52 protein-coding genes and 1 pseudogene (1 of these 53 only partly in view) are annotated in these 57,671 nt (G+C 63.1%); 35 read left to right on the top strand and 18 right to left on the bottom strand.

Annotation, left to right across the window (positions count from 1 at the left end; genetic code table 11):
* The 3 genes from O9Z70_RS03530 to O9Z70_RS03520 form a co-directional block, all read right to left on the bottom strand.
* Positions 1–731 carry the start of a sugar ABC transporter ATP-binding protein gene (locus tag O9Z70_RS03530; RefSeq protein WP_286021116.1) on the bottom strand. It extends 775 nt beyond the left edge of the window, so only the first 731 of its 1,506 coding nucleotides appear in the window; its start codon is at positions 729–731; the stop codon falls past the left edge of the window.
* 178 nt (positions 732–909) lie between these two features.
* Positions 910–1,896 (bottom strand): rhamnose ABC transporter substrate-binding protein, encoded by a 987-nt coding sequence (rhaS, locus tag O9Z70_RS03525; RefSeq protein WP_286021115.1) that lies wholly within the window; start codon positions 1,894–1,896, stop codon positions 910–912.
* A gap of 43 nt (positions 1,897–1,939) precedes the next feature.
* A complete protein-coding gene (locus O9Z70_RS03520; protein ID WP_286021114.1) occupies positions 1,940–2,746 on the bottom strand; it encodes a DeoR/GlpR family DNA-binding transcription regulator in 807 nt (268 codons plus the stop codon).
* Positions 2,747–3,004: 258 nt separating this feature from the next.
* On the opposite strand from O9Z70_RS03520, the gene O9Z70_RS03515 reads away from it, so the two are divergent.
* From O9Z70_RS03515 to ybaK, 3 genes are all read left to right on the top strand, one after another.
* Positions 3,005–5,101 carry a bifunctional rhamnulose-1-phosphate aldolase/short-chain dehydrogenase gene (locus O9Z70_RS03515; RefSeq protein WP_286021113.1) on the top strand — a complete coding sequence of 699 codons (2,097 nt, stop codon included), beginning with the start codon at positions 3,005–3,007 and terminating at the stop codon, positions 5,099–5,101.
* Between the two features lie 105 nt (positions 5,102–5,206).
* Positions 5,207–6,496 (top strand): L-rhamnose catabolism isomerase, encoded by a 1,290-nt coding sequence (gene rhaI, locus O9Z70_RS03510; protein ID WP_286021112.1) that lies wholly within the window; start codon positions 5,207–5,209, stop codon positions 6,494–6,496.
* Between the two features lie 91 nt (positions 6,497–6,587).
* Positions 6,588–7,061, top strand: a complete 474-nt coding sequence (gene ybaK, locus O9Z70_RS03505; RefSeq protein WP_286021111.1) for a Cys-tRNA(Pro) deacylase — start codon at positions 6,588–6,590, stop codon at positions 7,059–7,061.
* Positions 7,062–7,420: 359 nt separating this feature from the next.
* Here ybaK and O9Z70_RS03500 read toward each other — a convergent pair whose 3' ends face one another.
* The 3 genes from O9Z70_RS03500 to cydD form a co-directional block, all read right to left on the bottom strand.
* On the bottom strand, positions 7,421–7,567 hold the full coding sequence (locus tag O9Z70_RS03500) for a DUF1127 domain-containing protein (RefSeq protein ID WP_286021110.1): 147 nt from the start codon (positions 7,565–7,567) through the stop codon (positions 7,421–7,423).
* 205 nt (positions 7,568–7,772) lie between these two features.
* Complete coding sequence (gene cydC, locus O9Z70_RS03495; RefSeq protein ID WP_286021109.1) at positions 7,773–9,425, bottom strand: thiol reductant ABC exporter subunit CydC; 1,653 nt, start codon at positions 9,423–9,425, stop codon at positions 7,773–7,775.
* On the bottom strand, positions 9,422–11,143 hold the full coding sequence (gene cydD, locus O9Z70_RS03490) for a thiol reductant ABC exporter subunit CydD (RefSeq protein ID WP_286021108.1): 1,722 nt from the start codon (positions 11,141–11,143) through the stop codon (positions 9,422–9,424). The genes cydC and cydD overlap by 4 nt, the downstream gene beginning before the upstream one ends.
* A 147-nt stretch (positions 11,144–11,290) precedes the next feature.
* Between cydD and O9Z70_RS03485 the strand changes: the two genes are divergently transcribed.
* From O9Z70_RS03485 to cydX, 3 genes are read left to right on the top strand one after another with little or no spacing between them, the layout of a single operon-like run.
* The gene (locus O9Z70_RS03485) at positions 11,291–12,889 is read left to right on the top strand and encodes a cytochrome ubiquinol oxidase subunit I (RefSeq protein WP_286021107.1); all 1,599 of its coding nucleotides are present in this window, start codon (positions 11,291–11,293) and stop codon (positions 12,887–12,889) included.
* Positions 12,886–14,031, top strand: coding sequence for a cytochrome d ubiquinol oxidase subunit II (cydB, locus tag O9Z70_RS03480; protein WP_286021106.1), 1,146 nt, complete (start codon positions 12,886–12,888; stop codon positions 14,029–14,031). The genes O9Z70_RS03485 and cydB overlap by 4 nt, the downstream gene beginning before the upstream one ends.
* Before the next feature lie 10 nt (positions 14,032–14,041).
* On the top strand, positions 14,042–14,179 hold the full coding sequence (cydX, locus tag O9Z70_RS03475) for a cytochrome bd-I oxidase subunit CydX (RefSeq protein ID WP_286021105.1): 138 nt from the start codon (positions 14,042–14,044) through the stop codon (positions 14,177–14,179).
* A 977-nt stretch (positions 14,180–15,156) separates the two neighbouring features.
* Here the strand turns inward: cydX and O9Z70_RS03470 are convergent.
* Positions 15,157–15,879: a Crp/Fnr family transcriptional regulator gene (locus O9Z70_RS03470; RefSeq protein WP_286021104.1), complete on the bottom strand. Its 723-nt coding sequence runs from the start codon at positions 15,877–15,879 to the stop codon at positions 15,157–15,159.
* A gap of 203 nt (positions 15,880–16,082) precedes the next feature.
* Here O9Z70_RS03470 and O9Z70_RS03465 point away from each other — a divergent pair, with 203 nt between their 5' ends.
* The 3 genes from O9Z70_RS03465 to O9Z70_RS03455 are packed head-to-tail and all read left to right on the top strand — an operon-like array spanning position 16,083 to position 18,933.
* Complete coding sequence (locus O9Z70_RS03465; protein WP_286021103.1) at positions 16,083–18,338, top strand: heavy metal translocating P-type ATPase; 2,256 nt, start codon at positions 16,083–16,085, stop codon at positions 18,336–18,338.
* Positions 18,335–18,730, top strand: a complete 396-nt coding sequence (gene cueR / locus O9Z70_RS03460; RefSeq protein ID WP_286021102.1) for a Cu(I)-responsive transcriptional regulator — start codon at positions 18,335–18,337, stop codon at positions 18,728–18,730. Before O9Z70_RS03465 ends, cueR begins: the two co-directional genes overlap by 4 nt.
* 2 nt (positions 18,731–18,732) lie before the next feature.
* The gene (locus tag O9Z70_RS03455) at positions 18,733–18,933 is read left to right on the top strand and encodes a heavy-metal-associated domain-containing protein (RefSeq protein ID WP_286021101.1); all 201 of its coding nucleotides are present in this window, start codon (positions 18,733–18,735) and stop codon (positions 18,931–18,933) included.
* 69 nt (positions 18,934–19,002) lie between these two features.
* Here the strand turns inward: O9Z70_RS03455 and O9Z70_RS03450 are convergent, their stop codons facing one another.
* The 3 genes from O9Z70_RS03450 to O9Z70_RS03440 form a co-directional block, all read right to left on the bottom strand.
* Complete coding sequence (locus tag O9Z70_RS03450) at positions 19,003–19,950, bottom strand: substrate-binding domain-containing protein (protein WP_286021100.1); 948 nt, start codon at positions 19,948–19,950, stop codon at positions 19,003–19,005.
* Between the two features lie 72 nt (positions 19,951–20,022).
* Positions 20,023–21,051, bottom strand: a complete 1,029-nt coding sequence (locus O9Z70_RS03445; RefSeq protein WP_286021099.1) for an ABC transporter permease — start codon at positions 21,049–21,051, stop codon at positions 20,023–20,025.
* Entirely contained in the window at positions 21,032–22,573 is a 1,542-nt protein-coding gene (locus O9Z70_RS03440; protein ID WP_286021098.1) for a sugar ABC transporter ATP-binding protein, read from the bottom strand. The genes O9Z70_RS03445 and O9Z70_RS03440 overlap by 20 nt, the downstream gene beginning before the upstream one ends.
* 250 nt (positions 22,574–22,823) lie before the next feature.
* On the opposite strand from O9Z70_RS03440, the gene O9Z70_RS03435 reads away from it, so the two are divergent.
* The 22 genes from O9Z70_RS03435 (at position 22,824) to O9Z70_RS03330 (ending at position 44,079) form a co-directional block, all read left to right on the top strand.
* Positions 22,824–23,804, top strand: a complete 981-nt coding sequence (locus O9Z70_RS03435) for a LacI family DNA-binding transcriptional regulator (RefSeq protein WP_502870179.1) — start codon at positions 22,824–22,826, stop codon at positions 23,802–23,804.
* 87 nt (positions 23,805–23,891) lie between these two features.
* Positions 23,892–24,617, top strand: a complete 726-nt coding sequence (cobF, locus tag O9Z70_RS03430) for a precorrin-6A synthase (deacetylating) (RefSeq protein WP_286021096.1) — start codon at positions 23,892–23,894, stop codon at positions 24,615–24,617.
* A gap of 59 nt (positions 24,618–24,676) precedes the next feature.
* Positions 24,677–25,852, top strand: coding sequence for a precorrin-3B synthase (gene cobG / locus O9Z70_RS03425; RefSeq protein WP_286021945.1), 1,176 nt, complete (start codon positions 24,677–24,679; stop codon positions 25,850–25,852).
* On the top strand, positions 25,849–26,481 hold the full coding sequence (locus O9Z70_RS03420) for a precorrin-8X methylmutase (protein ID WP_286021095.1): 633 nt from the start codon (positions 25,849–25,851) through the stop codon (positions 26,479–26,481). Before cobG ends, O9Z70_RS03420 begins: the two co-directional genes overlap by 4 nt.
* Entirely contained in the window at positions 26,478–27,203 is a 726-nt protein-coding gene (locus tag O9Z70_RS03415; RefSeq protein WP_286021094.1) for a precorrin-2 C(20)-methyltransferase, read from the top strand. The genes O9Z70_RS03420 and O9Z70_RS03415 overlap by 4 nt, the downstream gene beginning before the upstream one ends.
* Positions 27,200–27,955 carry a precorrin-3B C(17)-methyltransferase gene (locus tag O9Z70_RS03410; protein ID WP_286021093.1) on the top strand — a complete coding sequence of 252 codons (756 nt, stop codon included), beginning with the start codon at positions 27,200–27,202 and terminating at the stop codon, positions 27,953–27,955. Before O9Z70_RS03415 ends, O9Z70_RS03410 begins: the two co-directional genes overlap by 4 nt.
* 3 nt (positions 27,956–27,958) lie before the next feature.
* Positions 27,959–29,170: a precorrin-6y C5,15-methyltransferase (decarboxylating) subunit CbiE gene (gene cbiE, locus O9Z70_RS03405; protein WP_286021092.1), complete on the top strand. Its 1,212-nt coding sequence runs from the start codon at positions 27,959–27,961 to the stop codon at positions 29,168–29,170.
* Entirely contained in the window at positions 29,167–29,925 is a 759-nt protein-coding gene (gene cobM, locus O9Z70_RS03400; protein ID WP_286021091.1) for a precorrin-4 C(11)-methyltransferase, read from the top strand. Before cbiE ends, cobM begins: the two co-directional genes overlap by 4 nt.
* Before the next feature lie 266 nt (positions 29,926–30,191).
* On the top strand, positions 30,192–31,517 hold the full coding sequence (gene ugpB / locus O9Z70_RS03395; RefSeq protein ID WP_286021090.1) for a sn-glycerol-3-phosphate ABC transporter substrate-binding protein UgpB: 1,326 nt from the start codon (positions 30,192–30,194) through the stop codon (positions 31,515–31,517).
* A 101-nt stretch (positions 31,518–31,618) separates the two neighbouring features.
* The gene (ugpA, locus tag O9Z70_RS03390; RefSeq protein ID WP_286021089.1) at positions 31,619–32,503 is read left to right on the top strand and encodes a sn-glycerol-3-phosphate ABC transporter permease UgpA; all 885 of its coding nucleotides are present in this window, start codon (positions 31,619–31,621) and stop codon (positions 32,501–32,503) included.
* A 13-nt stretch (positions 32,504–32,516) separates the two neighbouring features.
* A complete protein-coding gene (ugpE, locus tag O9Z70_RS03385) occupies positions 32,517–33,365 on the top strand; it encodes a sn-glycerol-3-phosphate ABC transporter permease UgpE (RefSeq protein WP_286021088.1) in 849 nt (282 codons plus the stop codon).
* Between the two features lie 3 nt (positions 33,366–33,368).
* Positions 33,369–34,415 (top strand): sn-glycerol-3-phosphate import ATP-binding protein UgpC, encoded by a 1,047-nt coding sequence (locus tag O9Z70_RS03380; protein ID WP_286021087.1) that lies wholly within the window; start codon positions 33,369–33,371, stop codon positions 34,413–34,415.
* Positions 34,416–34,429: 14 nt separating this feature from the next.
* The gene (locus tag O9Z70_RS03375) at positions 34,430–35,179 is read left to right on the top strand and encodes a glycerophosphodiester phosphodiesterase family protein (protein WP_502870178.1); all 750 of its coding nucleotides are present in this window, start codon (positions 34,430–34,432) and stop codon (positions 35,177–35,179) included.
* 18 nt (positions 35,180–35,197) lie between these two features.
* Positions 35,198–35,968: a DeoR/GlpR family DNA-binding transcription regulator gene (locus O9Z70_RS03370; RefSeq protein WP_286021085.1), complete on the top strand. Its 771-nt coding sequence runs from the start codon at positions 35,198–35,200 to the stop codon at positions 35,966–35,968.
* A complete protein-coding gene (locus O9Z70_RS03365; protein ID WP_286021084.1) occupies positions 35,965–36,741 on the top strand; it encodes an HAD family hydrolase in 777 nt (258 codons plus the stop codon). Before O9Z70_RS03370 ends, O9Z70_RS03365 begins: the two co-directional genes overlap by 4 nt.
* A gap of 86 nt (positions 36,742–36,827) precedes the next feature.
* Entirely contained in the window at positions 36,828–37,880 is a 1,053-nt protein-coding gene (locus O9Z70_RS03360) for a LacI family DNA-binding transcriptional regulator (RefSeq protein WP_286021083.1), read from the top strand.
* Positions 37,881–38,000: 120 nt separating this feature from the next.
* Positions 38,001–39,275, top strand: a complete 1,275-nt coding sequence (locus O9Z70_RS03355; protein WP_286021082.1) for an ABC transporter substrate-binding protein — start codon at positions 38,001–38,003, stop codon at positions 39,273–39,275.
* A gap of 221 nt (positions 39,276–39,496) precedes the next feature.
* On the top strand, positions 39,497–40,393 hold the full coding sequence (locus tag O9Z70_RS03350) for a carbohydrate ABC transporter permease (RefSeq protein WP_286021081.1): 897 nt from the start codon (positions 39,497–39,499) through the stop codon (positions 40,391–40,393).
* Positions 40,390–41,223, top strand: a complete 834-nt coding sequence (locus O9Z70_RS03345; protein WP_286021080.1) for a carbohydrate ABC transporter permease — start codon at positions 40,390–40,392, stop codon at positions 41,221–41,223. Before O9Z70_RS03350 ends, O9Z70_RS03345 begins: the two co-directional genes overlap by 4 nt.
* A gap of 5 nt (positions 41,224–41,228) precedes the next feature.
* Complete coding sequence (locus O9Z70_RS03340) at positions 41,229–42,272, top strand: zinc-binding dehydrogenase (RefSeq protein WP_286021079.1); 1,044 nt, start codon at positions 41,229–41,231, stop codon at positions 42,270–42,272.
* A 20-nt stretch (positions 42,273–42,292) separates the two neighbouring features.
* Positions 42,293–43,066, top strand: a complete 774-nt coding sequence (locus O9Z70_RS03335; protein ID WP_286021078.1) for a TIM barrel protein — start codon at positions 42,293–42,295, stop codon at positions 43,064–43,066.
* A 14-nt stretch (positions 43,067–43,080) separates the two neighbouring features.
* Positions 43,081–44,079, top strand: coding sequence for an ABC transporter ATP-binding protein (locus O9Z70_RS03330; protein ID WP_286021077.1), 999 nt, complete (start codon positions 43,081–43,083; stop codon positions 44,077–44,079).
* Positions 44,080–44,131: 52 nt separating this feature from the next.
* Here O9Z70_RS03330 and O9Z70_RS03325 read toward each other — a convergent pair whose 3' ends face one another.
* From O9Z70_RS03325 to O9Z70_RS03300, 6 genes are all read right to left on the bottom strand, one after another.
* Positions 44,132–45,142, bottom strand: a complete 1,011-nt coding sequence (locus O9Z70_RS03325) for an ABC transporter ATP-binding protein (RefSeq protein WP_286021076.1) — start codon at positions 45,140–45,142, stop codon at positions 44,132–44,134.
* Complete coding sequence (locus O9Z70_RS03320) at positions 45,124–46,095, bottom strand: ABC transporter ATP-binding protein (RefSeq protein WP_286021075.1); 972 nt, start codon at positions 46,093–46,095, stop codon at positions 45,124–45,126. The genes O9Z70_RS03325 and O9Z70_RS03320 overlap by 19 nt, the downstream gene beginning before the upstream one ends.
* Positions 46,085–46,942 carry an ABC transporter permease gene (locus O9Z70_RS03315; RefSeq protein ID WP_502870177.1) on the bottom strand — a complete coding sequence of 286 codons (858 nt, stop codon included), beginning with the start codon at positions 46,940–46,942 and terminating at the stop codon, positions 46,085–46,087. Before O9Z70_RS03315 ends, O9Z70_RS03320 begins: the two co-directional genes overlap by 11 nt.
* A gap of 183 nt (positions 46,943–47,125) precedes the next feature.
* Complete coding sequence (locus tag O9Z70_RS03310; RefSeq protein ID WP_286021074.1) at positions 47,126–48,100, bottom strand: ABC transporter permease; 975 nt, start codon at positions 48,098–48,100, stop codon at positions 47,126–47,128.
* 130 nt (positions 48,101–48,230) lie between these two features.
* Positions 48,231–49,910 carry an ABC transporter substrate-binding protein gene (locus O9Z70_RS03305; protein ID WP_286021073.1) on the bottom strand — a complete coding sequence of 560 codons (1,680 nt, stop codon included), beginning with the start codon at positions 49,908–49,910 and terminating at the stop codon, positions 48,231–48,233.
* A gap of 130 nt (positions 49,911–50,040) precedes the next feature.
* Positions 50,041–51,063: a LacI family DNA-binding transcriptional regulator gene (locus O9Z70_RS03300; protein WP_286021072.1), complete on the bottom strand. Its 1,023-nt coding sequence runs from the start codon at positions 51,061–51,063 to the stop codon at positions 50,041–50,043.
* Positions 51,064–51,407: 344 nt separating this feature from the next.
* Between O9Z70_RS03300 and O9Z70_RS03295 the strand changes: the two genes are divergently transcribed.
* Positions 51,408–51,584: a hypothetical protein gene (locus O9Z70_RS03295; protein ID WP_286021071.1), complete on the top strand. Its 177-nt coding sequence runs from the start codon at positions 51,408–51,410 to the stop codon at positions 51,582–51,584.
* Between the two features lie 30 nt (positions 51,585–51,614).
* On the opposite strand, the gene O9Z70_RS03290 is transcribed toward O9Z70_RS03295, so the two are convergent.
* Positions 51,615–52,514, bottom strand: a complete 900-nt coding sequence (locus O9Z70_RS03290; RefSeq protein WP_286021070.1) for an NAD(P)/FAD-dependent oxidoreductase — start codon at positions 52,512–52,514, stop codon at positions 51,615–51,617.
* A 50-nt stretch (positions 52,515–52,564) separates the two neighbouring features.
* Positions 52,565–53,025 (bottom strand): annotated as a pseudogene (locus O9Z70_RS03285) (YbhB/YbcL family Raf kinase inhibitor-like protein).
* 149 nt (positions 53,026–53,174) lie between these two features.
* Between O9Z70_RS03285 and O9Z70_RS03280 the strand changes: the two are divergent.
* From O9Z70_RS03280 to treY, 3 genes are read left to right on the top strand one after another with little or no spacing between them, the layout of a single operon-like run.
* A complete protein-coding gene (locus O9Z70_RS03280; RefSeq protein WP_286021068.1) occupies positions 53,175–53,360 on the top strand; it encodes a DUF3008 family protein in 186 nt (61 codons plus the stop codon).
* A gap of 27 nt (positions 53,361–53,387) precedes the next feature.
* Positions 53,388–55,238 (top strand): alpha-amylase family glycosyl hydrolase, encoded by a 1,851-nt coding sequence (locus tag O9Z70_RS03275; protein WP_286021067.1) that lies wholly within the window; start codon positions 53,388–53,390, stop codon positions 55,236–55,238.
* On the top strand, positions 55,235–57,655 hold the full coding sequence (gene treY, locus O9Z70_RS03270; RefSeq protein WP_286021066.1) for a malto-oligosyltrehalose synthase: 2,421 nt from the start codon (positions 55,235–55,237) through the stop codon (positions 57,653–57,655). Before O9Z70_RS03275 ends, treY begins: the two co-directional genes overlap by 4 nt.
* The last annotated feature ends 16 nt before the right edge of the window (positions 57,656–57,671 follow it).

Below are 57,671 nucleotides of genomic sequence, written 5' to 3'. Positions count from 1 at the left end.
TCGACCGCCCGGCCGACCATCAGTTTGACGATCTCGTTCTGCGGCGTGTCCCTGATGAAGCCCTGGCCCACCATTTCGCCATCGCGGAACACCGAATAGCGGTCGGCGATGCGGTAGATTTCGTCGAATTTGTGCGAGATGAAGAGGATGGCCTTGCCGTCCTGCTTGAGCAGGTCGACCAGCACATAGAGTTCCTCGATCTCCTTCTGGGAGAGAGCGGCGGTCGGCTCGTCCATGATCACCACCGAGGCGTCAACCGACAGCGCCCGCGCCACCGCGACCAGATGCTTCTTGGCGATGCCCAATTCCTTGAGCTGCGCCGAGGCATCGATCCCCGCCCCCATGGAATCCAGCGTCTCCTGCGCCTCGCGGCGCATCTTCGTCCAGTCGATCAGCCGGAAACGGTTCTTTGGCGCATGCCCGAGATAGATGTTCTCGGCGACGCTCAATTCGTCGAACAGCACGGTTTCCTGATGGATGGCGGTAATGCCGGCATCGGAGGCCGAAATCGCCGTCGGCAGGCTCACTGGCTGGCCCTTGACGCGGATTTCGCCCGCATCCGGCTGGTAGATGCCGGTCATAACCTTCACCAGCGTCGATTTGCCCGCGCCATTCTCACCGATCAGCGCCGTCACCTGGCCCGGATAAAGCTCCAGCGACACATCGTTGAGCGCCCGCACGCCGGGAAAGCTCTTGGATATGCCCGATAGGGTGAGGATGGGTTCGGTCATGGTCTTTGCTCTACGGGACGGCGTCCCTTGTTCCTCTCCCCCTCGGGGAGAGGGTGGATCGGCCGAAGGCCGAGACGGGTGAGGGGGAATCCATCCGCTGGTTCAGGCGGAGAGACCCCCCTCATCCGGCGCTTCGCGCCACCTTCTCCCCGAGGGGGAGAAGAATGAAGGCGCTCGCTTAGTAAATCTGCGAGAACTCTTCGATATTGCTCGCGTCGAACTGGAACGGCGCAGCCATGGCGGCGGCATTTTCATCGTCCAGGGTCACTTCGCCCACCTTGCCGATGGAGAAGGTCGCGCCCGGAGCGGCTTCCTCGCCATCGACCAGCGCCTTGGCCAGGTAAACAGCCGAATAGCCCAGATCGATGGGGTTCCACAGGGCCACGGCCTGCGAAGCGCCATTGTCGATGAACTGCTTGAACTCGCTTGGCAGCGCCAGGCCGGTGACGTTGATCTGGCCGATCAAGTCCTGGTCGGTCACCACCTGGGCCGCGGCGACGACGCCAACCGTGGTCGGGGCGATGATGGCCTTGAGGTCGGGATAGGCAGCGATCAGGCCGCGGGCCTCCTCGGTCGATTTCACCGAATCGTCATCGCCATAGACGGTGGCGACGAGGTTGATGTTGGGGAATTTCTCCGGGATGGCAGCCTTGGCGGCTTCGATCCAGGCATTCTGGTTGGTCGCGGTCGAAGCGGCCGACAGGATCGCCACATCGCCACCTTCCGGCAGATAATCGGCGGCCAGCTTGATGATGGTTTCGCCGATCAGGTCGATATCGGACGGGTTGAGGTGGATCTGGCGGCCTTCGGGGGCCACGCCCGAGTCGAAGGACACGACCTTGATGCCGCGTTCCATGGCGCGTTGCAGGGCCGGCACCAGGGCGTCGGGATCGTTGGCGGAGATGGCGATGGCGTCGACCTGCTGGGCGATCAGCGAATTGACGACTTCGATCTGGGCTTCGGCCGTCGCGGCGGTCGGGCCGGTATAGATCACTTCCACGTCGCCCAGTTCGGCAGCGGCTTCCTGCGCGCCCTTATTGGCGGCATCGAAGAAGCCATTGCCCAGCGACTTCACCACCAGCGCGATGCGGGTCTGGGCCATGGCGGGGGTGGCGAGAAGCACGGCGGCGGTGGCCGTCGCAGCGAGCAGTTTCCAGAGTTTCATTGGGTCCTCCCGGGATGTCTGGTCTTGGTTCTTGTAAAAAATCTCAGGCCATCTTCGCTTGCGGTTCGGCCTGAGCACTCGCATCCGCGACAATGAGCCGCACACCTGCCGTCTCCAGCATCTGGCGGTCCTCGTCGCGGATACCGCTATCGGTGATGACAGCGGCAATTCGGTCGAGCCCGCACAGGATGAGGCTCGAGCGTCCCGAAAATTTCGATGAATCGGCCAGGAGGATCAATTCATCCGCCTGCCCGATCAGCGCCAGCTCCGACTGCACCACCATGGGGTCGGCCTCCATCAGGCCATGGGCGCCGATGCCCTGGCAGCCGATGAACATGCGCTTGGCGTAGAAATGGCTCGCCACCACCCCGCCAAAGGGCGAGAGGATGACGTTCTGTTCGCGGTAGATCGTGCCGCCGGGAATGACGACCGAATTGCGCGAATTGTGAATGAGGAATTCGGCGATGGCGAAGCTGTTGGTGAAGACGCTCAGCCTCTTGCCGGTCAGGTGATGCACCATTTGATAGGTGGTGGTGCCGCCATTGATGATGATCGGCTCGCCGTCATTGCACATTTCCACGGCGACGCGGGCAATCGCCCGCTTCTGCGCCATGTTGATGGTTTCGTTGACGGAAAAGGGCCGCCCCATCAGCCCGCCCTGGGCCGGCGGGTTGATCGCCTCGGCGCCGCCGCGCACCCGCCGCAGCTTGCCCTGCACATGCAGGGCCGCGATGTCCCGGCGGATCGTCGCTTCCGACGAGCCCGTCACTTCGCACAGCTCGCCGACCGTCGCCACTGGACGGCTCTGGGCGGCGGCGATGATCACGCGATGGCGCTCCGTTTCATGCAAGGCAGATACTCCCTGAACGCATTCGTTCACACCATTCCCAGGCAGAGTCAATCATTAATCTACATATTCCAGTCATGTCCGCGCAAGAATGACGGTACATGATCGTTTATGATTGACATCATGGATAATTCTATGGCCATGTCCGGCCAGCAGGGCGTTCTGCATCGGCAAACTGGTTGATTGCCGGTGAAGGGGAATTGCCCGCCAGTTCCGCGTCCTCGCTTCGGGCGACGCATCCGTATTTTGAGAGGAACTCCGATGTCCACCGCGCCCAAGCGCCTCCAGAACCTGTGGGATGATGCCAAGGCCGCGTCGCTGACCGAGCCTGAGCGCCTTGTCTATCGCTCCAATCTGCTCGGCTCGGACAAGCGGGTCACCAATTACGGCGGCGGCAATACCTCCTCCAAGATCTGGCAGCAGGACCCGCTGACCGGCGAGGACGTCGAAGTCCTCTGGGTCAAGGGCTCGGGCGGCGACAATGCCTCGATCAAGCTCGATGGCTTCGCCACCCTCTATATGGACAAGCTGCGGGCCCTGAAGGGCCTTTATCGCGGCGTCGAATTCGAAGACGAGATGGTGGGCTATCTGCCCCACGCCACCTTCAATCTCAATCCGCGCGCCGCCTCCATCGACACCCCGCTTCACGCCTATGTGCCGCGTCCCTATGTCGATCACATGCATCCCGACGCCATCATCGCCATCGCCGCGTCGCAGAATTCCAAGGAACTGACCCAGCGGATTTTCGGCGATACCATCGGCTGGCTGCCCTGGAAGAAGCCCGGCTTCGAGCTGGGCCTGTGGCTAGAAAAATTCTGCCTCGAAAACCCCGAAGCCGAGGGCGTCGTCCTTGAATCGCACGGCCTGTTCACCTGGGGCGATACGCCCAAAGAGTGCTACGAGACCACGCTTCGCATCATCAATCAGGCCATCGAGTGGTTCGAGAAGGAGACGGCAGGCAAGACTATTTTCGGCGGCAAGGCCGTCGATAGCCTGCCCGCCGAACAGCGCCGCGCCATCGCCGCGCGGCTGATGCCGAAAATCCGCGGCTTCATCTCCGAGGACAGCCACAAGCTGGGGCATTTCGACGACAGCGAGGCCGTCCTCGAATTCGTCAATTCCAACGATTTGCGGCCCTTGGCGGCTTTGGGCACCTCGTGCCCCGACCATTTCCTGCGCACCAAGATCCGCCCATTGGTCGTGGATTTCGACCCGGCCAATCCCGATATCGACGCCGTCATCGCCGGTCTGGCCGATCAGATCGCCGCCTATCGCGCCGACTACGCCGCCTATTATGAGCGCTGCCGCCACGACAATTCGCCGGCCATCCGCGATCCCAATGCCGTGGTCTATCTGATCCCCGGCGTCGGCATGATCACCTTCGCCAAGGACAAGGCCACCGCCCGCATTTCCGGCGAATTCTATGTCAACGCCATCAATGTGATGCGCGGCGCCTCCACCGTCTCGAAATATCGGGGCTTGCCCGAGCAAGAAGCCTTCGACATCGAATATTGGCTGCTTGAGGAAGCCAAGCTGGCCCGCATGCCCAAGCCGAAATTGCTGGCCGGCAAGATTGCCCTGGTCACCGGCGGCGCCGGCGGCATCGGCAAGGCCACCGCCGCCCGGCTGCTGCGCGAAGGCGCCTGCGTGGTCCTCGCCGATATCGACCAGTCCGCCCTCGACAATGCCACGTCCGAGCTGTCGGATGTCTTCGGCAAGGATTTCGTTCGCCCGGTCAATATCAACGTCACCAGCGAAGACCAGGTCATTGCCGGTTTCGCCCATGCCGTGGTCGAATTCGGCGGCCTCGATATTCTCGTCTCCAATGCCGGCCTCGCCTCCTCCGCACCCATCGAGGACACGACGCTCGAGCTCTGGAACAAGAATATGGACATCTTGTCCACTGGCTATTTCCTGGTGTCGCGCGAGGCGTTCCGCCTGTTCCGGCAGCAGCAGATCGGCGGCAATGTCGTCTTCGTCGCCAGCAAGAACGGCCTCGCCGCCTCGCCCAATGCCGCCGCCTATTGCACCGCCAAGGCCGCCGAAATCCATCTGGCCCGCTGCCTGGCCCTCGAAGGTGCCGCCGAGCAGATCCGCGTCAATACGGTCAATCCCGACGCCGTTCTGCGCGGCTCGAAAATCTGGGCCGGCGAATGGCTCGAGCAGCGCGCCTCGACCTATAAGACCGACAAGGACGGCCTCGAGGAAATGTATCGCGAGCGCTCCATGCTCAAGCGCTCGGTTTTCCCCGAGGACATCGCCGAAGCCATCTATTTCTTCGCCAGCGAGGCCTCGGCCAAGTCCACCGGCAATATCCTCAACGTCGACGCCGGCAACGCCCAGTCGTTTCCGCGGTAATAAAGGGAGTCACCCTCAGAGGCGGAAGACGCCGGCCCATTCTTCTCCCCTCGGGGAGAAGGTGGCGCGAAGCGCCGGATGAGGGGGATATCAAGGGAGAAAAAAATGACCGAACACATCATCGATCCATCCACTATCGCCGCCGAAAACGCCTCTCGCGAGGCCGATCTGCGCCGCGATTATGAAACGCTTGGCGAGCGTCTCGACCGGCGCGGCATCGCCATCGGTGCGATCAAGGACAAAGTCGCCCAATTCTCGGTCGCCGTGCCTTCCTGGGGCGTCGGCACCGGCGGCACCCGCTTTGCCCGTTTCCCCGGCAAGGGCGAGCCGCGCGACATTTTCGACAAGATCGAGGATTGCGCCGTCATCTCCCAGCTGACCCAGGCGACGCGCACCGTGTCCCTGCACATTCCGTGGGACAAGGCCGATCCGAACCGGCTGAAGCAGGCGGCCAGCCGCTTCAATCTCGGCTTCGACGCGATGAATTCCAACACCTTCGCCGATGCCGCCGGCCAGCTCCAGAGCTATAAGTTCGGCTCGCTTTCCGCCGCCGACGCCGCCACCCGCGCCCAGGCCATCGAGCATAACCTCGAATGTATCGAGATCGGCCAGACCATCGGCTCCAAGGCGCTGACCGTGTGGATCGGCGATGGCTCCAACTTCCCCGGCCAGACCAATTTCACCACCCAGTTCGAGCATTATCTCGACTCGATGAAATCGATCTACGCCGCCCTGCCCGACGATTGGCGCCTCTATACCGAACACAAGATGTATGAGCCGGCCTTCTATTCGAGCGTCGTGCAGGATTGGGGCACCAATTACCTGATCGCCAGGGAGCTGGGCGACAAGGCCTATTGCCTGGTCGATCTCGGCCACCACGCCCCCAACGTCAATATCGAGATGATCGTCGCCCGCCTCGCCCAGTTCGGCAAGCTCGGCGGCTTCCATTTCAATGACAGCAAATATGGCGATGACGACCTCGATGCCGGCGCCATCGACCCGTTCCGCCTGTTCCTGGTCTTCAACGAACTGGTCGATGCCGAAGCCCGCTACAGCGATTTCCACCCGGCGCATATGCTCGACCAGAGCCACAATGTCACCGACCCCATCGAGTCGCTGATGCTGTCGGCCGCCGATGTGCAGCGCGCCTATGCCCAGGCGCTGCTGGTCGACCGCCAGAGCCTCAAGGCGGCGCAGGAGGCCAATGACGCCCTCGCCGCGACGCTCGAATTGCGCACCGCCTTCCGCACCGATGTGGAGCCGATCCTGGCTTTGGCCCGGCTCGAGGCGGGCGGCGCCATCGACCCGCTCGCCACCTATCGCGCCGCCGGCTATCGCGCCAAGGTCGCCGAAATCCGCCCCGAAATCGCCGCCAGTTCGAGCGGCATCGTCTGATTTTCCGCAGCCCCTCCCCGCTGGGGAAAACAAGGCCCGGAGCATAGCTTCGGGCCTTCGCTCTTGGCGGATCATCCGCTAAAACGACACCATGTCCAAGACCACGCCCGCCACCCAGGCGCTCGCCAAGGCCGGAATTGCCTTCAGCCTGGCCAGCTATGATTACGATCCCAATGCCGAGCGCGTCGGGCTGCAGGCGGCGGAGGCCATGGGCGTTGCTCCCGCCGAAATATTCAAGACGCTGATGGCCGAGCTCGATGGCAAGCCGGTCTGCGCCATCGTCCCCTCGGACGAGGAAGTGAACATGAAAAAGCTGGCTGCGGCTCTGGGCGGCAAATCGGCCCAGATGATGAAGCCGGCGGATGCCGAGCGCCTCACCGGCTACAAGATCGGCGGCATCAGCCCTTTGGGCCAGCGCCGGCCGGTGCCGGTGGCGCTGGATGAACTGGCGACGCTTTATGACGAGATCTATCTCAATGGCGGCCAGCGCGGATTGCAAATCCGCATCCGGCCGGACGACCTGGTCAAAGCGCTGAACTGCGTCACCGCCGATCTGGTGCGTTAGCGAGGTGTGGCCAAATCTGCGGCCCCTCCCCCCTTCCCAACTCGTCACCCTCGCGCTCGACGCGAGGGTTCTTGCAATGCCGGTAACGCCCTCGCGTCAAGCGCGAGGGTGACGGGGGTGGTTGCGGGCAATCGCATGGCCCCAAATCCGCCACGCGGGCAGAGGCCACATATCTCTCGTAGACCTCATCCTGAGCTTGTCGAAGGACGAGGTCGCTAGCGCCGTGGCCGCGACCTCGTGGTTCGACAGGCTCACCATGAGGTCTAAGAGGCGCCGATTTCTGTGTCACCTACCCCCAGAAACGACAAAAGGCGCCCTGGTGGACGCCTTCATCGGATGACCTGGAAGGTCGGTGTCGCTTAGGCGACGTAGGTGCCGCGAGCGATCGACTTGATGTCGCCGCGGGTAATGCCCAGATCGTTCAGCTGACGGCTATCGAGGCTGTTCAGCTCGCGCAGGGTGCGCTGGTAACGGGCATAGTTGGCAATCTTCTTGGCAATGTTCATTTTCAGTTCCCCTTCGTTGATGACCCTTATCTAGACCAAGTTCGTAGTGATTAGTAGATGGCCTTCCTGCACACCGGTTATGCGCCGGGCGCATCCCGAACGGATCTAAGGTTAATAATGGGTTTATTGGGATCGCCATACCCAGCATCGGCGGCTCCTTCGCCGCCCTCCGAGGGGCCACAGCAGCCTGTGCCCCAGCCCAGCCCTATTCCAGCCGCCCGTTCCTGATGGTCAGCACCCGGTCGACCGTGCCCTCGGGAATGGCGGCATGGGTGACCATGATGACGGTGCGGTCCGTGGCCGCTTCAGCGAGGGTGCGGAAAAAGGCGAGTTCGGTGTCCCGGTCCAGCGCGTCGGTCGGCTCGTCGAGCAGCAGCACCGGGGCCCGGCTCAGCAGCGCCCGCGCCAGGCATAGCCGCCGCGCCTGCCCCACCGACAGCGTGCGCCCCGCCTCGCCCACCACCGTGTCGAGCCCCTTTGGCAGCGAGCCCACATGAATATCGAGCTGCGCCTTGGCCAGCACGGTCCAGAGCTCTTGGTCCCCGGAATCGGCACGGCCGATCAGCAGATTGTTGCGGATCGTATCGATGAATACCGGGCTGTCCTGGCTCAGCAGCGCCATATGGGCATGCACATCGGCGGTGCGGAATTTCTCAAGCGGGATTCCGCCAATGTCGATGCGGCCCGCCTGCGGCTCGGCCAGCCGCAGCAACAGGCGCAGCAGGGTGGATTTGCCGCTGCCGCTCGGACCGGCAATGGCGATTCGTTCGCCCGGAGCAATATCGAGCGACAGACCGGCCAGAATGGGCGGCAGGCCGGGATAGCAGAAGCTGATATCCTCGAGGGCAATGGTTCCCGCCGTCGGAATCGAGAGCGGCATGGCCGGTTCGGCAATGGGCGGGGTCAGCGAGGCCAGGGCATTGAGCCGTTCGGCCGCCGCCATGGCGGCGCTGGCCTTGCCGACGCTGCGCACGATCATCGCGGTGACCTCGAAACTGCCCAGCACCGCCAGCAGCAATCCCGCCATGACCGGGCCATCGACATCGCCGGATTCGACGGCGACCAGGCCGGACCACAGCGTGCCGACCAGCGCCAGCGCCGCCAGCACCTGCACCATGGCGCCGCTGCCGGCAGTATAGGCGCCCAGCCGCCGGCGCAGCCTGGCGGCGATGGCGCTGGCCTCATCGAAGCGGGCAGCAGCCGTGCCCAGCGCCCCCAGGACGGTCAGATCGGCATGCCCCGTGGCGCCATCTAGCACCGCCATGCGCATATCGGCATTGGCCTCGACGCTGGCCCGGCCGGCGGCGCGGCTCAGCCATACCAGGCCAACGGGAACAACCAGCACCGCGCCCGCCATGGCCATTCCATAGGCCAGCGCCGCGCCGGGCAACAGCACGCCCAGCAAGATCGTCATGCCGCCGCCAATCAGCAGAGCGGCGATCCACGGGCCGATGGCCACCAGAAAGGCATTGTCGAGCGCGTCCACATCGGCGGTCAGCCGGCTGACGAGATCGCCATGCCGGAGCGAACGGTTGGACAGGGGCAGCAGCGGAAACAGCCGGGCGAAGAGCCAGCCGCGCAGGTCGGAGAGCAGTTTCAGCGTCGCATTGTGCCCCACCAGCCGCTCGCCATAGCGGGCGAGGATGCGGATGAAGGAGAAGCCGCGCACCATGGCCGAGGGCACGAAGAGGTTGAAGCCCAGGCCCAGCGTGGTCAGCGCGGTGGCGGTGATGAACCAGCCGGAGGTGCCGAGCAGGGCGACGCCGGATAACAGGGTGATGAGCGACAAGAACAGCGCCAGCGCGAAGGCGCCGCCCCGCTGACGGAACAATGGCAAGAAGGCGAACAGGGCTTTCATGCGACACCCCGCCTGCGGCGTTGGACAGGCGCCTCCAGCAAGGTCGTGCCGGCAATGCGCCAGGCCTTGTCCATGCCATTGGCCACGCCGGGGGAATGGGTGGCGACGATCAGGGTCCGGCCGGCGGCATAGTCCAGCACCTTGCCGATGATCTCGTCTTCCAGTTCGGCCTCGAGATGGGCCGTCGGCTCATCGAGCAGGATCAGTCCGGCATCGCGCAGGAACAGCCGCGCCAGCGCTACCCGTTGCGCCTGGCCGCCCGACAGGCCGACGCCGTCCTCGCCGATCAGCGTATCGAGCCCGTCCGGCAGCGCCTGGGCAAAGCCGCTCACTGCGGCGCGCTCGGCGGCCGCTTCGACATCGCGGCGTGACGCATCGGGGCGGGCCAGCGCGATATTGTCGGCAATGCTGGCATGGATAAGCCGGGGCTTCTGGGTCAGCAGGAATACGCGGCTGCGCAGGTCCGTCTCGCTCCATTCCGCCAGCGGGCGACCATCGAGACTTATCCCGGCTTCCGGCAGCCGCAATCCGGCAATGGCTTCGAGCAGCGTCGACTTGCCCGAGCCGCTGGCGCCCAAAATAGCCACGTGCTGGCCCGGGGCGACGGTGAGACTGGCCTGTTCCAATATGGCGCGCATCCGGTCCGGGGTGCGCAGGGTCAGGGCATCGAGCGTCACCCCGATGGCCGGACCGGGACGCGGCGCAATGTCGGCCAGCGCTGCCGGCTCGGCGGGCATGGCCCCCAATTGCCGCTCGATTTCCAGCAGCCCGGCCTTGGCGGTGGCGTGATCATGATAATGCGAGGCCAGCAGCCGCAGCGGATTATAGATTTCCGGCGCCATCAGCAACAGGAACAGGCCCACTTGCAGCGTCAGCGGACTGGTTCGCAATTGCAGATAGTCGATGAAGGTGAGGCCCACATAAAGCGCGATGCCGGCCACCCCGAGCGCCGCGAAGAATTCGAGCACCGCCGAAGACAGGAAGGCGATGCGCAATACCTTGAGAGTACGCTGCCGCAATGCCTCGCTGGCGGCGACTATCCCGGCGGTTTCCGCCTGTTCGCGGCCGAAAAGCTTGAGGGTGAGAATGCCGCGCAGCCGATCGCTGAAGCGCCCCGACAAATGGCTTAGGGCCCGCGCCTGCCTGTCGGTCGCCAATTGCGCCCCCAGCCCGACCAGCGCCATGAAGATCGGGATCAGCGGCGCGGTGACGAGAAACAGCACGCCCGCCACCCAGTCGAGCGGCAGGATGATGGCGCCAAACGCCAGCGGCAGCAGTGCGGCCTGCAATGCCGCGGGCAGGTAGCGGGCGAAATAGCCGTCCAGCGCTTCGACCTGGTCGACTATGGCGGCGGCGGCGATGCCGGAGGGCGCCGCCGCCGCAGCGCGCGGCGAGCGCGCCAGCAGATGCGTGAACAGCGCCTGCCGCACCTGCAGCTTGATGGCCTCGGCCCCGGCAATGCCCGCCTGCTCGCCCAATGCGCCAAGTCCGGCGCGGATCACCAGCAGGGCGAGAATCAGCGCCACGCCCGGCAGCAGCAATTCCGGCGCCTCGCCGCCCTCGATGGCGCGGCCGACGATTTCGGCCAGCGTCCAGGCCTGCCATACCAGCAAAGCGCCGCCAATGAGCGGCGCGGCCAGCGCCACCCACAGCGCGCCGCCGCCATGATTTCGCAGCCGGCCGAGCATTCTGGCGGCCTGCCGGTCCTTGTCGGTCACGGAAGAGCTCCTGTTCATAACTCGACACCCTAGCGGCCTGTGGGCCAAGCTGCCTTGATCTGTATCAAGGCAGCTAGCACCATTTGGCGCTAGGAAGGGAAAATGACGGCTCGCGTCCGGTCGTCTGAACATCGAGGCCTCTATGTCATGATTGATATGCTTGTCGTCGACCTCTCGCGATGGCAGTTCGCTGCCACCGCGATGTACCATTTCATCTTCGTGCCCCTGACGCTTGGACTCTCCTTCATGATGGCCATCATGGAGAGCGTCTATGTGATGACCGGGCGCCAGATCTGGCGCAAGGCGACACTGTTCTGGGGCACGCTGTTCGGCATCAACTTCGCCATGGGGGTCGCCACCGGCATCGTCATGGAATTCCAGTTCGGCATGAACTGGAGCTATTACAGCCATTATGTCGGCGACATTTTCGGCGCGCCGCTGGCCATTGAGGGCCTGATGGCCTTCTTCCTCGAAGCCACCTTTATCGGCCTGTTCTTCTTCGGCTGGGACCGGCTGAGCAAGGTGGGCCACCTGGTCGTCACCTGGCTCGTCGCTCTGGGCGCCAATTTTTCTGCCCTGTGGATTCTGGTGGCCAATGGCTGGATGCAGAACCCGGTCGGCTCCCGGTTCAATCCCGACACGATGCGCATGGAAATCACCGATTTCATGGCGGTGATCTTCAATCCCGTGGCCCAGGCCAAGTTCGTCCACACGGTCAGCGCCGGCTATCTCTGCGGCGCGGTCTTCGTGCTGGCGATTTCGGCGCTGTTCCTGGTCAAGGGCAAGCATGTCGAGCTCGCCAAGCGCTCGGCCGTGGTGGCCGCCAGCTTCGGCCTTGCCTCGGCCCTGTCGGTCGTCGTGCTGGGCGATGAAAGCGGCTATATCGCCACCGAGCACCAGATGATGAAGATCGCGGCGCTCGAAGCCATGTATCACACCGAGGAGGCCCCGGCCCCCTGGACGCTGATCGCCTGGCCGGATGAAAACGGCGAACCGGGCTTCCACATCTCCATCCCCTGGGTGGGCGGGCTGATCACCACCCGCACGCTCGACAAGCCGCTGCCCGGCATCAACGAACTGGTCGAGCGCGCCGAAGACCGCATCCGCACGGGCATAATCGCCTATAATGCCCTCCAGGACATCCGTGCCGATGGCAGCAATGCGGAAGCCCGCGCGGTGTTCGACGAATATTGGGCCGATCTGGGCTATGCCCTGCTGCTCAAGAAATATCGTGTCGATGTGGAGAACGCCACCGACGAGGAAATCGTCCTCGCCGCCGCCGATACCGTGCCCGGCGTCTGGCCGCTGTTCTGGACCTTCCGCATCATGATGGGCGTGGGCTTTTTCTACATCGCCTTCTTCGCGCTGTGGTTCTATCGGGCCTCGCGCGGCTGGATCGACACCAATCGACCGCTGCTCTGGTTCAGTGTCTTCACCCTGCCCCTGCCCTGGATCGCCATCGAAAGCGGCTGGTTCATCGCCGAGTTCGGCCGCCAGCCCTGGGTGGTGGAGGGGGTCTTGCCCACCTTCTATGCCGCTTCGGGCCTTTCGGTTCTCGACCTGGTGCTGTCGCTGAGCTTCTTCGTGCTGCTCTATACGGCCCTGCTCGTCGTCATGGTCATCCTGATGGTGCGCGTCATCAAGGCCGGCCCCCAGGACAAGCTGTTCGGCTCCGATGACGATGAAGACGATTACGTGATGGCCGCCCTTCCCGCCACTTCCGCAACCAAGGAGCTCGGATCGTGAGCACCATTCCACTCGATTACGAAACGCTGCGGCTGATCTGGTGGCTGCTGCTCGGCGTGCTGCTCATCGGCTTCGCCGTCATGGGCGGGCGTGACCTCGGCGTCGGCGCGCTGCTGCCCTTCGCCGCCCGCACCGACGAGGAGCGCCGCATCCTGCTCAACCTGGTCGGGCCGACCTGGGAAGGCAATCAGGTCTGGCTGGTCGTGGGCGGCGGCGTCATCTTCGCCGCCTTTCCCCCGCTCTATGCGGTGAGCTTTTCCGGCTTCTACCTGGCCATGATGGTCATCCTTCTGGCGCTGATCCTGCGCCCGGTCGGGTTCAAGTTTCGCGGCAAGGTCAATGACGACCGCTGGCGCGCCGTCTGGGATTGGGGCCTGTTCATCGGCGGCTTCGTGCCGTCGCTGATCCTGGGCGTGGCCATGGGCAATGTGCTGCTGGGCGCGCCTTTCCATCTCGATGAGACGATGCGCACCTTCTATACCGGCAATTTCTTCCAATTGCTGACGCCCTTCGCGCTGCTGGCCGGCCTGGTCAGCCTGGGCATGATCGTGACCCATGGCGCGACGCTGATCGTCGGCCGCACCGAAGGCGCCATGTCCGAGCGGACGCGGCGCTATGGCATCGGGGCCGGTCTCGCCACTATCGGGCTTTTCGCCCTGGCCGGCATCTGGCTGTCATTCATGAATGGCCACGTGATCACCAGCGTCATCGACCCCAATGGCCCGATCAATCCATTGAGCAAGAGCGTCGAACTGGTTCCGGGCGGCTGGCTCGGCAATTACCGCACCTATCCATGGATGATCGCGGCTCCCGCCATCGGCTTTGCCGGCCTCGCCCTCTCGGTGTTCGGCCTGTTCGCCGGCCGCAAATGGCTGGCCTATCTGGCCAGCAGCACCGCCATTTTCGGCATCGTCTCGACGGCGGGGGTCTCGATCTTCCCCTTCTTCCTGCCGTCCTCGACCGTGCCCAATAGCGGCTTGACGCTATGGGATTCGTCCTCCAGTCACCTGACGCTGTTCATCATGCTGCTGGTGACCGCGGTTCTGCTGCCCATCATAATCATGTACACCGCCTGGGTCTTCCGGGTGATGCGCGGCACGGTGACCGGCGACAGCCTGAACAAGAACCCCAACGCCTATTAGGAGAAACGCGATGTGGTATTTCTCATGGATTCTCGGGGTCAGCCTCGCCTGCAGCTTCGGCATTCTCAACGCCATGTGGTTCGAAATGCGCGAGGACCGGCGCCTTGCCGACGAAACAGGCCAGGAAGCCCTGCCCGCCGCCGATTAGCATCGGGTCGGGCTAGATGGATTGTCGGGCCCGTCCCGGCAATCCAAGGATGGCGCCTGCCCCGACCCCATGGTTCGACAGGCTCACCATGAGGTCTCCGATGCCCTCATCCGATCTCCCATAGACCTCATCCTGAGCCTGTCGAAGGACGAGGTCGCTTCTCCTGCGCCTCCCTCCCGCTTGAGGGGCGGGATTGAGGGTGCGGTGACGGAGCAAGAGCGAAACTACCATGCCTGACCCGGCGTCATTCCCGCGAAAGCAGGAGCCTCCGTTACCAAACCGAGGCCCCCGCTTTCGCGGGGGTGACACGGAGAAAAAGACGACAGCCGTGCCCGATTGGACCACCCAAAACCACCGCTCGCCCCAAAACCACCCCTCGCCTCAACACCACCACTCGTCACCCTCAATGGGAGCGAACGAGGGGGGAGTGGCGCAGCGAGAGCGAAATTACCATGTCTGACCCGGCGTCATTCCCGCGAAAGCGGGAACCTCCGTTACCAAACCGAGGCCCCCGCTTTCGCGGGGGTGACACCGAGGAAAAGACAAGAGCCGTGCCCGATTGGACCACCCAAAACCACCACTCCCGCCAAAACCACCACTCGTCACCCTCGCGCTCGACGCGAGGGTTCTTGCGGTAGCACCCAGCACAAAGAACCCCCGCGTCGAGCGCGAGGGTGACGATCCGGGAGGAAAGCGCAACCGCGATAGAGGTTATGGCCCCAGCGTCCCCCTCCCCCTCAATGGGAGCGAGCGAGGGTGCGGTGACGGAGCGAGGGCGAAACTACCATGCCCGACCCGGCGTCATTCCCGCGAAAGCGGGAACCTCCGTTACCAAACCGAGGTCCCCGTTTTCGCGGGGGTGACACCGAGAAAAAGAATAGCCATCGCAAAACCACCACGATCCGGGAGGAAGGCGGCATCAACTGAGCCCCCGACCATGGTTCGACAAGCTCACCATGAGGCCTCTCATAGAGCCCCTACCCGCACAACAACCGCAGGCGGGTCAAATCTGGCACGGTCACATGCCGGTAATTGGCGATTTCGATCACGCCATCGGCCTTGAGCCTGCTGATCTGACGGCTGACGGTTTCGATGGTCAGGCCGAGAAAATCGGCGATGTCGGACCGGCTCAGCGGCAGGTCGAACCGGGTGATGGTCTGCTCGTCGATGGGGTCGATATGGCTGGCGATCATGAACAGGAAGCTCGCCACCTTCTCGGCGGCGGTCTTGCGCCCCAGCGTCACCATCCAGTCGCGCGCCTCGTCCAGCTCGCGCAGCGCCTGCAACATCACCCGATGCTCCAGCGGCGCGCTGTCCTTGATCAGCGCTTCCAGGGCGCGCTTGGGAATGACGCAGAGATCGACCTGCGAGGCGGCTTCGGCGCTGACCCGGCTTTCGCTGGCAAAGGGTCGGCCGAGCAGGTCGGGCGCGAATTGCAGGCCGACCACCTGCTGGCGTCCATCCTCCAGCACCTTGGACAGCTTCACCACGCCGCGCAGCACATTGGAATAATTGGCGATCGGCATGGCATCGGCCATCAATTCCTCGCCCGCCTCCCGGCGCACACGCCGCGATGACTTGGCTAGGGCCATCAATTGTTCTGAATTGAGCGCCCCGCAAATTCCCTGATGCCGCGCTTCGCAGCTCTGGCAGAGCACGGGAACTTCGGAATTATGGATATCCTGACGAACCGTCTGCATGGTCAAGCTCCTGACAACGCCAGAAATAGGCTGCCCCGCCCCCTTGTTTAAGCCGAAGGATTGTCGCTGTGCCAAGAGGTCGCATCGAATATTCGGAAGATGCCGATGGTTATTCAAAACAGGCAATGCCCGGCCCATTTTCATATACCTCTTGACCTTGCCATGATGGGAAGGTTTATATGAAGGCGGACGAGGTAAGAAAAATGCATCAGAACGTCCACAATCATCCCGCCCCCACCACGCTCGACATTACCGGCATGACCTGCGCCTCCTGCGTATCGCGGGTAGAAAAGGCCCTGCTCAAGGTGCCGGGCGTCGAAACGGTATCGGTCAATCTGGCCACCGAGCGCGCCACGATCAGCGGCGGCGAGCCCGATGCGCTGCTCAAGGCGGTCGAAAAGGTCGGCTATAAGGGCAGCCTGCGGGCGCCGGACGCGCCGGCCCATGACCATGGCCATCACCACGACGAAGACGCGGCCATCCTCAGGCGCGACGTGATCGTCGCCACGATCCTCACCCTGCCGCTCTTCGTGCTGGAAATGGGCGGGCACATCTATGAGCCGTTCCATCATTGGCTGATGGGCATCGTGCCCCTGCAATGGCTTTACATTTCCTATTTCCTGTTGACGACCGCCGTGCTTTTCGTCCCCGGCTGGCGCTTCTTCCGCATCGGCTTTCCGGCCCTGTTCCGCGGCGCGCCGGAGATGAATTCGCTGGTGGCGCTCGGCGCCGGCGCGGCCTGGCTCTATTCCACCATCGTCACCTTCGCGCCCCAGCTGGTGCCGGCAGAAACGCGCCATGTCTATTTCGAGGCCGCTGCCGTCATCGTCACGCTGATCCTGGTCGGCCGCTGGCTCGAGGCCCTGGCCAAGGGTCGCACCGGCGAGGCCATCCGCCAATTGATGCGCCAGCAGGCCAAGACCGCCCGCGTCGAGCGCGATGGCGAGGCCAGCGAAATCCCGGTCGAGCAGGTTCGTGTCGGCGATATCGTTCTGGTCCGTCCGGGCGAGAAGATCGCCGTCGACGGCGATATCGTCGAGGGGGCCAGCCATATCGATGAATCGATGATTTCCGGCGAGCCCCTGCCGGTCTCCAAGGGGGTGGGCGCGCATGTCGTCGGCGGCACGCTCAACACCTCCGGCGCCTTCCGCTTCCGCGCCACCAAGGTGGGCGCCGATACGATGCTGGCCCAGATCATCCGCATGGTCGAGGACGCGCAGGCCGGCAAACTGCCGATCCAGGCCGTGGTCGACAGGATCACCGCCGTCTTCGTGCCCATCGTCATCGCCGTCGCCGTGCTGACCGCCATTGTCTGGTTCGTCCTCGGACCGGATCCGAAGCTCACCTATGCCCTGGTCAATGCGGTGGCCGTGCTCATCATCGCCTGCCCCTGCGCCATGGGCCTGGCGACGCCCATGTCGATCATGGTCGGCACCGGTCGCGCCGCCCAGCTCGGCGTGCTGTTCCGCAAGAGCGAGGCTCTCCAGCAATTGCGCGATGCCAAAGTGGTCGCCTTCGACAAGACCGGCACGCTCACCGCCGGCAAGCCGGTGCTCACCGATCTCGTCCCCGGCGAGGGGTTCGAACATGATGAGGTCCTGGCTTTGGTCGCCGCCGCCGAGTCGCGCTCCGAGCATCCGACCGCCAATGCCATCGTCGCGGCGGCGGAACAGGCCGGGCTCGCCCTGCTCCCGGTCGAGCATTTCCATGCCGAACCCGGCCATGGCGTCACCGCCATGATTGGCGGGCGCCAGGTTCAGGTCGGCTCGGCCCGGCTGCTCGCAGGTCTGGACCTGTCCCATTTCGATGCGGCAGTCACCCGTCTCGCCGCCGAAGGCAAGAGTCCGGTTTTCGCCGCCATCGACGGCAAGGTCGCCGCCGCCCTGGTCGTCGCCGACACGATCAAGCCCACCAGCAAGTCGGTCGTCGACGCGCTGCACACCATGGGTCTGAAGACGGCGATGATCTCCGGCGACAATCGTCGCACCGCTCAGGCCATCGCCGCCCAGCTCGGCATCGATGAAGTGCAGGCCGAAGTGCTGCCCGCCGACAAGGTCGAGGCCATCAAGGCGCTGCGTCAGGGCAATCGCATCGTCGCCTATGTCGGCGACGGCATCAACGACGCGCCGGCTCTGGCCGAGGCCGATATCGGCATTGCCGTGGGCGACGGCACCGATGCCGCGATCGAGAGCGCCGACGTGGTTTTGCTGGGTGGCGACCTCGCAAACGTTATCAATGCGCTAACGATTAGCCGGGCGACGCTAAAGAATATCTGGGAAAATCTGTTCTGGGCCTTCGGCTACAATGCCCTGCTGATCCCGGTCGCCGCCGGCGTGCTCTACCCGGCATTTGGCATCCTGCTTTCCCCGATGATCGGCGCCGGCGCCATGGCTCTGTCCTCGGTCTTCGTGGTCGTCAATGCCCAGCGTTTGCGGGCAGTTAAGGGGGTTTCCGCATGAATATCGGCCAGGCCGCCAGGCAATCGGGGGTTTCAGCCAAGATGATCCGCTATTACGAGCAGATCGGCCTCATCACCCCGCCCGACCGCACCGACAGCAATTACCGCGTTTACGGCGCCGACGACGTCCATATATTGCGCTTCGTCAAACGGGCCCGCACGCTCGGTTTCTCGGTCGAGGAGACCGCGGCCCTGCTCGCCCTCTGGCAGGACAAGGCCCGCGCCAGCGGCGAAGTGAAGGACATTGCCAGCGGCCATATCAGCGCGCTCGAAACCAAGATCGCCGAGCTGGAAGGCATGGTGAAAACGCTGAAGCATCTCGTCCATTGCTGCCAGGGCGACAACCGCCCCGATTGCCCGATTCTTGATGACCTTGCCGGAGAAAGACATTGACCATGAGCGAGAAAACCACCTTCACTGTCAATGACATGACCTGCAATCACTGCGTCGGCACCGTGCGCGGCGCGCTGGAGCGGGCGCTGCCCGGCAGCACGGTCGAGATCGATCTCGCGAGCCATGAAGTCCGCTTCACCGGCGACAGGGCCAAGGGCGCGGATGCCATCCGCGAGGCCGGCTACACGCCGGAAACGGCATAGAAAAAGCGAGTCCTAGGATACAAAAAGGGGCGCCTTGCGGCGCCCCTTTCGCGTCCGTTCCAGGAAGGATCAGAACGGGCTGTCGGGGAAGTAGAACTGCGCGGCGTTCTCCTGAGTCACCAGCGGGGCGCCCAGGATATATTCGCCCTGCACCGGGCCGTTGGAGACGAAATTGGCAACGGTCACGTCCATGGCGGTGGCGATCATGGCCGGCGGATAGAGCACGTCCACCGGGATCAATTCGTCGCCATCCATGATGCCCTTGATCACGTCCTTCATGCCGGCGCCGCCGACGATGAACATTTCACCGTCGCGACCGGCCTGGCGCACGGCTTCCACCACGCCCATGGCGATGTCGTCGTCCTGCGCCCAGACGCCGTCGATATCGGGGAAGCGCGACAGGAAGTCCTGCATCACTTCAAAGCCGTCGTCGCGGTTCCAGTTGGCGAACTGGTTGTCCAGCACATTGATGCCCGAGCCTTCAATGCCGGCCATAAAGGCGTCGAAACGCTCGGTATCGATCACGGTCGGGATGCCGCGCAGGATGACGATATTGTCGCCCTCGCCCAGGCGGGAGACGAAGTATTCCGCCGAGGTCGAGCCCAATTCGGTATTGTTGCCAGCCACATAGACGTCCTGAATGGACGTGTCGGGCAGGCCGCGATCGACCACGGTGATGAAGGCGCCGGCGGCCTTGGCCTGGCGGACCGGCTCGACCAGCGGATCGGATTCGAAGGGCAGCACCACAAGGGCGTCGATCTGCTGCACCGAGATCAGGTCTTCGATATCGCCGGCCTGATCGGCCGGGCTATCGGCGGTGACCAGGATGATGTCGATATTGGAATGCGCCGCTTCGAGGCGCTTTTCGGCTTCCTGGGCGTGCCAGTTGAGGCCGCCGGCCCAGCCATGCGTCGCCGCAGGAATGGAAACGCCGATCTTGATCGTTTCCTGGGCCAGAACCGGAAGCGCCAGAGCGGTGGTTGCCGCCAGGGCCAGGGTCAATGCCTTGATAGACATGGGTAGTCCTCCCGTGAATATGGCGCTTTCGGCGCCGGTTTTGCCTGCCCTGATGAAGGGCAGGAATTCTTGCTATTCGGCCTTCTTGACGCGCGGGCTATGCTTGAAACTGCCGCGCTGCAGATAGACTGCCGCCACGATGATCACGCCCTGGACCGCCCCATTGAGGTAGTTCGAGATGATATCGGTGAGATTGAGGATATTGCCGATGGCGGTGAGGATCAGCGCGCCGATCACGGTGCCGCCGATCCGGCCATAACCGCCCTTGAGCATGGTGCCGCCGATGATGACCGCCGCGATGGCTTCCAGTTCCCACAATACGCCGGTGGCCGACGACGCCGAACCCAGGCGCGGCACATAGATGATGGTGGCCAGCGACACGCAGAGACCCTGCAAAATATAGGTCCAGGTCCGCACCCGGTCGACCTTGATGGCCGAATAGCGCGCCACCTGTTCGTTGGAGCCGATAGCCATGCAATAACGGCCAAAGGCGGTGCGGTTCATCAGCACCCAGCCGATGACGGCAACGAGGATGAACACCCAGACCGGATAGGGAATGCGCAGGAAGCTGTCGTAATAGACCGGACGGTATATTTCGCGGGCGGCACTATTGAGCGACAGCGTGCCGCCATCGGCGAAATAGGTGATCAGCGAACGATAAATCCCCATCGTTCCCAGGGTCACGATGAACGCTTCGATCTTGCCTTTGGTGGTCAGGAAGCCGTTGATGAAGCCGGCGCCGACGCCCAGGATCAGCGAACAACCGATGCCCAGCAGCACGGTCCAGACCGATGCCCCCATGCTGCCCACGGCCGAATTCATGACGATGATCATGATGCCGGCGATGAAGGCGGCCATGGAGCCCACCGAAAGGTCCAGCCCGCCGGCGGTGATGACGAATGTGCCGCCCACCGCGATGATGCCGATAAAGGCCGAGCGGGTCAGCAGATTGGTGACATTGCCTTCATTGAGAAAGGCCGGGTTCAGCGAATAACCCAGAATGACCAGGAGGATCAGCGCCAGCAGCGGTCCGGCGGTCTTGAGGTCGAGCCTGAAGCCCTTAGCCGGCTTGCTGGCACTTTCAGGCACTGAGGCGCTCATTTTCTCTATCCTGCTTGATGCCGGCCGCGTAACGCATGATCTCGGCTTCTGTTATTTCCGCGCCTTCCAGCACCCCGGCCATGCGCCCATTGCGCATGACGACGACGCGGTGCGAAAGGCCAATGACTTCCTGCATTTCCGAAGAGATGACGATGATCGCCTTACCCTCGGCGGCCAGGGCGGCTATGATGTGGTAGATTTGCTGTTTGGTGCCCACATCGATGCCGCGGGTCGGCTCGTCCATGATGACGATATCAGGCTCGCTCTCCATGGTCTTGCCCAGCATCAGCTTCTGCTGGTTGCCGCCCGACAGCTTGCCCACCTGCACCGAGGGATCGAGCGCCCTGACGTCGAAGCGGCGCACCGCGCGCTCCAATGCCTGCTCCTCGCTGCGCCCATCGAGAAAACCGAAGCGCAGATGCTTCTTGAGCGTTAGCAGGGTGAGATTGGCTTGCAGGCCTGCATTGAGCAACAGGCCTCGTCCTTTGCGGTCCTTGGTCATATAGGCTAGGCCCGCCGCAACGGATTTTGAAACGTCGGCGAAATCGGCCGGCTCGCCATGCACTTCTATGGCGCCAGCGCTCTTCTTCGTCAGCCCGACAATGGCTTCGGCCACCGCCGTGCGGCCCGAGCCGATCAGGCCGGCAAAGCCGAGGATTTCGCCGCGCTTCAAATCGAAAGAAATCGCCGAAATACCAGGCGCCGCCAAGTCTCGCACCGACAGCATCACTTCGGCGTCCACGTCCGGCTCATGCTTGGGCGGATAGAGGTTGGAGAGCTCGCGCCCCACCATCATCTGGGCGATCGAATCCGGCGTCAGATTATCCGTGCCGACCGTGGCAATGAGTTGGCCATCCCGCAGGACGGTGACGCGATTGGCGACGGTCATGATCTCATCCAGCTTGTGCGAGATGAAGATCACCGCCACGCCCTTGGCCGTCACTCGCCGGATTTGTTCGAACAGGGTCTGCGATTCGGCTATCGACAAGACGGCCGTGGGCTCGTCCATGATGATGACCCGCGCGTCGCGGCTGATGGCCTTGGCGATTTCCACCATCTGCTTGTCGGCGACCGACAGCGTATTGATGCGCGCATCGGGGTCGATATCGACATTGAGGACATCGAGAATGGCGCGGGTCTGACGCCGCATTTCCGCGAGATTCAGGAAGGGACCCGAGCGCAGTTCGCGGCCCAGGAAAATCGAATCCGCCACGCTCAGATGTTCCGCCAGCAGCAGTTCCTGATGGATGACGACAATGCCCATGGAGGCGGCTTCGCCATTGGGCGGCAGCACCACCGTCTCGCCGTTATAGGAAATCGAACCGGAGGTCGGTTGCTCGATGCCGGACAGGATCTTGATCAGCGTGGACTTGCCGGCGCCGTTCTCGCCGATAATGGCATGAACCTCGCCCGGCAGAATATCGTAATCCACGCTGAACAGCACTGGAATATCGCCGAAAGACTTGGAGATGCGATGGGCCGACAGAATCGGCTGCACGCTTGCATCCTGCGCATCCGCCATGTTCTCGATTCCTCCCCCGAGCATGGCGCACTTGCTGTGCTGGCCTCTGCTCTTGCAAACGATGTAAAGGTTTTCATAAACGATGTAAAGGTTTACACAACTGAAAAAACCTATATGCCTGTGACAAATGCCGTGGGCGGAGCCGGCACCCGCCAGGATAGAGCGCTTCGAGCTTTTCGAGCCGTGCGCCAAGGGCGGAGCGACCCAAGTGCAGCAGCATAAGCTGGCCACTATCGAAGATGTTGCTGCCATGGCCGGGGTTTCCATCGCCACGGTGAGCCGCGCCATCAACGAGCCGAAAAAGGTCGCCGACGCCACTCGCCGCCGGGTTGTCGAGGCCATTGCCCGCACCGGCTACACTACCAATGCCATGGCCCGTTCGCTGCGCATGCGCCGCAGCAACATGATCCTCATTCTGGCCCCCGATGTCGGCGACCCGAACTTCTCGAATATCCTGGTGGGGCTCGAAACCGAGGCCAGCCAGCGGGGCTATGGCCTGTTGATCGGCAATACGCAGAACGATCCGAGCCGCGAGACCGATTACCTGCGCTTCATCAGCTCCAACCAGGCGGATGGACTGATCCTGTTCACCGGCCATCTGCCGTTCGGCTTCGGCCAGGATCGCGGCGAAACCCGGCTTCCGCCCATGGTCGCGGTCAATGAGCCGGTATTGGGGCAGGACATTCCCTTTGTCGGCGTCGATAATTTCGAAGGCGCCCGCGTCGCGGCCGAACACCTGATTTCGCAGGGCCATCGCCGCATTGCCTTTATCGGCCATTCCACCAGTCGCGAGATCAATCGGCTGCGCGAGACCGGCTATCGCGCCGCGCTGGAAGGTGCCGGTATCGCCATCGATCCGCGCCTGATTCTGGACGGCGACGGCACCACCGAAAGCGGTCGCGCCGCCGCCGAGCTGATGTTCGTGCGCGATGCGCTGCCCAGCGCCTTTCTCTGCGTCAACGACGCCACTGCGCTTGGGGTCATCATCGCGCTCAACGCCCGCCGCTACGAATTGCCCCGCCAGTTTTCGGTCATGGGATTCGACGACATTTCCTTCGCCAGCTTCGTCAGCCCCTCGCTCACCACCATGAAACAGCCCCGCCACCGTATCGGCGAAGCGGCTATGGAATTGCTGCTGGCCATGCTGGCCGGCGAAACGCCCAAATCGCGCGAAGTGCTGCTACGGGCCGAGCTGATCGTGCGCAATTCAGTATCCCGTCCCGGGAGCTAGGAAAAAGCGCCGTTTGAGCCTGGTCTTGGCGGAATGCTTGTCACGGTCCGCGCAAGGTGTCATCTCCTTACGCCCATGATTGCGCCTGTGAAAACCATTCTCGTCGTCGGCATCGGCACCGGCTCGCCCGAGCACGTGACCGTGGCCGCCATTGAAGCGCTTAACCGCGCCGATGTGCTGTTCGTGCCGGATAAGGGCGCCGGCAAGGCCGATCTCGCCGAGATTCGCCGCACCATCATTGCCCGCTTTGTCAAAGGCGCGGTCCGGCAGGTCGGCTATGCGGTGCCCCGCCGCGATGCCGCCCATGCCGATTACGGTCAGGGCGTCGAGGACTGGCATGCGGCGCTGGCGGAAATTTTCGCCGGCCTCATCGCCGAAATACCGGAAAACGGCAGTGGCGCCTTCCTGGTCTGGGGCGATCCGGGCCTTTACGATTCCACCCTGCGTATTCTTGACCGGGTCAAAATGCCGATCAAAGTGGAAGTCTTTCCCGGCATTACCGCTATCCAGGCCCTTACCGCCGCCCATGGCATTGCGCTCAACCGCATCGGCGAGCCGGTGATCATCACTACGGGCCGCCAACTCGGCAGCGTGGAAACGGATAGCGTGGTCATGCTGGATGGCCGGCTGGCTTTTCGTGACGCCGATCCCGATCTGGAAATCTTCTGGGGCGCTTATCTCGGCACCCCCGAGCAAATCCTGGTTTCCGGGCGTCTCGGCGACGTGGCCGAAAAAATCGTGGCCGTACGCGCCGCCGCCCGCGAACGCCATGGCTGGATCATGGACATCTATCTGCTGCGCCAGGCGGAGTAGTGCTGGCGGCGCGCGGCTGATAGAATTGCGGTGAAAAGGATCGCGAGCCCGTTGTGAATATGGAACTGACCATTTTCAGTCGACCAGACGGTGCGCGGCGCGGCGACTGCCCGACGCTGGATGCGCCGATGCAGACTGGCGATGGTCTGCTTGCCCGCATGCGCGTTGCCGGCAATCGCCTTACCCCGCAGCAACTGGCCGCCATTGCCCGCCTCGCTCGTCAACACGGTAACGGCCTGGTCGAAGTCACGGCGCGCGGCAATCTGCAGATACGCGGCTTGACTCCGGCCAGTGTTCCCCGCTTCGCCGAAGCTGCGTCATCGCTGGTCACAATCGAAACCGGCCTTGTGGTCGACATCTCCCCGATCGCTGGCGAAGATCCAGAAGAAAAAGCCGATCCCCGCCCCCTTGCCGCCGGCATCCGCACCGCCGCCGCATCCGTGACGGGAAAGCTCGGCCCCAAGGTCAGCGTGGTCATCGACGGCAATGGCCAGCTTTCCCTCGCCGCCGTGAAGGCCGATATCCGCCTTGTGGCGCTCGACGCTGCCCGCTGGTCCGTCATGCTCGGCCAAGGCAAGCCGCAGATCATGGACACAGAGAGCGCCGTGGCGGCGGCTATTGCCGTGCTCAATGCGCTCGCCGCTCTGGGTGCGGAGGCCCGCGCCGCCGACCTTTTCCCGCCAGCCAGCACAACAGCTTCCGCTCCCGCGCCCCGGGGCTGGAACGGCGGCAACCTCGTCCTTAGCGACGGCCACGCCAATCCGATCGCCCTGCCCTTCGGCCAGATGCATGCCAATGCGCTTATCGAGCTCGCCATCCATGCCGAAGCTTGCCGCGTCAGGACAATCCGGCTCGCGCCCGGTCATGCGATCCTGCTGGACAATGCTCCCGACGTCCTGATCGACCGTGCCGCGACCCTCGGTTTCATCACCAGTCCAACCGATCCGCGCCGGCATATCAGCGCCTGTATCGGCAGCGACGGTTGCGCCTCGGGCCATATCGCGGCGCGACGGCTCGCCGCACAATTGGCGCCGCATCTTCCCTCCGGCAGGCGCCTCCACGTCTCCGGCTGCGCCAAGGGCTGCGCCCATCCGCGCCCGGCAGACCTCACCCTGGTAGGCCGCGCCGATGGGATTGGTCTTGTCATCGATGGCCGGGCGGGCGATACGCCTCGGCAGGTTGTCGATGAGGCCGGACTTCTTCCGGCGCTGGCCGCCCGGCAGGAAATCCGATGATTGAATACGACTATATCAAGGATGGCGACGCGATTTATCGCCAGTCCTTCGCCATTATCCGCGCCGAAGCCGACCTGTCGGCCTTTTCCGAGGATGAGGCCGAGCTTGCCGTGCGCATGATCCATGCCGCCGGGCAGGTGGACGCGGCACAGCATTTCGTCTTCGGCCCCGGCTTCGTCTCCGCCGCGCGCGAGGCGCTCAAGGGCGGCGCGCCGATTCTCTGCGACGCCGAAATGGTGGCGCGCGGCATCACGGCGGCGCGCCTTCCCGCCAGCAATCCGGTGATCTGCACATTGCGTGACGAACGCACACCAAGGCTGGCGCAGAGCATCGGCAATACGCGCTCGGCAGCGGCGCTGCATCTTTGGGAAGATCATCTGGACGGCGCCGTGGTCGCCATCGGCAATGCGCCCACCGCTCTGTTCCACCTGCTCGAAATGCTGCGTGACGGCGCCCCCAAGCCTGCCGCCATTCTCGGCATGCCGGTCGGCTTCGTCGGCGCTGCCGAATCGAAGCAGGCGCTGGCCGAAAATTCCTATGGCGTACCCTATGCCATCGTGCGCGGCCGGCTAGGGGGCAGCGCCATGACCTCGGCCTGCCTCAACGCGCTGGCGAGGGCGGGGCTGTGACAGGCAAGCTGATCGGCGTCGGCACCGGCCCGGGCGACCCGGACCTGCTCACCATCAAGGCCGTGCGCGCCATCGAAAACGCCGATGTGGTCGCCTGGTTCGCCAAGAGCGGCAATGCCAGCAATGCACGCGCCATCGCCGCCGGCCATTTCCGCCCCGGCCAGGCCGAGGAAGCGCTGAACTATCCTGTCACCACCGAAATCCATCGCCACGACGCGGGCTATAAAAGCCGAATCGAAGCGTTTTACGCCGAAGCTGCCGCCCGCCTTGCCGCCCATCTCGATGCGGGTCGCAATGTGGTGGTGCTGAGCGAGGGCGATCCGCTGCTCTATGGCAGCTATATGCACCTGCATGTCCGGTTGGCGCAGCATTATGCCTGCGAGGTCATTCCGGGCATTACGGCCATGTCGGGCAGCTGGTCCGAGGCTGGCCTGCCTCTGGTGCAGGGCGATGATATTCTCACCATTCTCCCCGGCACGCTAGACCGGTCGGAACTGGTGCGGCGTTTTACCAATACCGAAGGCGCAGTCGTGATGAAATTAGGCCGTAATCTCGCCAAGGTCCGCGCCGCCCTGGCCGATTCCGGGCGTCTCGCCGGCGCGATCTATGTCGAGCGCGGCACCATGGCCAATGGCTATTCCATGCCGCTCACCGACAAGGCCGACGATATCGCCCCCTATTTTTCGCTGATCCTGGTGCCGGGCTGGAGCGCCCGCCCATGACCGGGCGGCTGACAATCATCGGCACCGGGCCCGGCAATCCGAACCAAACCACGCCGCAGGCATTGCAGGCGATCGCCGCGGGTGAGGTGTTTTTCGGTTATGGTCCCTATCTCGACCGGCTCAATCTGCGTCCCGAGCAGCAGCGCATCGCCTCCGACAATCGCCAGGAAATCGACCGCGCCCGCGCCGCGCTCGATGCCGCCGCGCGCGGCGGCAATGTCTGCGTGGTATCGGGCGGCGATCCGGGCGTCTTTGCCATGGCCGCGGCGATTTGCGAAGCCATCGAGGCCGGCCCCGAAACCTGGCGTCGGCTCGACCTCGTCGTGCTGCCGGGCGTCACCGCCATGCTGGCCGTCGCCGCGCGCGCCGGCGCGCCGCTGGGCCACGATTTCTGCGCCATTTCCCTCTCGGACAATCTCAAACCCTGGGAATTGATCGAGCGCCGGCTGCGCGCCGTTGCCGAAGCTGGCCTGGTGATCGCCCTCTACAATCCCATTTCCAGGTCGCGGCCCTGGCAATTGGCCACCGCCTTCAAGCTGCTGCGCGAAATCCTGCCGGTCACCACGCCGGTCATTTTCGGTCGCGCCATTGGTCGCCCCGATGAGCACTTCACCGTTGTTCCGCTGGGCGAAGCCGACCAGCAGGCGGCCGACATGGCCACCTGCGTCATCATCGGCTCGGCGGAAACACGGGTGATCGAGCGGGACGGCATGGATCCGCTGGTCTATTCACCGCGCGCGGCGGGACCATGAACCATGTCTGATCCCTGGCTTATTGTGGTCGGCATCGGTGAAGACGGGCTGGATGGCTTGTCCCCTATTGCCCGCGCCGCCATCGGGGAGGCCGAGCTCGTGTTCGGTGGCACGCGGCATCTCGAGCTCGCCGCCGGAGCCATCAAAGGCGAGGCCCGGTCCTGGCTCTCGCCGTTTTCTGCCGCCATCGCAGCCGTCCTCGCTGCGAAGGGCAGGAAAGTCTGCGTCCTGGCCTCGGGCGACCCCTTCCATTTTGGCGTCGGGGCCAGTCTTGCCCGCCATATCGATCCAGCGCAGATGCGCGTGATTTCGCATCCATCCGCCTTCAGCCTCGCTGCCGCACGCCTGGGCTGGCCCTTGCAGGACGTGGTCAGCCTGTCGCTCCATGGCCGTCCCCTCGACCTCATTCGACCACATCTGCATGCGGCATCGCGCATCCTGGCCCTGACATCCGATGAACACGGCCCCGCCGCCCTGGCCGCGCTCCTCACCCAGGCCGGTTTCGGGCGCTCCATCCTCACGGTGATGGAGGCGCTGGACGGTCCGCGCGAACAGCTACGCTCGCAAATGGCCGAATCCTTTTCGCTCTCCGATATCGACCCGCTCAATATTTGCGCCATCACTGTCGTCCCCCTGCCTGGCGCCCGCATCCTGCCGCTGACGCCGGGGCTCGACGATGCGCTGTTCGAGCATGACGGCCAGATCACCAAGCGCGACATTCGGGCGCTTACCCTCGCCGCTCTCGCGCCGCGCCGCCACGAATTGCTCTGGGATATCGGCGCTGGATCAGGCTCTATCGGCATTGAATGGATGCTGGCCGATCCCAGCCTTCGGGCCATCGCCATCGAGCCCGAGCCAGACCGTGCCGCCCGCATCGCCCGCAATGCCCAAAGCTTCGGCGTCCCTGATCTGCGTATAGTCGAAGGTTCTGCGCCCGATATTTTACATGGCCTTGAAGCGCCTCACGCCATTTTCGTGGGTGGCGGCGGCTCCGAGCCTGGGGTCATGGATGCCGCCATCGATGCCCTCCGGCCTGGCGGTCGCATCGTCGCCAATGCGGTGACGCTGGAAATGGAACAGGTGCTGCTTGCTCTGCACGCGACGAGAGGGGGCGAACTGGTCCGGCTTTCAGTCGCCCATGCCGAGCCCCTCGGCACCATGCAAGGCTGGCGTCCCGCCATGCCGATCACCCAATGGCGCTGGGTAAAACCATGAATGTTCACTTTATCGGCGCCGGCCCGGGCGCTGCCGATCTCATCACCGTGCGCGGCCGTGACCTGCTGGCCGGCTGCCCCGTCTGCCTCTATGCCGGCTCCATCGTTCCCAAGGAAATGCTGGATTGGTGCCCGCCTGGCGCCCGTCTGGTCAACACCGCGCCGATGTCGCTGGACGAGATCGAGGCCGAGTTCGTCCGGGCGCACCAAGCCGGTGAGGACGTGGCTCGCCTCCATTCCGGCGACCTTTCGGTGTGGAGCGCCGTAGCCGAGCAGATGCGACGCCTCGACCGGCTCGGCATCCCCTATACGCTCACGCCCGGCGTACCCGCCTTTGCCGCCGCCGCCGCCGCTTTGGGGCGGGAATTGACTATTCCGGGCCTGGCACAGAGCCTGGTGCTGACCCGGATCGGCGGCCGGGCCTCGCCCATGCCCGAGGGCGAAACCCTTTCCGCCTTCGCATCCACCGGGGCGACGCTGGCCATCCACCTCGCCATTCATGCGCTCGATGATATCGTGGCCGAATTGACCCCGCTTTATGGCGCCGATTGCCCCGTCGCCATCGTCGCCCATGCAAGTTGGCCAAACCAGACCATGCTTGTCGGCACGCTCGCCGACATAGCGACAAAATTCGCCGCCCATCCGATCGAACGCACGGCCATCATCTTCGTCGGCAAAGGTCTGGCGGCTGCGGACTTCCGCGAAAGCTCGCTTTACGATCCCGACTATCAGCGCCGCTTCCGCAGCCGCGACTGATCCTGGAGCCCGCTGGCCCCACGCCCTTATCTGCGTGTTCACATGAACGCAGCACCCCCGGCAATGAAGATATTCACAGGCTCTGGCCGACTGTCACAAAACTGCTAAGCGCCTGATTTAGAAGCTTCAGCAGGTCACTGAAGAGTCGACCGCTTCTTCAAAAATGTTCAAATGAACATTTCCTGTTTGCAAAGGAAGATTCGATGCTGTCATATGCCACCAAGATCGGGACGTGGGGGTCCCGGCGCAATAATAAGGGAGTGAGTATGTTCAAGAACGTATTGTGCCTGTCCGTCGGGCTGGCCGCCGTGCTGTCGGCGAATCCGGCTTTCGCGCAGACTGAAATCAGCTGGTGGCACGCGCTGGATGCCGAATTGGGCAAGAAGCTGGAATCAATCGCCCAGGGCTTCAATGACAGCCAGTCGGACTACAAGGTCGTGACCACCTACAAGGGCACCTATCCCGAAACGCTGACTGCTGCGATCGCGGCGTTCCGCGCCAACGAGCAGCCGGCAATCGTGCAGGTGTTCGAAGTGGGCACCGGCACCATGATGGCCGCCAAGGGCGCCGTGAAGCCGGTTTACGAGCTGATGACCGAAAACGGCCAGCCCTGGGACCCGAGCGCCTTTCTCGCGCCGGTCGTAGGCTATTACTCGGACACCGACGGCAACATCCTGTCGCTGCCGTTCAACTCGTCCACCCCGATCATGTACTACAACAAGACCGCCTTCGCCGAAGCCGGCCTTGATCCCGAAGTCGCGCCCAAGACCTGGGCCGAGGTCGAGGACTACATGAACAAGATCGTCGATTCCGGCGCCGCCAATTGCGGCCTGAGCACGGCATGGGTGTCCTGGATCCAGCTGGAAAACCTCTCGGCCATCCACGACCAGCCCTATGGCACGCTTGAAAATGGCTTCGGCGGCCTCGGCACCGAATTCACCTTCAACGGTCCGCTCCAGGCCAAGCATTGGGAAAACCTCAAAAAATGGTCGGATGAAGGTCTCTACCAATATGGTGGTCCGGTCGGCGGTCCTGATGCCGCGCCGAAATTTTATTCCGGCGAATGCGCCATCTACATGAACTCCTCGGGCTCCCGCGCTGGCGTGATCGCCAATTCGAGGGATTTCGAAGTCGGCTTTGCACCCCTGCCCTATTATGACGACGAGATCGAAGAGCCCAAGAACTCGATCATCGGCGGCGCGACGCTGTGGGTGCTCAATGGCAAGGACGACGACGTCTATAAGGGTGTCGCCGAGTTCTTCACCTATCTCAGCCAGTCCGACGTGCAGGCCGATTGGCATCAGTTCACTGGCTATCTGCCGATCACCAATGCGGCGTTCGAATTGGGCCAGGAACAGGGCTATTACGAAGAAAACCCGGGCGCTGACGTGGCGATCGAGCAGATCACCCGCGGCACGCCGAACGCCAATTCCAAGGGCATCCGTTTCGGCAATCTGAGCCAGGCTCGCACCGTGGTCGACGAGGAATTCGAAGCCCTGCTCGCCGGCCAGAAGACCGCCCAGGAAGCCCTCGATTCCGCTGTCGCTCGCGGCAACGAAATCCTGCGCGAATTCGAAACGACCAATCAGTAATGATCGCTATCGGGGCCGGAGCAATTCCGGCCCCGTTTTCCATGCGCTGAGCGGATGGATGGCCCGTGCCGGCTATCCATCGGCGGGCCGTGCGAGGACCCATGCAGACCAAACGCACCATTTTTCCCAACAAGCTGCTGCCCTACGCGTTGTTGGCGCCGCAATTGGCGATCACGCTGATCTTCTTCATCTGGCCGGCCCTGCAGGCGGTGAAGTCCTCGTTCGAACGCGAAGACCCGTTCGGTTTCCGGACCACCTTCATCTGGTTCGACAATTACCGGCGCATCTTCTCCGATCCCAATTACCTTGGCTCTTTGGGCCGCACCGCGATCTTCGCCATTTCGGTGACGCTGCTTTCCATGGCGATTTCCCTGCTCCTGGCCGTCGCCGTTAATCGGCTGCTGCGCTCGGGCAAGGTCTACACGACCCTGCTGGTCTGGCCCTATGCAGTGGCCCCGGTGGTGGTGGGCATTCTGTGGTGGTTTATCTTCAATCCGTCCATCGGCCTGGCGCCCTATATCCTGCGCGGCCTGGGCATCAGCTGGAACCACCGGATCGACGGCAATCAGGCGATGATCCTGATCATCATCGCCGCGGCCTGGAAGCAGATTTCCTACAATTTCCTGTTCTTCGTCGCCGGTCTGCAATCAGTGCCGCAATCGCTCAACGAGGCTGCCGCCATCGACGGAGCCGGGCCGTTCAAGCGCTTCTGGACCATCATTTTCCCGCTGATCTCGCCGACGACCTTCTTCCTGCTGATCATCAATATCAACTACGCCATGTTCGACACATTCGGCATTGTCGATGCGACCACGATGGGCGGCCCCGCCCAGGCGACCAATATCCTGGTCTACAAGGTCTATACCGACGGCGTATTGAACCTGAATATCGGCTCTTCAACCGCCCAATCGGTCATCCTCATGCTGATTGTCATCGCTCTCACCGTCGTGCAGTTCCGCTTCGTGGAACGCCGCGTACAGTATTAGGGGTTGAGCCGAAATGGTTGAAAACCGACCCATTCTCACCTTCCTGACCCATCTGGTGCTGATCGCCGGCGTCGTCATCGTGGTGTTTCCGGTCTATCTGGCCTTCATCGCCTCCACGCATGGGCCGGGCCAGTTCGTCAGTGGCCTCGTGCCGCTGCTGCCGGGCCCGCATATGATCGAGAACTACAGCATCATCTGGAACGAGGGCCTGTCCAGCTCCGGCGCGCCGCCGATCTGGGTGATGATGATGAACTCGCTGGTGATGGCCGTGGCCATCGCGGTGGGCAAGATCGCGATCTCGCTGCTCTCGGCCTATGCGATCGTCTATTTCAAGTTTCCGTTCCGCCTGCTCGCGTTCTGGATCATCTTCATCACCCTGATGCTGCCGGTCGAGGTGCGCATCATCCCCACTTTCGCGGTGGTGGCCAATCTGGGCATGCTCAATTCCTATCAGGGCCTGATCCTGCCGCTGATCGCCTCGGCCACGGCCACGTTCCTGTTTCGCCAGTTCTTCCTCACCATTCCGGATGAATTGATGGAAGCGGCGCGGGTCGACGGCGCGGGACCGATGAAATTCTTCCGCGATATCCTCTTGCCGCTGAGCCGGACCAATATTGCAGCGCTCTTCGTCATCCTCTTCATCTTCGGCTGGGTGCAATATATGTGGCCGCTGCTCGTCACCTCCGACAGCCGCTATTACACCATCGTCATGGGCATCAAGCGGCTCGCCGCCAGCGCCGATTCCGAGCCGCTCTGGCATCTGGTGATGGCCGCCGTCATCCTGGCCATGCTGCCCCCCGTCCTCGTCGTCATCTTCATGCAGCGCCTGTTCGTCAAAGGCCTCGTGGAAACGGAGAAATAAGCCATGTCCACGATCAATCTCATCGATCTCCAGAAGAGTTACGGCAACGTTCCGGCCGTCAAAGGCGTCAATCTCAACGTGGCGGATGGCGAGCTCATCGTGCTGGTCGGGCCGTCCGGCTGCGGCAAGTCCACGCTGCTGCGCATGGTCGCCGGCCTCGAGACGGTGACCTCCGGTCACATCGAGATTGGCGGCCGCGATGTCGTCAAGGCCGAACCGGCCGAGCGTGACATCGCCATGGTGTTCCAGAACTACGCGCTCTATCCGCATATGACGGTGCGCGGAAATCTCGAATATGGCCTCAAGAACCGGGGAACGCCGCGCGAAGAGATCAATCGTCGCGTACAGGAGGCCGCCGACATTCTCGAAATCGGCGCCTTTCTCGATCGCAAGCCGCGCCAGCTATCGGGCGGTCAGCGCCAGCGGGTCGCCATGGGCCGCGCCATCGTGCGCGAACCGGCGGCTTTCCTGTTCGACGAGCCTCTGTCCAATCTGGACGCCAAGCTGCGCGTACAGATGCGCGTCGAGATCCGCAAGCTGCAGCGCCGGCTCAAGACCACCAGCCTCTATGTCACCCACGATCAGCTCGAAGCCATGACCCTGGCCGACCGGCTGGTGGTGATGAATGGCGGTCTGGTGGAGCAGATCGGTACGCCCACCGAGGTCTATGACCGTCCGGCCACCCTGTTCGTTGCCAGTTTCATCGGCTCACCGCCGATGAACCTCATCTCCGTATCGTCGCTGGCCGGCGATCAGACCGCGCTTGGTCTGCCGGCGGGAACCGACATTGTGGGCATCCGCCCCGACGCCTGTACCTTGGAGCGGTCGGCGGAAACGTCCCTGTCGCTCGAGGCGGTCGCCGAATTGCTCGAACCCATCGGCGGCGAGAGCCATCTGCATGTCCGGCTTCAGTCGACCGGCCAGTCCATCGTGGTCAGCGTCCCCGGAAGACCGGAAATCACCGAGGGATCGAACGTCACAGTCCATGCCCGCGCCACCGACCTGCACCCGTTCAACGCGCAGACCGGCATGCGGACGGACATCCTCTAGGGCGAACTGCACCGATCATGACAATTTCTTCTCTACCCGGTCCCAAGCGCGACGAAGTCCAGGCCCATCGCGGAGCTTCCGCAGTGGCGCCGGAAAACACCGTCGCGGCCTTCCGCGCCGCCGCCGAACAGGGCGCGCAATGGGTCGAGCTCGACGTGGCTCTCAGCGCCGATGGCCAGCTTGTTGTCATCCATGACGGCAGCGTGGACCGCACGTCTTCCGGCACGGGATCGCTGGGCGCCTTGACCCGGGAGCAGATCGGCGCCCTTGACGCCGGAACCTGGTTCGATCCGCGTTTCGCCGGCGAATGCATTCCCAGCCTGGCCGAAACCATCGTGGCGCTGGGCGAATTAGGTCTCAACGCCAATGTCGAGATCAAGCAGCATGCGCATCATCAATCGCTCGACCAATTGGTGCGCGCCGTGCAGGCCGACATCGCCAAGCGTTCATCGTCGACCCGGATAATGATTTCGAGCTTCGACGCCGCAGCGCTGAAGGCCATGCATGCCCTGGAGCCGGAACTGGAAATGGCCATGCTCTGGGGACAGGTGCCCGAGGATTGGGAGCAGCAATTGGCCGCTATTCCAGCGACGACCATACATATGCACTACAAGGCCGTCAGTATCGGTTTGCTGGAGCAAATGCGGGAACGTGGCATCAAGGTGCGGGCATGGACCTGCAATGACCCGGTGCAATTGGTTTCGTTCTGGGATGCCGGCCTTACCGGCGTCATCACCGACAACCCCAAGGTTTTCCTCGAATAAAGAGAGGATGGACGGCAAATGCTGTCTGGCCGGCAACGCGACATTCTGGCTCTGGTCGAAACGGAGGGTGCCCAATATATCGAGGCGCTCGCCACTCGCTACGGCCTGACGACGCAGACCATTCGCCGCGATATCAACGCGTTGTGCGATCTGGGTTACGCTCGCCGGTTTCATGGCGGCGTCGATGCGCCGGTCGAGGCCAACAACATCTCCATCAATGCGCGCGCCGCCCTCAACAGCGCGGCCAAGCAGCGCATCGCCCGACGGGTGGCCGCCGCCATCGAGCCGGGCTCGACCGTTTTCATGGGGATCGGCAGCACGGTGCAATTCGTGGCGCAGGCGTTGCGCGAACACAATGGCCTGCGTGTCGTCACCAACAATATCGATGTGGCATTGATGCTCTGCGAGGCGCCGCAGATCGAGGTGCTGATGACCGGCGGGCAATTGCGCCACAATGACCGGGATGTCGTGGGCACCGATACATTGCACTTTTTCGAAAAATTCTATGCTTCCTACGCCATTGTCGGCGCCGGCGCATTGCACGCGGAAAAGGGCGTGCTCGACTTCAGTTACAGCGAGGCACAGACCACTACGACCCTGATCGCCAATTCGCGGACACGGTTCCTCGTCGCCGACCTCAGCAAGTGGACACGCAATGCCGCGGTGCGCGTGGTGCCCTTCGGCAGGTTCAATTGCCTGTTCACGGACCGCCTCCCCGACGATGCCACGGCCACGGCCCTGACTGAAGCAGGAACGCAGGTCGTGCTATGCGACGAGCAGCAGGCATGACGTTTCACGGCCCCTCGCCCCTGCCCGAACAATTGCGGGAGGTGCGATATCTGTTCACCGACATCGACGATACGTTGACCACTCAGGGCCGCCTGCTGCCCGAGACCTATCAGGCCTTGTGGGACCTGCACGACGCCGGCATCGCCTTGGTGCCGGTGACTGGCGGATCGGCCGGCTGGTGCGAGCATATCGTGCGCGCCTGGCCGGTCGCGGCGGCCATCGGGGAAAGCGGCGCCTTCGTGATGAAGTTGCGCGACGGCAGGGTGCAAACCGAATTCTGGGAGGACCAGGCGCTCCAGGCGCGGCGCCAGGCCGAGCTCATGGACAGGCTCGGACCGCTGCTTGGCCCCTTTTCGCTGGCCCATGACCAGCCATTCCGGCTCGCCGATATCGCCATCGACATCGGGGGGCATGGGCGGCGGGAGGTCGATGCGCTGGCGGACAATATCCGCATGACCGGGGCCAGCGTCGCCATCAGTTCGATCCATCTGAACACCTGGATCGGCAGCTATGACAAGCGCACCATGAGCGAACGGCTGCTCGGCGAACTCGACATTGCCCCGGGCGAGATTGCGGCGAGCACCGCCTTTGTGGGCGATTCGCGCAATGACGCGCCGATGTTCGGCTTCTTCCGCAACGCCTTCGGCGTCGCCAATATCATGCCGGTTCTGGACCAATTGGCCGCCAAGCCGCGATGGATATCCGCCCGTCCGGCCGGCCTGGGCTTTGTTGATATTGCCCGAACGGTGCTGGCGGCGCAGCCGGGTTCCTGACTTTACTGCATCGCATGGCGGGGCCAGCCGCGACTTTCTTTGCAGAACCCCGCCATTCCTGTAATGAACCCCCGGAAGAGGTGTTCGTGAGCCGAAAGTCCGCCACGCTGATCGAAGTTGCCAAGCTGGCCGGGGTTTCCACGGCCACGGTCAACCGCGTCCTCAAGCGGCAGGGCTATATTTCCAACGAAGCGCGCGAGAAGGTGCTGGCGGCGGTCACGGCCACAAATTACCGGCCCAATGTCGTGGCGCGGGGGCTGAGGACGCAACGCACCTTCACCATCGGCCTGATGATCACCGCCATCACCGTCAATCCGCTATTCGTCAGCGTCGCCCATGCGGTCGAGGCGGCGGCCATCGCCGCGGGCTATCGCGTGGTGATCTTCAATCATGGCGGCAGCGAGAGCTATGAACGCCACGGCATCGAAACCTTTATCGCCCAGCGGGTCGATGCCGTGCTGTTCTGTACGGCCGCCAGCGCCCAGAATGTGGAAATCCTGGCCGGCGCCGGCATTCCCGCCATCGAGATCGAACGGTCCTCGACCCAATCGGCAAGTTTCGTCCGGGTCGACAATTACGTGGGTGCCCGCGCGGCCATAGACCACCTTGTCGGCCTCGGCCATGAACGCATCGCCTTTGTCGGCGGCGATCCGGTTCTCTATAGCCGCGACGCGGCGCGCCAGCGCTCGGTGGAAGAAGACCGGCTGGCGGCCTATGGCGACGGCATGGCCGATCATGGGCTCGACGTGCAGTCCAATTATGTGCGGCTGGGCCAGTATTACGATCTGGCGAACGATCAATGCGGCGCCGATGGTCGGCGGCATACCGAGGCATTGATGCAATTGCCCAAGCCGCCCACCGCGATTTTTGCCACCTGCGATATTCTGGCCGTGGGGGTTTTGCAGGCGCTCTATCAAGCCGGCAAGCGCGTACCGCAAGACATATCGGTTGTGGGCTTCGACGACACGCTGGCGGCCTATCTGGCGCCGCAATTGACCACAGTGGCCCAGCCGCTGGCGGCTCTGGGACGGGCTGGATTCGACATGGCGCTTGCCGCCATCGAGAAGCGCGAAATGCCCAGTGAGATCGTCCTCGACACCACGCTCGTCGTCCGCCAGTCCACGGGCAAATTCATCTGACCCGTGGCAGTTTGACACACCGCATATCGCGTGCTAGCAATTTCATATGTCAACGATGACACATGCGCTTTTAGGGAAATAGCGCGTCGGTGACGCACGAGTTTTTCAGGGAGGACTTTCATGCGGCATACTTTGCTTGCGGCGACCGCGCTCGCCACGACTTTGCTCACTGCGCCGGCTTTCGCCGAAACGGTGACCTTCTGGCAATTTTCCACCAATCCGAACGACATCGCCGCCTGGGAGGCGATCATCGAGGCTTTCGAAGCCAGCCATGAGGGCATCGATGTCGTCATGGAAATCGTGCCTTGGTCGGAACAGCAGCAGCGGCTGGTGACGGCCTTGACCACCGGCGGCCTGCCGGACGTGTCCATGCTGGGCAACAATGTCGTGGCCCAGTTTCAGGCCATCGGCGCGCTGGCGCCACTCGACGACGCCTTCGCCGCTTATGATGCCGAGCACGGCACCGATGTCGCCTCCGACATCTGGCCGGGCGACAAGGGCTATTACAATCTCGGCGGCCAATGGTGGGCCTCGCCCATCGCCGTCGAAACCCGCGCGCTCTATTACCGCAAGGACCTGTTCGAGCAGGCCGGGCTCGATCCCAACGCTCCGCCGGAAACCTGGGACGAATTGCGCGCCACCGCCAAGACGCTCACCGAAGGCACGCCCGACGGGGTCTACGGCATCGCGCTGGCGACCAGCCTCGATTATTTCACCGTGCACAATTTCATGAGCGCCTATCTGGGCTATGGCGCCCGCATGCTCAACGATGACGGCACCTGCGGCTTCGACAGCCCGGAATTTCAGGCGGCGCTCGAGGTCTATGCCGGTATCGCGCTCGATGGCTCGACCCATCCGGACGCCGCCAGCATGAATGGCGACGCCTTCCAGCGCGGTTTTCTCGATGGCCGCTATGGCATGATCCTCATGCATCCCAGCCTCTATCGCGATCTGCAGACCGAACAGCCCGAATGGCTTGATCAGGTCGACATCGCCAAAGTTCCGGCAGGTCCGGTCAACCGCTCCGGCTTCCTTGGCGGCTGGCCACTGGTCATGTGGAATGCCTCCGACGCGAAGGATGCGGCGGGCCAGTTCATCATGTTCGCCACTCATGGCGAGGCCTTCAAGGAACTGGCTATCGCCGGCGGCTTCATCCCGGGCAGCATTTCGCTGGCGCAAGGCGAGCCCTGGACCGAGTTCCCCTATCCTCTCTTCGTCGAGCAATTGCAGGACGCTCGCGCCTATCAATATCCAAGCGAAGCCATCCCGCAGATGGGCCAACTGGAGGTCGACACGATCCAGAAGGCGGTGCAGGCTGTGGCTCTTGGCCAGAAGGACATTGCCGGCGCCACCGCCGATCTCTGCTCCGACATCAACACCGTTCTCGCCCGCTAAGGGCGAGACACCCCGGGCGGCACCGGCCTCCCGCCGCCCGGGAATTCCTTTTCTCTTGGAAGCAGGCTTAGTCCGGTGTCTCCTCAGCCATTCATCCGATCATCGCCAGGCCTGTCCGGGCAAGCCACGGCCTGCCGAAAGTTCGCGTGGGCCGGGGCGGCGGTGGCCGGGGATGAATTGTCATTTGGGCCCGAAAGCATGGCGCTCTGGAAAACCAATCCGTGACCTCCCCCGCCGTTTCAGAAAACGAGCCAAGACCGTTCGTCGAAGTGGCGTTGCCCTATGCGCTGGTCGCTCCGGCCGTGCTCGTCGCCCTGGCCATTGCCGTCGTGCCCCTGCTCTATGCGCTGTGGCTGTCCTTTCAGGACTGGTATCTGCTGCGCAATCCGCAGCCGGTCTGGGGCGGGCTGATCAATTACGAGGCGCTTTTTGCCGATGCGGGCCTGTGGCGGGCCTTCTGGCGCACCTGGATCTGGACCATCGGCACCGTGGCCGTCGAGATTGCACTGGCCCTGCCTCTCGCGCTCCTGCTCAATCGTGACACGGCCATTGCCCGCATGGCTTCAGCGCTGATCCTGCTCCCTTGGGTCATGCCCTTCATCGTGCTGGGCTATGGCTGGCGCTTCCTGCTCGACAGCGAGGTGGGCGCGCTGCACTCGGTCTTCCAGTTCTTCGGCTTTGCCGGCAACAGCTCCATTCTCAACGACCCGAATATGGCTCTGGCCATTATCATCTTCATCTCGGGCTGGAAGGGCATGCCCTTCATGGTGCTGGCGCTGCTGGCGGCGCTCAAATCCATTCCCGGCGAGCTTTACGAAGCCGCCGCCATCGATGGCGCCAGCCCGTGGCAGCGCTTTACCAGCATCACCCTGCCCTCGATCCAGAACACCATGCTGATCATCGGCCTCGTGCTGGGCATTCTCGCTTTTTACAGCTTCGACCTGCCCTGGATCATGACGCGCGGCGGCCCGCAGGACGCCACCACGATCCTGGGCATCAGCATGTATAAGGCCGTCTTCACCGATCTGCGCCCGGCCTATGCGGCGGCAATCAGCGTGGTCATGCTGGTGATCCTGGCCATCGCCTCCTTCCTGTCCCTGCAATTGCGGAGACGATGATGCACGACAGTGACAATCGCCTGCGCAATGCGGCTCTGGACGCGCTGACCATCGCGCTGCTGATCCTGGTGCTGTCGCCGATCATCTGGGTGTTCATCGCCTCGATCCGGCCCGACGCCGACATCATGACCCGTGGCCTGATCCCAGCGCGCGTCACCTTCGATCATTTCGCCAATATCTTTTCGCGCGGCGATTTCCTGGTCGCGCTGCGCAACAGCCTCGTCGTGGGCGGTATCGTGGCCATCTGCACCGTGGTGATCGCGGTGCCGGCCGCCTATTCGCTCAGCCGCTTCACATATATGGGCCGCGATTTCATCGGCTTTCTGATCCTGGCCACCCAGATGCTGCCCGCCGTGGCCGTTCTGGTGCCCATCGTGGTCATTATCCGCTCGCTCGGCCTGGCCAATACGCTGACCGCGCTGACCTTCACGCATCTGGCGCTTGGCCTGCCCATCGCCGTCTGGATGCTCAAGGGCTATATCGATGCGGTGCCGCGCGAGCTCGAAGAGGCGTCGATCATCGATGGCAGCTCGCAGATCGGCGCCATGTTCCGCATCACCCTGCCGCTTATTCGTCCGGCGGTCGTGGCGGTGGGTACCTTTGCCTTCGTTTTGTCCTGGGGCGAATTCATCCTGGCGCTGGCGCTGATCACCAGCGCCGAGGTCAAGACGCTGCCGCTCGCGCTGCAAACGCTGTTCGATCCCTATTCCTTCTCCTGGGGTGTGGTCATGGCCGGTGGCGTCGTCATTGCATTGCCCACCATCGTGCTCTTTCTCCTCTTCCGCAATCAACTAGTCGGCGGCCTGACCGCTGGCGGAATTAAAGGGTGATGACCTTGTCGCTTACTACCCAATCGCTCTATTTCACCGGCCCGCGTGCCGTCGAAATCCGCACGGAAGCCCTTGCCGCCCCCGGCGCCGGGCAAGTGCTGCTCGACCTCGCCGTTTCCGGGATCAGCGCCGGCACCGAGCTTAACGTGTTCCGTGGCCTTGCGCCGCAATGGCGGCAATCGATGGACCCCAGGACACGCCTGTTTTCCGACGCCAATGGCGCGGACTGGACCTGGCCGGCCCGCTATGGCTACGCCGCTGTCGGGCGGGTCGCGGAGCTGGGCGCGAATGTGCAGGACCTTGCCAGAGGCGAGCTGGTCTTTGCCTATGTCCCCCATGGCCAGCATGCCGTGGTCGATGCCAAGGCCGTCGTCCCCCTAGGCGATATCGATGATGCTGAAATCGGCGTCTTCTATGCCAATCTCAACACGGCCTATAATGGCGTGCTCGACGCCAATATCCCCCTTGGCGCCGATGTGGTGGTGAGCGGCCTTGGCGTCATCGGCCAGATGGTTACCCGCCTGCTGCGCCGCAATGGCGCGCGCCAGATCATCGCCGTGGACACTATCGGGCAGCGCCGCGAACTGGCGCTGGCCGGCGGCGCCGACATCGCGCTCGATCCCAGCAACCAACCGATTGCCGAAACGGTCCGCGAGCTCACCGAAGGGCGCGGCGCCGACACGGTCATCGAAGTCTCGGGCGCAGCCCCCGCCCTCAACGAGGCGATCCGCACGGCCGGCTTCAATGGCACGGTGATCGCGATGTCCTGGTATGGCGGCAGTTTCGAGAGCCTGAGCCTGTCCGGTGAGTTCCACCACAATCGCCCGCGCATCATCTCCTCGCAGGTCGGCACGGTGAACCCTTTCCTTGGCCCGCTCTGGTCGGTGGACCGGCGCGCCCGGATCGTTCGCGAATATCTGTCGGCGCTCGCCCCGGAACTCAAGGGCTTCATCACCCATCGCGTGCCGCTTGCCGAAGCAGGGCGCGGCTATAGCCTGCTCGACCAGGGTTCGCCCGATGTCATGCAGGTTCTGATCGATTATCGCTAACTCGAGCCACCTGGTCCAAGATGAAACTTTCCGCCTGCATTGAATGGTTGTTTTCCGACGTTAGCGACGACTTCGCCGAGCGCATCCGCCTCGCCAAGGAAGCGGGTCTGGACGCGGTCGAATTCTGGTTCTGGTCCAACAAGGACCTCGATGCCATTGAGGCCGCGCTCAAGGAAACGGGCCTGTCGCTGAGCGGCTTTGTCGCCGAGCCGATGATCGCCCTCACCGATCCGGACAACCATGCCGCTTTCCTTGCCGGTCTGGCGACCTCGATGCGCGTGGCGCAGCGCCTTGGCGCCAAGGTGCTTATCGCCCAGGCCGGCGACGACCTGCCCGGCAAAACCCGGGAAGAGCAGCACGACGCATTGGTCGCTTGCCTGCGCGCCGCCGCCGATGTGCTGGATGGCAGCGGCATCAGCCTCGGCGTCGAACCGCTCAACACCTTCATCGACCACAAGGGCTATTACCTGTCCTCGACGCGCGAAGCGCTCAACATCGTGGACGAGGTGGGACGCCCTGAAATCGGCATCGTTTACGATCTCTATCATTCCTATGTCATGGGCGAGAAAATCGAGGACGTATTGGCCGATCGCGTCTCACGGGTGCTTCATGCCCATGTGGCCGATCATCCGGGCCGCAACGATCCGGGACAGGGCGAAATCGACCTCGGCAAGCGTCTGGCATGGCTCTATGGCAATGGTTATTCGGGCCTTGCCGGTCTCGAATACAAGCCGGCCGGATCGACCAGACAGGCGCTGGCCAAGGTCCGCGCCACTCTCAATACATCTGGCTGATCCGGAGAAAATCCATGGCCGACATCAAGATCACCAATCTGCGCAAGAACTTCGGCCCGGTGGAGGTTCTCAGGGACATCAATCTCGACATCAAGTCGGGTGAGTTCGTGATCTTTGTCGGTCCTTCCGGTTGCGGCAAGTCCACGCTTCTGCGCTGCATTTCGGGCCTTGAAAGCATCACCTCCGGTACGCTGGAAATCGGCGGACGCGTGGTAAACCGGGTTCCCGCCAGCAAACGGGGCATCGCCATGGTGTTCCAATCCTATGCGCTCTATCCGCATATGAGCGTGCGGGAGAACATGGCCTATTCGATGAAGCTGCGCCGGGCCCCGCGCGCCGAAATCGAGGCCCGCGTCGCCGATGCGGCGCGCAAGCTTCAACTCGAACCCTATCTCGACCGCTATCCGCGCGAACTGTCCGGCGGCCAGCGTCAGCGCGTCGCCATCGGGCGGGCCATCGTGCGCGACCCGCAGGTCTTCCTGTTCGATGAGCCGCTGTCCAATCTCGATGCGGCGCTCCGCGTCGCCACCCGTCTCGAAATCGCCAAGCTCAAGGAAGGTTTGCCGCAAACCACCATGGTCTATGTGACCCATGACCAGGTCGAGGCCATGACCCTGGCCGACCGGATCGTGGTGCTCAATGCCGGCCGGGTCGAACAGATCGGTACGCCCGAAGAACTTTACGAGCACCCGCAATCGCTGTTCGTCGCCGGCTTTATCGGCTCGCCGAAAATGAACCTGCTCAACGGTCCCCAGGCCGAGGCCGCAGGCGCTCATACGGTCGGCATCCGCCCCGAGGACATAACGCTGGGCTTGGGGCCGCATCAGGGCAAGGTCGGTTATGTCGAATATCTCGGAGCGGATACTTATGTGTTCCTCGACATCGGACAGGGCGAATTGCTGACGGTGCGCCAGACCAGCCGGGACATACCCGCCATCGGCGAAATGGTCAGCTACGATTATCCCGCCGCTCGCCTGCATCGCTTCGACGCCAGCGGCGTCCGGCTGGCTTGAGGGCGGGTACGGAGCCGCCATCACCCCGTCTGCCGGCCTTATCCCGCCGGCTCTAAAGATTGTGGCAGCGAACATAATGTGCCGATCCCAATGGCGTGGGCTCCGGCATCGTCTCCTTGCAGATCGAGATGGCCCTGGGGCAGCGCGAGACGAAGGGGCAGCCACGGCTCTGGCGGGTCCAGAGCGGAATATCCGTGGCGCGTCTTGTGCGGGTGGCGGCGATCTTGCGTTTGGGGTCGGGCACGGCCTCGATCAGCAACTGCGTATAGGGATGCCTTGGATTGTCGGTGATTTCCCGGCTGGGGCCCTGCTCCACCAGGTGGCCGGCATACATCACCGCGGTTTCCTCGGCGAAATAACGCGCGGTAGCGATGTCATGGGTGATGTAGAGCGCGGCGAGATTGCGCTGTTGCTTCAAGTCTTCGAGCAGGTTGAGAATGCCCAGGCGCACCGAAACGTCGAGCATGGAGGTCGGCTCATCGGCCAGCAGCACTTGCGGCTGCACCGACAGCGCGCGGGCAATGGCGACACGCTGGCGCTGGCCGCCGGAAAGTTCATGCGGACGACGCTTGAGATAGTCGCCGGCCGGCCGGAGACCGACGCTTTCCAGCAAGGTCAGCATTTCCGCCTCCACCGCCTTGCCCGTGATATCGGGCCGATGCAGGCGCAGCGGCCGTTCGAGATGATAGCCGATGGACTGGGTGGGATTCAGTGAGCCGAAAGGGTCCTGAAACACCATCTGTACTTCCGAACGATAAAGCTGCAGGCGCGGGCCGCGAAAATGGCTGATATCCTCGCCATGGAAGCGGATGGCGCCGCCACTGGGCTCATAGGCGCGAGCGACCATGCGGGCGCAGGTGGATTTGCCCGATCCGGATTCTCCCACCAATGCCAGGGCCTTGCCCCGCGTCAGCTTGAGGGAGATGCCCGACAGGGCCCTGAGGAAAGTCTGGTTCAGAAAGGCGCCGCCAAGGACGAATTCCTTGTCGACCTGGTCCATTTCGATCACCGGCGCCTCGGCCATCACCGTCTTGCCGGGGGCGTCTAGTTCAGCAAGTGGCATGCGGCCTCGCTCCGGTGTTCGGAATAATAACGCAGTTCGGGGGCTTGGACGCGGCAGATATCCATGGCGCGTGGGCAGCGGGGCGCGAAGCGGCAGCCTTCCGGCAGCGCGCGCAGGTCCGGCGGGGTGCCGGCAATGCCCTCGAGCCGCACGCGCGGCCCGGTCAGTGGCGGGAAGCTGTTGCCCAAGGCTCGCGTATAGGGGTGAAGGGGATGGGTCAGGATGGACGCGGCAGGAGCCACTTCCACCAATTCCCCCGAATACATGACGCCGATGCGGTCGCAGAATTCGATCATCAGGCCCAGATCGTGCGTGATGAACAGCACCGAGAAGCCCAGCCGGCTCTTGAGCTCGACGATCTGCTCGATGATATCGCGCTGCACCACCACATCGAGCGCCGTCGTCGGCTCATCCATGATGATGAGCTTGGGACTGAGCGCCAAAGCGATGGCGATACAGATGCGCTGGCGCATGCCGCCCGAAAATTGATGCGGGAAATCGTCGAGGCGGGCGGGCGGAATACCCACCAGCTCGAACAGGCTGACGGCGCGCTCGCGGGCGCCATCCTGGCCCAGGCCCGGCTCATGGGTTTCGATGACATCCATGATCTGCTCGGAAACCGGGATCACCGGATTGAGCGCGTTCATGGCCGATTGGAAGACGAAGCTGACCTCGTTCCAGCGATAGGCCTTGAGCCTTGCCTTGTCGAATTTCAGCACATCGTCGCCATTGAGCCGAACCTGGCCGCCCGAAACCAGGCCCGGCAGCCGGGTCAGGCGAGCCAGCGCGAACGCCACGGTGGACTTGCCGCAGCCGCTTTCGCCGGCCAGACCGAAGGCCTCGCCTTCCTTGATATCGAAGTCGATGCCGTTGACGGCGCGGGCGACGGAGCTTTCGCCGATATAATCGACGGTGAGGCTGCGCACCTCGATCATGGCGCGATCAGAAGACATCGGCGCTTCTCCCCCGGCGCTTCAGGAATTTGCGGATCAGGCCGATCTTGCGACCCACTTTGAGCTGCGGATTGGTGATTTCGTCCACTGCAAAATTGACGAGAACCAGCGCCGCGCCGGTCAGCATGATAGCGATGCAGGGCGGCCATATCTCCCACCAGGCGCCGCTTTGCAGGGCCAGATTGCTCTGCGCCCAGAACAGCATGGTGCCCCAGGTGACAGCATTGGGATCACCCAGGCCGATGAATTCCAGCGCCGCTTCGGCAAGGATGGCGGCGATGGTGCCGAGCACGAAGCCGCCCATGAAGAAGCTCAGCATATTGGGGAAGATTTCCACCAGCACGATGCGCCACTTCTTCTCCCCCATCAACTCGGCCGAAAGCACGAATTCGCGGGTACGCAGGGACAGGGTCTGCGTTCTTATCGTTCGCGCCGACCAGCCCCAACCGGTCGCCGCCAGCACGAGCCCGATCACGGTGGGACTGGCCTGCTCCACCATGGTGGCGATGACGATGATCAATGGCAATCCGGGCAAGACCAGGATGACGTTGACGAAAAAGGTGAGGACATCGTCGACGCGACCGCCGAAATAGCCGGCGGAGATGCCGACCGCCAGACCGATGGCGGCCGCGGCAATGCCGGCGCCGAAACCCACCGCAAGGCTCACCCGGCCGCCATAGGCGAGCTGGGTGAAGACGTCCTTGCCCATGCGCGTCGTGCCCAGAACGTGCTCATAGCCGGGCTGTACATGCGGTTTGCCGGCGCGGCGGTTCGGATTGTAGTCGCTGAGCATGGGGGCGAGGATCGAAAACAGCACCAGCGTCAGCAGGATTACCAGGCCTGCCATGCCCTTCTTGTTGTTCACGAAGGCGGCAACTGCCGGCGGCAGCTTGCCGGTCCAGCCCGGTTGAGGTTTGACGCGCAATTCACGCATCAGTTCGGTCTGTGTCGGGGCGGCGCTGGCCAATGCCTCCTCATCGAGGCGGTCGATCAGGCTGAAAGGCCGTGATTGGGTAATATCGCTCATGGATCAGCCCTTTCTCAGCCGCGGGTCGAGGATGACATTGGCGATGTCCGACAGGAGATTGGCGACCAGAACCGACATGGTCAGCAGCAGCAACTGGCCCTGGATGAAGGAATAATCGCGGGCCTGGATGGCGGTGAAGGTGAACTTGCCGAGGCCGGGATAGTTGAACACCTGCTCGGTCACCAGCGCGCCACCCAGCAGGAACCCGACCGATAGCGCCAATGACGTGATCTGCGGCAGGATGGCGTTGCGGGCAACGTAGCGATAACGGACGCGGCGATCGCTCAATCCCTTGGCCCGGGCGAGGATGACGAAGTCCTCGTTGAGCAGGTTGATCATCACATTGCGCATGCCCAGGTGCCAGCCGCCGAAACTGACGAGGAAAATGGAGAGCACCGGCAGAGTGGCGTGATAAAGGACGCTGCCGATGAATCTGAGATCCCAACTCGGCATCAGGCTCGGGTCATGAGCGCGCCCCAGGGGAAACCATTTCAGTTGCAGCGAGAAGGCATAGAACAGCAGCAAAGCCACGATAGCCGGGGTGAAGGCATTCAGCATCACGTTGATCGGCGTGAAGAAGCTGTCGAAAAAGCCGCCGCGATGCCAGGCGGCATGGACGCCCATCAGCGAGCCGATGATGAAGGCGAAGAAAATGGCCAGCCCGACCAGAACCAGCGTCCAGGTGGCGCCATAGAACAGGAGCGAAGCGGTCGGCTCGGGGAATTGCACCGTGGAAATGCCGAAATCGAGCCGCAACACGCTGGCGAAATAGCTCAGATATTGCTCCCATAGCGAGCCGGTCACGCCGTAAGCCTTGCGGATGGCATCCACCTGCGCCTCGTTCAGCCGTCCCTGATAGGACGCGATGATGCGCGCCGAGGGGTCGCCCGGCATGAGCCGTGGAATAAAGAAATTGAGCGTGACCGCCAGAAAGAACGCCGCCAGATAAAAGGCGAGGCGCCGCAGCAGAAAGATCATCCGTCCTGTTCCTTTTGTCGTGCCGGGCGGGATTCGAAAACGAACCCCGCCACGGCGCTCCGGCTTGCTTTCCTCCCCTCAAGGGGGCGGGAAGCAAAAGGGCGGCAACGTGCCGAAGAAACCGACCGCCTCAGTTCTCGATCGGCTTCAGGGACAGGGCGTGGATGACGCGCTCGCGTGTGCCATCATGAACCTGCGGACGAACATAGGGGTTCTCTTCGGTCACCCAGCCGGTAAACCGGCGGGTGGAATATTCGTACCAGGTTGGGTTGGCGAAGAGCGAAATCACCGGCACGTTCTCGGCGACCAGCTTGTGCACTTCGAGCAGCGTTGCGAGCTGTTCGTCGCGGTCCCCTGTGCTGCGGAAGCGGTTGAGCGCGTCCTCGGCCTCGGGAATGCGCATCTGGTGCATGGCCTGGAAGTCGATCTGGCCGGGCACCATCAGCCGCGGATTGAACATGGGATGGTATTGGCTGTGTGGCGTCGGCCCGCCATTGGTCCACATCACATAGACGTCGAAATCTCCGCGCGGCGCGCCGTCGAACCAGGCGCCCTGGTCCACGGTCCTCAGGCTGGCATTGATGCCGATATCCTGCAGGTTTTCGGCCACGGTCTGCCCGGTATTGACCCAGTCGGTCCAGCCCGAGGGCATGGAGATACCGAAGGCGATGGGGGTGCCATCGGGGTTGTCGCGCCAGCCGTCGCCATCGGCATCGACGAACCCGGCCTCGTCGAGCATTTCCATGGCCCGGTCGGGATCATACTGCATCAGCCAGGCATAGGGCTCGAGTTCGGTTTCGTTATACCAGGTGTTGAACATTTCCCCGGTGCCGATGGGAAAACGAGTATGGGTGGTGAGGCCGAAGGTCGAGATATCCACCAGCGTGTCGCGGTCGATGGCCACCGACATGGCCTTGCGGAATTCGACATTGTCGAACGGGGCCTTGGTGGTGTTGAGTTGCAGGTTCACGTCCGCACCGGCGGGTAGCCAGTAATTGTTGAACTCGGACTGCGGCAGGAAGGTGATGTCCGGATCGGTGAGGCCGTCGCCGAGCCAGTCGAGATCCCCGGCCGACAGCGCAGCCACGGTCTGCTCGTTGCCGTTCATCTGCGGGAAGTTCAGGCAGTCGATGGCATTGTCCGCATTATAGCGGCTGAGCTCGTTGCGGCAGATCTCGTAGCCATTGCGCGAGAAGTTGCGCACTTCCGTCCAGGGACCGGTCGCCACCGGATCGAGGTTGGCGAAGTTCTTGGGATCTTCCACCTCGCTCCAGATATGTTCGGGCAGCGGGTAGAGGCCGCCAAGGCCATAGCGTACCAGCGCGTCGGGTTCGTTCAGGTTGAACCTGACGGTGTGGTCGTCGAGCTTTTCGGCGCTGACGACATTGCCGGTGCCGGCTTCCGCGCTATAGACGTCAATGCCCATCGGGTAATCGGGATGGGCCTTGGCATATTCGAAGCTGAACACGACGTCATCGGCGGTGAAATCCTCGCCATCGCTCCACTTGACGCCTTCGCGCAGGTGATAGGTGATGCTCAGCAGGTCATCGGCCAGTTCGAACGAGGTGGCCAGCGCCTGGTGATCCTGGTCCGGGTGCCAGAGATTGTCGATCCAGAGCGGCTCATAGGCAAAGTCGCGCATGCGCTGCTGCGGGCCGGTAGGATTGTTGGGGTTATAGTTTTCCACCATCGCATCGGTGTGATGCGGCAACAGGCGCAGAATGACTTCTTCCTGGGCGGCCGCCGGCGCGGAAACAGCCAGAGCCACCATGCCGACACTTGCCAGGGCCAGGGTCTTGATCGTCTTCATATTCTTTCCCTCCACTTTCATCTCCTCCATTGAGTGACGGGTTGTGAGAACGATCCCATACTCCTCGTGGCATCGCTCCCTCCCTTATCCATTCCGGCGCGGCGTCAGCGCTGGCCGGTGCAGCGTTCCCTCACGCATCCTCCCTGTGCTGGACCGGGGCGGCGACGCTCGACCGCACCACCAGATCCGTATCGACAATCGTATGCAGCGGAGCCGAAGCCGATCCCGCCAGCAATTCGACCAACATCGAGGCCGCTGTCTCCCCCAGCGTGTCGATGGGCTGGCGCACCGTGGTCAGCGGCGGCCACATATGTTTGGCATGGAAAGCGTCGTCGAAGCCCATGACCGACACGTCATCGGGTACGCTGAGGCGGGCTTCGCGCAACGCCAGCAGCACGCCGGCGGCCATGTCGTCGTCACCGGCGAAGATGGCGGTGAAATCCCGCCCTTCCTCGATCAGGGAACGGGTGGCCGCATAGCCGAAGTCCTGATGGAAAATGCCGTTGACGATATCGATGTCGTCAAGGCCCATGCCGAATTCTGCCAGCGCCGCGGCAATTCCCTCCAGGCGCGCGATTGTGTCGCCGAAATCGGACTGGCCGGAAAGATGCACGATCTTGCGATGGCCGCTTGCCAGAAGGTGCCGCATTGCGGAGCGGGCGCCATCGTAATTATTGAGCACCACCCTTCCCCGCGACATCGGGCAATGATCCCGGCCAATGGACACGACCGGAATATGCGAGCGCCGCAGGATTTCGACCGCGTCCTGGCGCATCGGCCGTTCCAGATAAAGCAGAATGCCGTCGCAGGAACGGTCGATCAGTTCGATGACCGCCTCGGCTTCCTCGTCCTGGTCGGCATAGCCCGACGACACGATCAGCGCCTTGCCGGCCATCCGCGTCGCCCGTTGCACACCGTAAATCATATTGGCGAAATAGGGCGTGCCCACGTCCACGACCACGGCGCCGATCAGGTTGGAGCGGTTGGAGCGCAAGGCCTGGGCAAGCGTATTGGGGCGATAGCCGAGCTCGGCAATCGCCTTTTCAATCGCCTTGCGCTTGCTCTCGGACACATAGCCATTGCCCGCCACCACCCTGGAAACGGTGGAACGAGACACGCCCGCGCGCTTGGATACGTCGGTAATGGTGACCATACCGCGCCGCCTTCCTCCCATCGGCCTGCTTGTGGGACCGATCCCATAGATGATGAAATCGATTGCAGGATAGAGTCAAGCTCGAAATGCGTGGCGCCGGAAAGGCGTGGTTTCGCTTGCATCTAGCCTGTGGAAGGCAGTCGCCGGGCATCGCGACGATGAAAATTATGTGAGACGCCCCGGAGCTCGTGAAGGAACTGAGTGCGCCCGGTCTTCGTTCGAAACGATCACGCGGATAAAGGAAGTTTCTCATGCAAGCCGCTTCTTCCTCGCCCTTTTAGGCTCAAGCGCAACCCTATGAACATTGCCAAACCAGCCTCGGGTTGGGCAAAAGGAGAATTCCAATGAGCGCATCGGGACCTGCCATGTGGATGTTCGCCATAGCCGGCGGCGCCGTTATTCTGTTCTGCGCCCTGGTCTATGGCATCATGCGCAATCGAGACCGCACTCTGGCCGAACGCAGGACCACCGAGGCGGCCTCCCGCGCGGAATATAGTGCCGAAGACAAGGACAAAAGCTAATGCTTCGGCCCGCATCATGATCGCGCCCGATCATTCGGCGCTGTCGAGATGCCTGAGGTCCTGCTTCAGCAATTCGGTATTGATCGCGAAGGCGGCAGCGGCGCCCTCGCCAGCGGCGATGATTGCCAATTGCGCATGGCGGGAGGCGTCTCCTGCGACGAAAACCCCGGGCGCCCCGGTTTTGCCATAGCCGCCGGTGCGCACCGAGCCGTTTCGCCGAATGGTGACGCCCAGGCTGCGCAGGAGTTCGACATCCGCCCAGCCTTCTGAGGGAAAGAACAAGGCGTCGGCGGCGACAGAATCCCCCGAGGCGAAAACCAGACTTTCGAGCTGTCCTTCCGCACCCTCCAGGCGCGCGACCGGCTCCTCGTAAAGGGCAATTTTGTGCCTGTCCAACAGCCGGCGCTGCGCGGCGCTCAAACCGGAGGGACCGTCGCTGGCCAGCATCAGGCGTGAGGTCCAGCCGGTCAGTTCAAGCGCCAGCGCCGAGGCCTTTCCGCCCCGGCCATAAACCACGATCCGCTGATCGCGATGCTCGTAACCGTCGCAATATGGACAATGCCAGACAGTGCGGCCGTAAAAGCCTTCGATCCCCGCAATGGGAGGCAGCGCATCAGCCACCCCCGTGGCCACCAGCAGTTTTCGGCCGCTGAACATTTCTCCGGAAGCTGTTTCGAGCTCGAAGCCGGATTCAAAGCGCCGGGCGGCGGTGATCACGGTGTTCTCACGGAGCTCGGCCGTGTCGTAGTCAGCTAGCTCGTCCCGGGCGATCCGCCGGAACTCGGCCGGATCGGTGCCGTCGCGGGTCAGAAAACCGCCCAATCGGTTCGAATGCCGGTTGCGAGGCTGGCCAGCATCGCAAATCAGCACCCGGCGCCGCGCCCGCGCCAGCAACAGCGCCGCGGACAGGCCGGCTGCGCCGCCGCCCACGATCAAAACATCCCAAGCGGGACCAGGATCGTGGCTATGATTGCCTGGCATCACCGCTCGAAGGTACCGACAAGCGCGCTTCGGCGATCAGGTGCTTTTCGGCCTGTCGCCACAGGTCTTTGATGTCCGTATCGGCGGCAATATCGAGCTTGGGCACGGACAGGGCGCCCAGGCGGAAGTGATAATGATGCACGCCATGGCCTTTGGGCGGTTCGGGTCCGTCATAGTGGGCATTACCGAAATCGTTGCGGCCATAGCGCATTGCCCCGTCGCTTCCCGTCTCGACATTTTCAGGCAGTCCGTCCCAGTCGTCGGGAATGTTGTAAATCGCCCAATGGCGGAAGGTGCCGTTCGGCGCGTCGGGGTCCTCGACGATCAGAATGAAGCTTTCGACTGTCTCGGGCGCCCCGGTCCATTGCAGCGGCGGCGCGAGGTTTTCGCCATCGCGGGTATATTTGAGCGGAATGGGCTGTCCATCGGCGAAGGCCGGACTGGTAAGGGTGAGCGGCATGACATTTCCTTTCTGGGCTGGGGAGCAGGCCGAACTGCCAGCTGCATCCTGTCCTGGATTGATAAAGCCACCCACGCCTTGATCGGTTGCGCTCGAACTTTCACAAGCTCCACGCGTTATTTCCCCGGTACGAAGATCGGAGATGCATCATGCCCGCCAAATCCGCCGCCCAACAAAAAGCTGCCGGTGCCGCATTGTCGGCCAAGCGGGGCGATACACCCAAAAGCGAACTCAAGGGGGCCTCCAAGTCGATGCTCTCCATGAGCGAGGACGAGCTGAAAAAAATGGCCTCGACCAAGCGCAAGGGCAAGCCCGAGCATAAAGCGAAGTCTTGATCGACCTGGACCAGCGTCAAATATTCCATGCCAGCTTCTGATTTCCTTGGCGCCACGCCTCACGGTGCCGGTACGCGTTTCGCGCTTTGGGCCTCGGGTCGACGTTCCGCCTCGGTGGAGATCGAGGACTTTGGCAGTTTCGAGATGGCAGCGGCCGGAGACGGTTTTTTCCGGCTCGATATTGCCGATGTAGGCCCGGGGGCCCGCTATTGGTTTCGGATCGATGGCGGGCCGCGTCTGCCCGACCTTGCCTCGCGATGGCAGCCCGAGGGCAATGATGGCCCGTCCGTGGTCATGACCAATGATTTTACCTGGACCGATGGCGATTGGCGCGGCATCGGCCGGTTCGATCAGGTTCTCTACGAACTCCATATCGGCACATTCACACAGGCAGGCACCTGGACGGCAGCGGCAGAAAGACTGGACGCGCTCCGGGAGGTCGGCGTCACCGTCCTACAACTTATGCCCGTTGGCACTTTCAAGGGCCGCTTCGGCTGGGGTTATGACACCACCCTGCCCTATGCGCCATTCGCGCCCTATGGCTCGCCCGACGAGATGCGGGCCTTTGTGGATCGGGCGCACGCGCTGGGCATCGGCGTGATCCTCGACGTGGTTTACAATCACGCCGGCCCGGGCGATCACTATCGTGCCTATAGCGAGCATTATTTTTCCGACCGCTATGAAAATGAATGGGGCCCCAGTTTCAATTTCGATGGCGAGAAGGGACAGGCAGTCCGCGATTTCACCATTGGAAATGCCGTCTACTGGATCGAGGACTTTCATCTGGACGGGCTGCGCATCGACGCGGCGCAGGCATTGTTCGACGCCAGCGATAGCCATGTCATTTCCGAGATCGCTCGTGCCGTTCGTGCTGCTGCGGGCGCTCGGGACGCCTATGTCATCGTGGAAAACCAGCCACAGGAACATGTGATGATCGCCCCGCCCGATCAGGGCGGATATGGACTGGACGCCATGGTCAATGACGACTTCCAGCATGCCGCGCGCGTAGCGATAACCGGCCATAACGATTTCTATTATCGCGATTATCTCGGCACACCGCAGGAACTGGTGTCAGCGCTGAAATACGGCTTTCTCTACCAGGGCCAGCGCTCGAACATGCGCGACAAGCCCTATGGCACCTACAATCTCGCGACGCCGCCGGAACATTTCGTGCATTTTCTTGAAAACCACGACCAGATCGCCAATTCGGCCCGCGGCTTCCGGCTTTCGGCACTTGCGTCCCCCGCCCGGCTGCGGGCCATTACCAGCCTTTTGCTGCTGGGACCGCAGACTCCGAGCCTGTTCCAGGGCCAGGAATTCGCGGCCAGCAATCCATTCCTCTATTTTATGGGCCTTGAAGGCGATGAAGCCCGGGCCGTTGCCGATGGCCGCCGGCAATCGCTGACCAATTTCCCCAGCGTCACCGATCCTGAAATGCAGGCCAGACTGCCCGATCCCTCGGATGTGGCAAGTTTCGAGACCAGCAAACTTGACTGGGGCGAGGCCGAGCGGCATGCGGGCATGCTCGCGCTGCACCGTGACCTGCTGGCGCTGCGTCGTCGGGACGCCACTTTCTCGCAGGCCACCGAGCGCCGGATCGATGGCGCCGTCATTGGCGATGCAGCTCTGCTGCTGCGCTATATCACGCCCGATCCTGCGGGCCATCGGCTGCTGCTGCTCAATCTCGGGAAAGACCTGCAGATCGGCGTCGTGGCCGAACCCTTGCTGGCGCCGGCGGATGGGCACCAATGGGCGCTGGCCTGGTCGAGCGAACACCCCGATTATGATGGCGCTGGCCGCCGCCCGCTCGATCCCGAACACTTCTGGATTTTACCGGGCGATTGCGCCGTGCTGCTGCGCAGCAAGCCCCGCTCATGATTGCACCCCGCGCCACCTATCGCCTTCAACTCAACAAGGACTTCACCTTTGCCCGGGCCACTGCGCTGGTGCCTTATCTGGATGATTTGGGGATCAGCCACGTCTACCTCTCCCCCATCCTCATGGCCCATCCGGGCAGCACGCATGGCTATGACATTGTCGATCACACCAGGATCAATCCGGAATTAGGCTCGCTCGACGATTTCCGCGCCTTTGCCGCCGCGCTGCACCGGCGCGAAATGGGCATCCTGCTTGATTTCGTGCCCAACCATATGGGCGTCGGCGGCGCCGACAATGCCTTGTGGCTGGACGTGTTGAAATATGGGGCGGCCAGTCGCTATGCCGACTGGTTTGACATTGACTGGCAATTCGGCCGGCCCGGCATGGAGGGCAAGCTGCTCATGCCCTTTCTCGGCGCAAGTTACCGGGACAGCCTCCTCGCCGGCGATCTGCGGCTCAAGGCGGATGGCGACGGATTGGCCGTCTGGGCCTATGATGCCCACAAATTGCCGATCCGGGCCGACGACACCACCTTGCTGCTCGAACGCCACGGCAGCGCCGAGACCGTAGCCGCCGCTCATGCGGGACAGGCCGGACATGCCGATAGCTGGCTGCCGCTCCATAGGCTGATGGCGCGCCAGCATTGGCGGCTGGCGCATTTTTCCGTGGCCGCAGACGAGATCAATTATCGCCGCTTCTTCGTCAACAGCGAACTGGCTGGCATCCGGATCGACCGGGGGCAGGTCTTCGATCACGTCCATAAACTGGTCTTTTCGCTGGTCGCCGAGGGCCTGATCGATGGCCTGCGGATCGACCATATCGACGGACTTCTCGATCCGAAGGGCTATCTGGACGCCCTTCGCGCCCGCTTGCCGCGTCCCGTTTATCTGGTGGTCGAGAAAATCCTTGCGCCGCATGAAGCCATTCGTGCGGATTGGCCGGTGGAGGGCACGACCGGCTATGAGGTCGGCGCGCAATTAACCAGGGTGCTCATGCATGAGCCGGGCGAAGCCGAGGTCACCGCGTCCTATATTGCCTTTACGGGCGACCTGACGCCCGTTCCCGAGCAGGCCTATCAGTGCAAATTGCGGGTCATGGATAATGAATTGGCGGCCGAACTGACAGCTCTGGCACGGCGTCTTGCAGCTATTGCCTGGTCCGTCAGCGCCACAAGCGACCTGACCCAAGCTGGCTTGCGCCGCGCCCTGCGCGAGACGATAGCGCAACTTTCGGTCTATAGAACCTATGCGAAAGCCGACGGCCTATCCTCCCGTGACGGCCGGGAACTGAACATTGCCATCGCTCGGGCCCGCCGCAGCCAATCGCAGATTCAGCCGGCTCTGTTCGACTTTATCGCTGCCTTGCTTTCGGGCCGGCTGCCGGCCGCCTATGACCGGCAGGCAGTGGCCGACGCCATTGGCCGGTTCCAGCAATATACCGGACCGGTCATGGCCAAGGGCGTGGAGGACACGGCGCTCTATCGCTACAACCGATTGGCGGCTCTCAACGAGGTCGGTGCGCATCCAGAGCGCTTTTCTCTGTCAATTGCGGCTTTTCACGACGCCAACCGCCGGCGGCTGGCAACACATCCGGGCTGCCTGCTGTCCACCTCGACGCACGATTCCAAGCGTGGCGAGGACATCCGGTCCATTATCGCCGCCATAGCCGATGAGCCGGGTCTTTGGTCGGCGGCCGTTCGCGATTGGCATGCTATCCTGGCCCCCGACGCGGCCGGTCTTCATGCCAACGACCTTTACCTGTTCTTCCAGCTCCTGCTGGGTGGCTGGCCGATAGAGGGCGATGCGGCAGACCTGGCCCAGCGTCTTCGGGACACGATGACGAAATCGTTGCGCGAAGCGCGCTGGCGCAGCGATTGGGGCGTGAAGAATGTCGATTATGAAACTGCATTCGCGGCATTTATCGACCGCGCGCTGGCCAATGAAAGCTTTCTTGCTAGTTTTCACCCCACGCGCCGCCGGCTACAGGCGATCGGGCGCCGCAAGGCCCTGATTCAGACCGCGCTCAAGCTGACCGTTCCGGGTGTGCCCGATATTTACCGGGGCGCCGAGGATTGGGAGCAAAGTTTCGTCGACCCGGACAACCGCCGGCCGCTCGATTTTGCTGCGCTGGCCCGACGATTGGCCAGGCCGCTTCCGGTTCGGGACGAAAAACTGCTCCTGACCCGGGCCCTGCTGCATTTCCGCCGGCGCGCTCCACAATTGTTCGCCGCCGGCAGCTATGAGCCGCTGCCCGCCGGCGACAATGTGCTTGCATTCCGGCGGCGGCATGGCGACGTGCAGATAACGGTGTTCGCCGACCTGTCGTCAGGGCACCAAGCCGGTCTTGCAGAGGTCGCGCCGGCATTGCCGACGATATTCGGCTCCGCTTCCGGGCCAATTTGGATAATGGCGGGCTGATCGAATCGCTATTCGA

It is taken from the genome of Devosia sp. YIM 151766, assembly GCF_030285925.1.
GTDB lineage: Bacteria > Pseudomonadota > Alphaproteobacteria > Rhizobiales > Devosiaceae > Devosia.
The sequence above is the reverse complement of the archived record's forward strand: the minus strand, read 5'-3'. Positions and strand labels throughout refer to the sequence as shown.

Excerpts from the sequence above, each read along its gene's own strand:
- rhaS (WP_286021115.1), bottom strand. The coding sequence starts at position 1,896 with ATGAAACTCTGGAAACTGCTCGCTGCGACGGCCACCGCCGCCGTGCTT.
- O9Z70_RS03515 (WP_286021113.1), top strand. The coding sequence starts at position 3,005 with ATGTCCACCGCGCCCAAGCGCCTCCAGAACCTGTGGGATGATGCCAAG.
- rhaI (WP_286021112.1), top strand. The coding sequence starts at position 5,207 with ATGACCGAACACATCATCGATCCATCCACTATCGCCGCCGAAAACGCC.
- ybaK (WP_286021111.1), top strand. The coding sequence starts at position 6,588 with ATGTCCAAGACCACGCCCGCCACCCAGGCGCTCGCCAAGGCCGGAATT.
- O9Z70_RS03500 (WP_286021110.1), bottom strand. The coding sequence starts at position 7,567 with ATGAACATTGCCAAGAAGATTGCCAACTATGCCCGTTACCAGCGCACC.
- cydC (WP_286021109.1), bottom strand. The coding sequence starts at position 9,425 with ATGAAAGCCCTGTTCGCCTTCTTGCCATTGTTCCGTCAGCGGGGCGGC.
- O9Z70_RS03485 (WP_286021107.1), top strand. The coding sequence starts at position 11,291 with ATGATTGATATGCTTGTCGTCGACCTCTCGCGATGGCAGTTCGCTGCC.
- cydX (WP_286021105.1), top strand. The coding sequence starts at position 14,042 with ATGTGGTATTTCTCATGGATTCTCGGGGTCAGCCTCGCCTGCAGCTTC.
- O9Z70_RS03470 (WP_286021104.1), bottom strand. The coding sequence starts at position 15,879 with ATGCAGACGGTTCGTCAGGATATCCATAATTCCGAAGTTCCCGTGCTC.
- O9Z70_RS03465 (WP_286021103.1), top strand. The coding sequence starts at position 16,083 with ATGCATCAGAACGTCCACAATCATCCCGCCCCCACCACGCTCGACATT.
- cueR (WP_286021102.1), top strand. The coding sequence starts at position 18,335 with ATGAATATCGGCCAGGCCGCCAGGCAATCGGGGGTTTCAGCCAAGATG.
- O9Z70_RS03455 (WP_286021101.1), top strand. The coding sequence starts at position 18,733 with ATGAGCGAGAAAACCACCTTCACTGTCAATGACATGACCTGCAATCAC.
- O9Z70_RS03450 (WP_286021100.1), bottom strand. The coding sequence starts at position 19,950 with ATGTCTATCAAGGCATTGACCCTGGCCCTGGCGGCAACCACCGCTCTG.
- O9Z70_RS03445 (WP_286021099.1), bottom strand. The coding sequence starts at position 21,051 with ATGAGCGCCTCAGTGCCTGAAAGTGCCAGCAAGCCGGCTAAGGGCTTC.
- O9Z70_RS03440 (WP_286021098.1), bottom strand. The coding sequence starts at position 22,573 with ATGGCGGATGCGCAGGATGCAAGCGTGCAGCCGATTCTGTCGGCCCAT.
- O9Z70_RS03435 (WP_502870179.1), top strand. The coding sequence starts at position 22,824 with ATGGCCGGGGTTTCCATCGCCACGGTGAGCCGCGCCATCAACGAGCCG.
- cobG (WP_286021945.1), top strand. The coding sequence starts at position 24,677 with ATGGAACTGACCATTTTCAGTCGACCAGACGGTGCGCGGCGCGGCGAC.
- O9Z70_RS03420 (WP_286021095.1), top strand. The coding sequence starts at position 25,849 with ATGATTGAATACGACTATATCAAGGATGGCGACGCGATTTATCGCCAG.
- O9Z70_RS03410 (WP_286021093.1), top strand. The coding sequence starts at position 27,200 with ATGACCGGGCGGCTGACAATCATCGGCACCGGGCCCGGCAATCCGAAC.
- cbiE (WP_286021092.1), top strand. The coding sequence starts at position 27,959 with ATGTCTGATCCCTGGCTTATTGTGGTCGGCATCGGTGAAGACGGGCTG.
- cobM (WP_286021091.1), top strand. The coding sequence starts at position 29,167 with ATGAATGTTCACTTTATCGGCGCCGGCCCGGGCGCTGCCGATCTCATC.
- ugpB (WP_286021090.1), top strand. The coding sequence starts at position 30,192 with ATGTTCAAGAACGTATTGTGCCTGTCCGTCGGGCTGGCCGCCGTGCTG.
- ugpA (WP_286021089.1), top strand. The coding sequence starts at position 31,619 with ATGCAGACCAAACGCACCATTTTTCCCAACAAGCTGCTGCCCTACGCG.
- ugpE (WP_286021088.1), top strand. The coding sequence starts at position 32,517 with ATGGTTGAAAACCGACCCATTCTCACCTTCCTGACCCATCTGGTGCTG.
- O9Z70_RS03380 (WP_286021087.1), top strand. The coding sequence starts at position 33,369 with ATGTCCACGATCAATCTCATCGATCTCCAGAAGAGTTACGGCAACGTT.
- O9Z70_RS03370 (WP_286021085.1), top strand. The coding sequence starts at position 35,198 with ATGCTGTCTGGCCGGCAACGCGACATTCTGGCTCTGGTCGAAACGGAG.
- O9Z70_RS03365 (WP_286021084.1), top strand. The coding sequence starts at position 35,965 with ATGACGTTTCACGGCCCCTCGCCCCTGCCCGAACAATTGCGGGAGGTG.
- O9Z70_RS03355 (WP_286021082.1), top strand. The coding sequence starts at position 38,001 with ATGCGGCATACTTTGCTTGCGGCGACCGCGCTCGCCACGACTTTGCTC.
- O9Z70_RS03345 (WP_286021080.1), top strand. The coding sequence starts at position 40,390 with ATGATGCACGACAGTGACAATCGCCTGCGCAATGCGGCTCTGGACGCG.
- O9Z70_RS03335 (WP_286021078.1), top strand. The coding sequence starts at position 42,293 with ATGAAACTTTCCGCCTGCATTGAATGGTTGTTTTCCGACGTTAGCGAC.
- O9Z70_RS03330 (WP_286021077.1), top strand. The coding sequence starts at position 43,081 with ATGGCCGACATCAAGATCACCAATCTGCGCAAGAACTTCGGCCCGGTG.
- O9Z70_RS03325 (WP_286021076.1), bottom strand. The coding sequence starts at position 45,142 with ATGCCACTTGCTGAACTAGACGCCCCCGGCAAGACGGTGATGGCCGAG.
- O9Z70_RS03320 (WP_286021075.1), bottom strand. The coding sequence starts at position 46,095 with ATGTCTTCTGATCGCGCCATGATCGAGGTGCGCAGCCTCACCGTCGAT.
- O9Z70_RS03315 (WP_502870177.1), bottom strand. The coding sequence starts at position 46,942 with ATGGCAGGCCTGGTAATCCTGCTGACGCTGGTGCTGTTTTCGATCCTC.
- O9Z70_RS03310 (WP_286021074.1), bottom strand. The coding sequence starts at position 48,100 with ATGATCTTTCTGCTGCGGCGCCTCGCCTTTTATCTGGCGGCGTTCTTT.
- O9Z70_RS03305 (WP_286021073.1), bottom strand. The coding sequence starts at position 49,910 with ATGAAGACGATCAAGACCCTGGCCCTGGCAAGTGTCGGCATGGTGGCT.
- O9Z70_RS03300 (WP_286021072.1), bottom strand. The coding sequence starts at position 51,063 with ATGGTCACCATTACCGACGTATCCAAGCGCGCGGGCGTGTCTCGTTCC.
- O9Z70_RS03295 (WP_286021071.1), top strand. The coding sequence starts at position 51,408 with ATGAGCGCATCGGGACCTGCCATGTGGATGTTCGCCATAGCCGGCGGC.
- O9Z70_RS03280 (WP_286021068.1), top strand. The coding sequence starts at position 53,175 with ATGCCCGCCAAATCCGCCGCCCAACAAAAAGCTGCCGGTGCCGCATTG.
- O9Z70_RS03275 (WP_286021067.1), top strand. The coding sequence starts at position 53,388 with ATGCCAGCTTCTGATTTCCTTGGCGCCACGCCTCACGGTGCCGGTACG.
- treY (WP_286021066.1), top strand. The coding sequence starts at position 55,235 with ATGATTGCACCCCGCGCCACCTATCGCCTTCAACTCAACAAGGACTTC.